This is a genomic window from Shinella agrisoli, from assembly GCF_046557955.1.
Taxonomy (GTDB): Bacteria; Pseudomonadota; Alphaproteobacteria; order Rhizobiales; family Rhizobiaceae; genus Shinella.
Genome location: NZ_JBJIEP010000020.1, coordinates 1 through 55,010 on the forward strand (window position 1 = coordinate 1; position 55,010 = coordinate 55,010).

Annotated in this window: 55 protein-coding genes; 13 read left to right on the forward strand and 42 right to left on the reverse strand. The window is 66.2% G+C overall.

Annotated elements, in window-relative coordinates; translation table 11 throughout:
- Positions 1-254: 254 nt before the first annotated feature.
- From ACIIOY_RS19770 to ACIIOY_RS19805, 8 genes are all read right to left on the reverse strand, one after another.
- Complete coding sequence (locus ACIIOY_RS19770) at positions 255-662, reverse strand: F0F1 ATP synthase subunit epsilon (RefSeq protein WP_411036391.1); 408 nt, start codon at positions 660-662, stop codon at positions 255-257.
- 69 nt (positions 663-731) lie between these two features.
- Positions 732-2,279, reverse strand: coding sequence for a F0F1 ATP synthase subunit beta (gene atpD / locus ACIIOY_RS19775; RefSeq protein WP_411036392.1), 1,548 nt, complete (start codon positions 2,277-2,279; stop codon positions 732-734).
- 26 nt (positions 2,280-2,305) lie between these two features.
- Positions 2,306-3,187: a F0F1 ATP synthase subunit gamma gene (locus tag ACIIOY_RS19780; protein ID WP_411036393.1), complete on the reverse strand. Its 882-nt coding sequence runs from the start codon at positions 3,185-3,187 to the stop codon at positions 2,306-2,308.
- 116 nt (positions 3,188-3,303) lie between these two features.
- Positions 3,304-4,833, reverse strand: coding sequence for a F0F1 ATP synthase subunit alpha (gene atpA, locus ACIIOY_RS19785; RefSeq protein ID WP_411036394.1), 1,530 nt, complete (start codon positions 4,831-4,833; stop codon positions 3,304-3,306).
- Positions 4,833-5,399 (reverse strand): F0F1 ATP synthase subunit delta, encoded by a 567-nt coding sequence (locus tag ACIIOY_RS19790; RefSeq protein WP_411036395.1) that lies wholly within the window; start codon positions 5,397-5,399, stop codon positions 4,833-4,835. The genes atpA and ACIIOY_RS19790 overlap by 1 nt, the downstream gene beginning before the upstream one ends.
- Before the next feature lie 261 nt (positions 5,400-5,660).
- Positions 5,661-6,044 (reverse strand): AGROH133_08824 family phage infection protein, encoded by a 384-nt coding sequence (locus ACIIOY_RS19795; RefSeq protein WP_411036396.1) that lies wholly within the window; start codon positions 6,042-6,044, stop codon positions 5,661-5,663.
- 104 nt (positions 6,045-6,148) lie between these two features.
- Entirely contained in the window at positions 6,149-8,353 is a 2,205-nt protein-coding gene (locus ACIIOY_RS19800) for a primosomal protein N' (protein WP_411036397.1), read from the reverse strand.
- Positions 8,354-8,411: 58 nt separating this feature from the next.
- Entirely contained in the window at positions 8,412-9,548 is a 1,137-nt protein-coding gene (locus tag ACIIOY_RS19805) for an AAA family ATPase (protein WP_411036398.1), read from the reverse strand.
- Positions 9,549-9,687: 139 nt separating this feature from the next.
- Between ACIIOY_RS19805 and ACIIOY_RS19810 the strand changes: the two genes are divergently transcribed.
- Complete coding sequence (locus ACIIOY_RS19810; protein WP_411036399.1) at positions 9,688-10,623, forward strand: tyrosine recombinase XerC; 936 nt, start codon at positions 9,688-9,690, stop codon at positions 10,621-10,623.
- A 63-nt stretch (positions 10,624-10,686) separates the two neighbouring features.
- Positions 10,687-11,769, forward strand: a complete 1,083-nt coding sequence (locus tag ACIIOY_RS19815) for a TraB/GumN family protein (RefSeq protein WP_411036400.1) — start codon at positions 10,687-10,689, stop codon at positions 11,767-11,769.
- On the opposite strand, the gene ACIIOY_RS19820 is transcribed toward ACIIOY_RS19815, so the two are convergent.
- The 19 genes from ACIIOY_RS19820 to sdhC all read right to left on the reverse strand — a co-directional run bounded on the left by ACIIOY_RS19820 (position 11,753) and on the right by sdhC (position 29,917).
- Complete coding sequence (locus ACIIOY_RS19820) at positions 11,753-12,271, reverse strand: DUF2867 domain-containing protein (RefSeq protein WP_411036401.1); 519 nt, start codon at positions 12,269-12,271, stop codon at positions 11,753-11,755. The two genes, ACIIOY_RS19815 and ACIIOY_RS19820, sit on opposite strands and share 17 nt — an antisense overlap.
- A gap of 58 nt (positions 12,272-12,329) precedes the next feature.
- Complete coding sequence (gene lpdA, locus ACIIOY_RS19825; RefSeq protein ID WP_411036402.1) at positions 12,330-13,736, reverse strand: dihydrolipoyl dehydrogenase; 1,407 nt, start codon at positions 13,734-13,736, stop codon at positions 12,330-12,332.
- Positions 13,737-13,760: 24 nt separating this feature from the next.
- The gene (locus tag ACIIOY_RS19830) at positions 13,761-14,513 is read right to left on the reverse strand and encodes an SDR family oxidoreductase (RefSeq protein WP_411036403.1); all 753 of its coding nucleotides are present in this window, start codon (positions 14,511-14,513) and stop codon (positions 13,761-13,763) included.
- Positions 14,510-15,001 carry a hypothetical protein gene (locus ACIIOY_RS19835; protein WP_411036404.1) on the reverse strand — a complete coding sequence of 164 codons (492 nt, stop codon included), beginning with the start codon at positions 14,999-15,001 and terminating at the stop codon, positions 14,510-14,512. The genes ACIIOY_RS19830 and ACIIOY_RS19835 overlap by 4 nt, the downstream gene beginning before the upstream one ends.
- A gap of 3 nt (positions 15,002-15,004) precedes the next feature.
- Positions 15,005-15,640, reverse strand: a complete 636-nt coding sequence (locus tag ACIIOY_RS19840) for a LysE family translocator (RefSeq protein WP_411036405.1) — start codon at positions 15,638-15,640, stop codon at positions 15,005-15,007.
- Entirely contained in the window at positions 15,637-16,059 is a 423-nt protein-coding gene (locus ACIIOY_RS19845) for a VOC family protein (protein WP_411036406.1), read from the reverse strand. Before ACIIOY_RS19845 ends, ACIIOY_RS19840 begins: the two co-directional genes overlap by 4 nt.
- 9 nt (positions 16,060-16,068) lie before the next feature.
- Positions 16,069-16,482, reverse strand: a complete 414-nt coding sequence (locus ACIIOY_RS19850) for an MAPEG family protein (protein ID WP_411036407.1) — start codon at positions 16,480-16,482, stop codon at positions 16,069-16,071.
- Between the two features lie 12 nt (positions 16,483-16,494).
- Positions 16,495-17,742 (reverse strand): 2-oxoglutarate dehydrogenase complex dihydrolipoyllysine-residue succinyltransferase, encoded by a 1,248-nt coding sequence (gene odhB, locus ACIIOY_RS19855; protein WP_411036408.1) that lies wholly within the window; start codon positions 17,740-17,742, stop codon positions 16,495-16,497.
- Between the two features lie 50 nt (positions 17,743-17,792).
- Positions 17,793-20,789 (reverse strand): 2-oxoglutarate dehydrogenase E1 component, encoded by a 2,997-nt coding sequence (locus ACIIOY_RS19860; protein ID WP_411036409.1) that lies wholly within the window; start codon positions 20,787-20,789, stop codon positions 17,793-17,795.
- Positions 20,790-20,933: 144 nt separating this feature from the next.
- A complete protein-coding gene (sucD, locus tag ACIIOY_RS19865; RefSeq protein ID WP_411036410.1) occupies positions 20,934-21,836 on the reverse strand; it encodes a succinate--CoA ligase subunit alpha in 903 nt (300 codons plus the stop codon).
- Positions 21,837-21,841: 5 nt separating this feature from the next.
- Positions 21,842-23,038 (reverse strand): ADP-forming succinate--CoA ligase subunit beta, encoded by a 1,197-nt coding sequence (gene sucC / locus ACIIOY_RS19870; protein ID WP_411036411.1) that lies wholly within the window; start codon positions 23,036-23,038, stop codon positions 21,842-21,844.
- Between the two features lie 27 nt (positions 23,039-23,065).
- Positions 23,066-24,028: a malate dehydrogenase gene (gene mdh / locus ACIIOY_RS19875; protein ID WP_411036412.1), complete on the reverse strand. Its 963-nt coding sequence runs from the start codon at positions 24,026-24,028 to the stop codon at positions 23,066-23,068.
- Positions 24,029-24,193: 165 nt separating this feature from the next.
- Entirely contained in the window at positions 24,194-25,387 is a 1,194-nt protein-coding gene (zapE, locus tag ACIIOY_RS19880) for a cell division protein ZapE (protein WP_411036413.1), read from the reverse strand.
- A 38-nt stretch (positions 25,388-25,425) separates the two neighbouring features.
- Positions 25,426-25,971 (reverse strand): protease inhibitor Inh/omp19 family protein, encoded by a 546-nt coding sequence (locus ACIIOY_RS19885; protein WP_411036414.1) that lies wholly within the window; start codon positions 25,969-25,971, stop codon positions 25,426-25,428.
- A gap of 143 nt (positions 25,972-26,114) precedes the next feature.
- A complete protein-coding gene (locus tag ACIIOY_RS19890; RefSeq protein ID WP_411036415.1) occupies positions 26,115-26,894 on the reverse strand; it encodes a succinate dehydrogenase iron-sulfur subunit in 780 nt (259 codons plus the stop codon).
- The gene (locus ACIIOY_RS19895; RefSeq protein ID WP_411036416.1) at positions 26,894-27,208 is read right to left on the reverse strand and encodes a virulence factor; all 315 of its coding nucleotides are present in this window, start codon (positions 27,206-27,208) and stop codon (positions 26,894-26,896) included. The genes ACIIOY_RS19890 and ACIIOY_RS19895 overlap by 1 nt, the downstream gene beginning before the upstream one ends.
- A gap of 77 nt (positions 27,209-27,285) precedes the next feature.
- Positions 27,286-29,127 carry a succinate dehydrogenase flavoprotein subunit gene (gene sdhA / locus ACIIOY_RS19900; protein ID WP_411036417.1) on the reverse strand — a complete coding sequence of 614 codons (1,842 nt, stop codon included), beginning with the start codon at positions 29,125-29,127 and terminating at the stop codon, positions 27,286-27,288.
- Positions 29,128-29,133: 6 nt separating this feature from the next.
- Positions 29,134-29,514 (reverse strand): succinate dehydrogenase, hydrophobic membrane anchor protein, encoded by a 381-nt coding sequence (gene sdhD / locus ACIIOY_RS19905; RefSeq protein WP_411036418.1) that lies wholly within the window; start codon positions 29,512-29,514, stop codon positions 29,134-29,136.
- Between the two features lie 10 nt (positions 29,515-29,524).
- Complete coding sequence (gene sdhC, locus ACIIOY_RS19910) at positions 29,525-29,917, reverse strand: succinate dehydrogenase, cytochrome b556 subunit (RefSeq protein WP_411036419.1); 393 nt, start codon at positions 29,915-29,917, stop codon at positions 29,525-29,527.
- 301 nt (positions 29,918-30,218) lie between these two features.
- Here sdhC and ACIIOY_RS19915 point away from each other — a divergent pair, with 301 nt between their 5' ends.
- Entirely contained in the window at positions 30,219-30,650 is a 432-nt protein-coding gene (locus ACIIOY_RS19915) for a hypothetical protein (protein ID WP_411036420.1), read from the forward strand.
- On the opposite strand, the gene ACIIOY_RS19920 is transcribed toward ACIIOY_RS19915, so the two are convergent.
- The 5 genes from ACIIOY_RS19920 to tsaD all read right to left on the reverse strand — a co-directional run bounded on the left by ACIIOY_RS19920 (position 30,631) and on the right by tsaD (position 34,215).
- Positions 30,631-31,287 carry a class I SAM-dependent methyltransferase gene (locus tag ACIIOY_RS19920; RefSeq protein WP_411036421.1) on the reverse strand — a complete coding sequence of 219 codons (657 nt, stop codon included), beginning with the start codon at positions 31,285-31,287 and terminating at the stop codon, positions 30,631-30,633. The genes ACIIOY_RS19915 and ACIIOY_RS19920 overlap by 20 nt on opposite strands.
- An 86-nt stretch (positions 31,288-31,373) precedes the next feature.
- Positions 31,374-31,805 (reverse strand): EVE domain-containing protein, encoded by a 432-nt coding sequence (locus ACIIOY_RS19925; RefSeq protein WP_411036422.1) that lies wholly within the window; start codon positions 31,803-31,805, stop codon positions 31,374-31,376.
- 3 nt (positions 31,806-31,808) lie between these two features.
- Positions 31,809-32,102 carry a YciI-like protein gene (locus tag ACIIOY_RS19930; protein WP_411036423.1) on the reverse strand — a complete coding sequence of 98 codons (294 nt, stop codon included), beginning with the start codon at positions 32,100-32,102 and terminating at the stop codon, positions 31,809-31,811.
- A gap of 35 nt (positions 32,103-32,137) precedes the next feature.
- On the reverse strand, positions 32,138-33,124 hold the full coding sequence (locus ACIIOY_RS19935; protein WP_411036424.1) for an NAD(P)H-dependent glycerol-3-phosphate dehydrogenase: 987 nt from the start codon (positions 33,122-33,124) through the stop codon (positions 32,138-32,140).
- Entirely contained in the window at positions 33,121-34,215 is a 1,095-nt protein-coding gene (gene tsaD / locus ACIIOY_RS19940) for a tRNA (adenosine(37)-N6)-threonylcarbamoyltransferase complex transferase subunit TsaD (protein WP_411036425.1), read from the reverse strand. Before tsaD ends, ACIIOY_RS19935 begins: the two co-directional genes overlap by 4 nt.
- A 73-nt stretch (positions 34,216-34,288) precedes the next feature.
- Between tsaD and hemC the strand changes: the two genes are divergently transcribed.
- From hemC to ACIIOY_RS19980, 8 genes are all read left to right on the forward strand, one after another.
- Complete coding sequence (gene hemC, locus ACIIOY_RS19945) at positions 34,289-35,218, forward strand: hydroxymethylbilane synthase (protein WP_411036426.1); 930 nt, start codon at positions 34,289-34,291, stop codon at positions 35,216-35,218.
- Positions 35,219-35,221: 3 nt separating this feature from the next.
- Entirely contained in the window at positions 35,222-35,938 is a 717-nt protein-coding gene (locus ACIIOY_RS19950; RefSeq protein ID WP_411036427.1) for a uroporphyrinogen-III synthase, read from the forward strand.
- Positions 35,939-36,036: 98 nt separating this feature from the next.
- A complete protein-coding gene (locus tag ACIIOY_RS19955) occupies positions 36,037-37,308 on the forward strand; it encodes a COG4223 family protein (RefSeq protein ID WP_411036428.1) in 1,272 nt (423 codons plus the stop codon).
- A 13-nt stretch (positions 37,309-37,321) separates the two neighbouring features.
- The gene (locus ACIIOY_RS19960; RefSeq protein WP_411036429.1) at positions 37,322-38,926 is read left to right on the forward strand and encodes a heme biosynthesis protein HemY; all 1,605 of its coding nucleotides are present in this window, start codon (positions 37,322-37,324) and stop codon (positions 38,924-38,926) included.
- A gap of 28 nt (positions 38,927-38,954) precedes the next feature.
- Positions 38,955-39,437, forward strand: a complete 483-nt coding sequence (locus ACIIOY_RS19965; protein ID WP_411036430.1) for a tellurite resistance TerB family protein — start codon at positions 38,955-38,957, stop codon at positions 39,435-39,437.
- Between the two features lie 3 nt (positions 39,438-39,440).
- Positions 39,441-40,157, forward strand: coding sequence for a glutamine amidotransferase (locus ACIIOY_RS19970; RefSeq protein WP_411036431.1), 717 nt, complete (start codon positions 39,441-39,443; stop codon positions 40,155-40,157).
- 145 nt (positions 40,158-40,302) lie between these two features.
- Positions 40,303-40,599, forward strand: a complete 297-nt coding sequence (locus ACIIOY_RS19975) for a YggT family protein (protein ID WP_411036432.1) — start codon at positions 40,303-40,305, stop codon at positions 40,597-40,599.
- Positions 40,599-40,910: a DUF167 domain-containing protein gene (locus ACIIOY_RS19980; RefSeq protein WP_411036496.1), complete on the forward strand. Its 312-nt coding sequence runs from the start codon at positions 40,599-40,601 to the stop codon at positions 40,908-40,910. Before ACIIOY_RS19975 ends, ACIIOY_RS19980 begins: the two co-directional genes overlap by 1 nt.
- A 3-nt stretch (positions 40,911-40,913) precedes the next feature.
- On the opposite strand, the gene ppa is transcribed toward ACIIOY_RS19980, so the two are convergent.
- On the reverse strand, positions 40,914-41,450 hold the full coding sequence (gene ppa, locus ACIIOY_RS19985) for an inorganic diphosphatase (RefSeq protein ID WP_411036433.1): 537 nt from the start codon (positions 41,448-41,450) through the stop codon (positions 40,914-40,916).
- Between the two features lie 133 nt (positions 41,451-41,583).
- Between ppa and ACIIOY_RS19990 the strand changes: the two genes are divergently transcribed.
- Positions 41,584-42,198, forward strand: a complete 615-nt coding sequence (locus ACIIOY_RS19990) for a hypothetical protein (protein ID WP_411036434.1) — start codon at positions 41,584-41,586, stop codon at positions 42,196-42,198.
- Positions 42,199-42,201: 3 nt separating this feature from the next.
- Here the strand turns inward: ACIIOY_RS19990 and ACIIOY_RS19995 are convergent, their stop codons facing one another.
- The 4 genes from ACIIOY_RS19995 to ACIIOY_RS20010 all read right to left on the reverse strand — a co-directional run bounded on the left by ACIIOY_RS19995 (position 42,202) and on the right by ACIIOY_RS20010 (position 48,756).
- On the reverse strand, positions 42,202-42,708 hold the full coding sequence (locus ACIIOY_RS19995; RefSeq protein WP_411036435.1) for a GNAT family N-acetyltransferase: 507 nt from the start codon (positions 42,706-42,708) through the stop codon (positions 42,202-42,204).
- A 205-nt stretch (positions 42,709-42,913) separates the two neighbouring features.
- Positions 42,914-44,740: a translational GTPase TypA gene (gene typA / locus ACIIOY_RS20000; RefSeq protein ID WP_411036436.1), complete on the reverse strand. Its 1,827-nt coding sequence runs from the start codon at positions 44,738-44,740 to the stop codon at positions 42,914-42,916.
- A 113-nt stretch (positions 44,741-44,853) separates the two neighbouring features.
- Positions 44,854-46,416 (reverse strand): alkaline phosphatase D family protein, encoded by a 1,563-nt coding sequence (locus tag ACIIOY_RS20005; protein ID WP_411036437.1) that lies wholly within the window; start codon positions 46,414-46,416, stop codon positions 44,854-44,856.
- 279 nt (positions 46,417-46,695) lie between these two features.
- The gene (locus ACIIOY_RS20010) at positions 46,696-48,756 is read right to left on the reverse strand and encodes a M3 family metallopeptidase (RefSeq protein ID WP_411036438.1); all 2,061 of its coding nucleotides are present in this window, start codon (positions 48,754-48,756) and stop codon (positions 46,696-46,698) included.
- A 391-nt stretch (positions 48,757-49,147) separates the two neighbouring features.
- On the opposite strand from ACIIOY_RS20010, the gene ACIIOY_RS20015 reads away from it, so the two are divergent.
- Positions 49,148-50,269, forward strand: a complete 1,122-nt coding sequence (locus ACIIOY_RS20015) for a DUF475 domain-containing protein (RefSeq protein WP_411036439.1) — start codon at positions 49,148-49,150, stop codon at positions 50,267-50,269.
- A 113-nt stretch (positions 50,270-50,382) separates the two neighbouring features.
- Here ACIIOY_RS20015 and ACIIOY_RS20020 read toward each other — a convergent pair whose 3' ends face one another.
- From ACIIOY_RS20020 to ACIIOY_RS20040, 5 genes are all read right to left on the reverse strand, one after another.
- Positions 50,383-50,547 carry a hypothetical protein gene (locus ACIIOY_RS20020; protein ID WP_411036440.1) on the reverse strand — a complete coding sequence of 55 codons (165 nt, stop codon included), beginning with the start codon at positions 50,545-50,547 and terminating at the stop codon, positions 50,383-50,385.
- A 151-nt stretch (positions 50,548-50,698) separates the two neighbouring features.
- Positions 50,699-52,216 (reverse strand): tripartite tricarboxylate transporter permease, encoded by a 1,518-nt coding sequence (locus tag ACIIOY_RS20025; protein WP_411036441.1) that lies wholly within the window; start codon positions 52,214-52,216, stop codon positions 50,699-50,701.
- A 10-nt stretch (positions 52,217-52,226) separates the two neighbouring features.
- Positions 52,227-52,715 carry a tripartite tricarboxylate transporter TctB family protein gene (locus tag ACIIOY_RS20030; protein ID WP_411036442.1) on the reverse strand — a complete coding sequence of 163 codons (489 nt, stop codon included), beginning with the start codon at positions 52,713-52,715 and terminating at the stop codon, positions 52,227-52,229.
- Positions 52,712-53,656, reverse strand: a complete 945-nt coding sequence (locus ACIIOY_RS20035; RefSeq protein ID WP_411036443.1) for a Bug family tripartite tricarboxylate transporter substrate binding protein — start codon at positions 53,654-53,656, stop codon at positions 52,712-52,714. Before ACIIOY_RS20035 ends, ACIIOY_RS20030 begins: the two co-directional genes overlap by 4 nt.
- A 229-nt stretch (positions 53,657-53,885) precedes the next feature.
- A complete protein-coding gene (locus ACIIOY_RS20040) occupies positions 53,886-54,953 on the reverse strand; it encodes an ABC transporter substrate-binding protein (protein WP_411036444.1) in 1,068 nt (355 codons plus the stop codon).
- Positions 54,954-55,010: the final 57 nt, after the last annotated feature.

Below are 55,010 nucleotides of genomic sequence, written 5' to 3' on the forward strand. Positions count from 1 at the left end.
CATGATGACGGGTACGATCTTGCTGCTCATCCATTCCATCCCGCTCAAGGACCAAAAGGCCCGCTCAAATCAAAAAAACCCTCAACACTCAACACACCAGGCATGAACAAACAGAAAATCCCGCGACTTTTCCGTGTCGCGCGGGTCAGTATTCTCACGCATAAGGTAAAGAGCTTATTGCCGGCCGCAAGACGCAAGGCGGCAACAAAAAACCCGCCGGAGGCGGGTTCGATGTCTCTGCATGCCGGCCGGGATCAGGCCGGTACGACGATGCCTTGCAGCGTCGTCAGTTCGGCAAGATAGGTCTCGATGCCGAACTTCTGCTCGTCCGAAGAGGCGCTCGCCAGCTCCGACCGGGCAGCCTCCATGCGGCGCGCGATGTCTTCGCGATTGAATTCATCGACATGGACGGCAGACTCGGCGAGCAGCGTGCAGCCGGTCGGGATGATGTCGGCAAAGCCGCCGAAGACCACGTAGCGGTCCTTCTTGCCGTCCGCGAACTTCACGGTGACGATGCCCGGCTTGATCGTCGTCATGGTCGGCGCATGGTTGGCCATGACGGTCATCTCGCCCTCGGTCGCCGGAATGACGACTTCGCTGACGCTGCCGGAAACCAGCAGGCGCTCGGGAGAAACGAGTTCAAAGTTGAAACTGTCGGCCATGACCATTCACTTCTTCTGGTTTCACGGGTCAGGAGCGGGCGCCCGCGCAAGGCCGGCGCCCGTCGCTCGTCAAGCAGCTTCCGCAGCCAGCTTCTTGGCCTTCTCGACGGCTTCCTCGATGGAGCCGACCATGTAGAAGGCCGCTTCCGGCAGGTGGTCGTATTCGCCGTCGACGAGGCCCTTGAAGCCCTTGATCGTGTCCTCGAGCGAGACGAGCTTGCCCGGCGAGCCGGTGAAGACCTCGGCGACGTGGAACGGCTGCGACAGGAAGCGTTCGATCTTGCGGGCGCGGGCGACGGCCAGCTTGTCGTCTTCCGACAGTTCGTCCATGCCGAGAATGGCGATGATGTCCTGGAGCGCCTTGTAGCGCTGCAGCGTGCCCTGCACCTTGCGGGCGACTTCGTAGTGCTCCTCGCCGACGATCATCGGGTCGAGCATGCGCGAGGTCGAGTCGAGCGGGTCGACGGCCGGGTAGATGCCCTTCTCCGCAATCGAGCGCGACAGAACGGTCGTCGCGTCGAGATGGGCGAACGAGGTCGCCGGCGCCGGGTCGGTCAAGTCGTCGGCCGGAACGTAGATGGCCTGGACCGAGGTGATCGAACCCTTGGTCGTCGTGGTGATGCGCTCCTGCAGGGCGCCCATGTCGGTGGCGAGCGTCGGCTGGTAGCCCACGGCCGACGGGATACGGCCGAGCAGCGCCGACACTTCCGAACCGGCCTGCGTGAAGCGGAAGATGTTGTCGACGAAGAACAGAACGTCCTGGCCCTTGTCGCGGAAGTCCTCGGCAATGGTGAGGCCCGTCAGGGCGACGCGGGCGCGGGCGCCCGGCGGCTCGTTCATCTGGCCGTAGACGAGGGCGCACTTGGAGCCGGCGGCCGAGCCGTTGTTCTCGTGCGGATCGACGTTCACCTTGGACTCGATCATCTCGTGGTAAAGGTCGTTGCCCTCGCGCGTGCGCTCGCCCACACCGGCGAATACGGAGTAACCGCCGTGCGCCTTGGCAACGTTGTTGATCAGTTCCATGATGAGAACGGTCTTGCCGACGCCCGCACCGCCGAAGAGGCCGATCTTGCCGCCCTTCGCATAGGGCGCGAGAAGGTCGACGACCTTGATGCCGGTGACGAGGATCTGGGCTTCCGTCGACTGCTCGACATATTCGGGAGCCGGCTGGTGGATGGCGCGCTTGGCCGTCGTTGCCAGCGGGCCGGCTTCGTCGACCGGCTCGCCGATGACGTTGATGATGCGGCCGAGCGTCTCGTCGCCGACCGGAACGGAGATCGGGGCGCCCGTATCGACGACGGACTGGCCGCGCACGAGACCTTCCGTCGAGTCCATCGCGATGGTGCGGACGGTGTTCTCGCCGAGGTGCTGGGCGACTTCGAGAACCAGGCGGTTGCCGTTGTTGTCGGTTTCCAGCGCGTTCAGGATCTGCGGCAGCGCGCCTTCGAACGCCACGTCGACAACGGCGCCGATGACCTGGGTAACGCGGCCGGTGGCACCGGCGGCGACAGCTGCCGGAGCTGCGGCCTTGGTTGCAGCAGCGGTCCTTGCTGCCGGCTTGCGCGCAGCCGGCTTCTTTTCCGCTGCGGTTTCCTTCGGGGTAGCTGCCTTAGCCATGTCTCTTACCCTCTTTGTCCTGGTCCTTAGAGCGCTTCAGCGCCCGAGATGATTTCGATGAGTTCCTTGGTGATCTGAGCCTGACGCTGACGGTTGTAGTTGAGCGTCAGCTTGTTGATCATCTCACCGGCATTGCGGGTCGCGTTGTCCATCGCGCTCATCTTGGCGCCCATCTCGCCGGCGACGTTCTCGAGCAGAGCCCGGAAGATCTGGACGGAGATGTTGCGCGGGATGAGGTCGCCGAGGATGGCGGCGGCATCCGGCTCGTAGTCGTAGATCGCGGTGGCGCCGGTCGTTTCGGCAACCGCCGCCGGGGCGGAGGCCGGGACGAGCTGGAGCGCGGTCGGGATCTGCGAGATGACCGACTTGAACTCGGAATAGAACAGCGTGCAGACGTCGAACTCGCCCTTCTCGAACAGCGAGATGACCTTGCGGCCGATCTGGTCGGCGTTCTCGAAGCCGATGCGCTTGACGTCGCGCAGGTCGACGCGGTCGATGATCAGCGAAGCGAATTCGCGGCGCAGGATATCGAAGCCCTTCTTGCCGACGCAGATGATCTTGACCGTCTTGCCGCTCGCCAGAAGCTTGCGGGTGTGGTCGCGCGCAAGGCGCGCGATCTGCGAGTTGAAGCCGCCGCAGAGGCCGCGTTCGGCCGTGCAGACGACGAGCAGATGGACATCGTCCTTGCCGGTGCCGGCCATCAGGCGCGGCGCGCTGTCGTCCTGGCCGACGGCCTGGGCGATGTTGGCGAGAACGGCGCTCATGCGCTGCGAATAGGGCCGGGCGGCCTCGGCCGCCTCCTGGGCACGCCTAAGCTTCGCCGCGGCGACCATCTTCATCGCCTTGGTGATCTTCTGCGTCGCCTTGACGGAGGCGATCCGGTTTTTCAGATCCTTAAGTGAAGGCATCCGTTTTCCGTCCTGTAACATGATCCCCCGGAATGTTTTCGGGCCGGATCATGCGTCAATCCAAAATTCGTGGGCCGCCCGCGCGCCGAGGGCGCGCAGGGCTCGAACCGTCAGCCTCAGCCGAAGGACTTGGCGAAGGCATCGAGGGCAGCCTTGAGCTTGCCCTTGGTGTCGTCGCTGATCGCCTTTTCGGTGCGGATCTTGTCGAGGATGTCCTTGCCCTCGGAGCGCATGTAGCCGAGCAGGCCCTGCTCGAACTTGCCGACCTGGTTGACGGGCAGCTTGTCGAGGTAGCCGTTGACGCCGGCGAAGATCACGACGACCTGCTCTTCCGTCTTCAGCGGCGAGAACTGCGGCTGCTTGAGGAGCTCCGTCAGGCGGGCGCCGCGGTTGAGCAGGCGCTGCGTCGCGGCATCGAGGTCCGAGCCGAACTGGGCGAAGGCCGCCATTTCGCGGTACTGGGCAAGCTCGCCCTTGATCGAGCCGGCGACCTGCTTCATCGCCTTTATCTGGGCGGACGAGCCCACGCGGGAAACCGACAGGCCGACGTTCACAGCCGGGCGGATACCCTGGTAGAACAGGTCCGTCTCAAGGAAGATCTGGCCGTCGGTGATCGAGATCACGTTGGTCGGGATGAACGCCGAAACGTCGTTGCCCTGGGTTTCGATGACCGGCAGAGCGGTCAGCGAGCCGGCGCCGTTCTCGTCGTTGAGCTTTGCGGCGCGCTCGAGGAGGCGGGAGTGCAGGTAGAAGACGTCGCCCGGATAGGCCTCGCGGCCCGGCGGACGGCGCAGCAGGAGCGACATCTGACGGTAGGCGACGGCCTGCTTGGAAAGGTCGTCGTAGCCGATGAGGGCGTGCTTGCCGTTGTCACGGAAGTATTCGCCCATCGCGCAGCCGGCGAACGGGGCGAGGTACTGCATCGGCGCCGGGTCGGAAGCCGTTGCGGCGACGATGATCGAATACTGGAGGGCGCCGCGCTCTTCGAGCACCTTCACGAACTGGGCGACCGTCGAACGCTTCTGGCCGATGGCGACGTAGACGCAGAAGAGCTTGTCGCCTTCCGGGCCGTTGTCGTGGATCGCCTTCTGGTTCAGGATCGTGTCCAGGATGATGGCGGTCTTGCCGGTCTGGCGGTCGCCGATGACGAGCTCGCGCTGGCCGCGGCCGACCGGGATGAGGGCGTCGATGGCCTTGAGGCCGGTCGACATCGGCTCGTGCACCGACTTGCGCGGGATGATGCCCGGAGCCTTCACGTCGACACGGCGACGCTCCTTCGCATTGATCGGGCCCTTGCCGTCGATCGGGTTGCCGAGCGCGTCGACGACGCGGCCGAGCAGTTCCGGGCCGACCGGCACGTCCACGATGGCGCCCGTGCGCTTGACGGTGTCGCCTTCCTTGATGTCGCGGTCCGAACCGAAGATAACGACACCGACGTTGTCGCTTTCAAGGTTCAGCGCCATGCCGCGGATGCCGCCGGGGAACTCCACCATTTCGCCCGCCTGAACATTGTCGAGGCCGTAAACGCGGGCGATGCCGTCACCGACGGAGAGCACCTGGCCGACTTCCGAGACTTCCGCCTCTTTGCCGAAGTTTTTGATCTGATCTTTGAGAATTGCGGAAATTTCCGCGGCGCGGATATCCATCAGCCGACCTCTTTCAGTGCAAGCTTAAGGGTAGAGAGTTTGGTGCGAAGGGAGGTGTCGATCTGGCGGGACCCGACCTTGACGATCAGACCACCGAGAATGGACGGGTCGACGGTGACGGCAACCGCCACGTCTTTGCCGGTGACGCCTTTCAGCGCCGCCTTCAATTCAGTTTCCTGCGCTGCGGTCAGCGCATGGGCCGAGGTGACTTCGGCCGTGATTTCGCCGCGCTGGCGGGCGGCGATGGCGCGGTACGCCCTGATCATGCCCGGAACGGCGAAGAGGCGGCGATTTGACGCAACCACCTTGAGGAAGTTTGCCACGAGGCCCGTGATGCCGACCTTGGCGACGATCGCGGAAATGGCCTTGGTCTGATCTTCGGCGGAGAAGACGGGGCTGGCGATCAGCCGCTTCAGGTCTGCGCTCTCGTCGATCAGGGTCTGGAAACGGTCGAGATCGGCCCCGACGCTGTCGGCAGAGCCAGCTTCCAGCGCGAGTTCGAAAAGCGAGGACGCGTATCTTTCTGCAACACCGGAAACGAGCTGGGATGTGTCTGCCACGGGCACAAGCTTCTCTTCTTTTCATCCAGAGCGCAGGGCGGTAGCGAAGCTACAGTCCTAACTCCCTGAAATCGTTGCGGTAATCTTCAGTTCCCACAGGCTTTTTCGCCCGCTTTTTCTGAATTTCGCGGTTCGTCTAGCATAGGAAACCCGGACTCGCAACACGCGCGGCGCAGGAATGCGCCATAAGTCGGCCACAGTGAGAGTAAAAGTTGACTGGGCGGACTATGTTATGTCGCCTCGCAGCACCGAGGGCCGCTTTTACGGTCAGAAAAAGCCGAAGACATAGCCGAGCGGGAGGGCGGCGAGCACCGCCTGCACGAGGAGCACCAGCAGGTTCCTCGCCGTGAAGGACGCATCCGACACCATGGAGAGAAGGCGGCCGAATGCGGCGAGTGCGAAACCGCCGCCGATGCCCATGTAGATCCAGCTTTGCGCCATCATCAGCGCGACGACCGCAAGCCCCGTATAGAAGCCGCCGGCCGACCGGGCGAAGGCAAGCCCCTCGCGGCTGTCCTCGCGGATCTGAAGCCCCGCGAGCTTCAGCGCCGTGCGCGGCGCGAAGAGGCCGAAGAGCCCGAAGAGCGCCGTCGCGATGGCTGCGCAGAACGCCAGGAGCTCGCCCGTCTCGGTGGGGATGTAGAATTCCATCTCGGCGTCTCTCCCGTTGATGCCCGTCCGCTTTCTAGCGCACAGCCGCAAGAGGCAGAAGCGTGCCGGCCGACTTCGCACAACTCTTTGTCAACCATGCCAGCTCACAGGAAGCTCTGCGGATCGATGTCGAGCTGCACCTGCAGCGAGGCCCGTTCCTTCGGCCCGTTGGCGAGCATGGTGCGCAGGAAGGCCTGCATGTCGCTGCCGCGCCGGCCGTGCACCAGCAGGCGGAAGCGGTGGCGGCCGCGGATCAGCGCCAGCGGCGCTTCCGCAGGTCCGAGGATCGAGATGCCATCGACATGGGGCGCGGCCTGCCGGAGGCCGCGCGCATGGGCCTCCGCCTCGCCGCGGCTGTCGGCCGAGACGATGACCGAGGCGAGCCGTCCGAACGGCGGCAGCAGCGCCTTCTCCCGCTCGCCGATTTCGCGGTCGTAGAACGCTTCCGCATCGCCCGAGACGATCGCCTGCATGACGGGGTGCGCCGGCTGGTAGGTCTGGATGAGGCCGTGGCTCTTGAGGCCCGAGCGCCCCGCGCGGCCCGTCACCTGCGAGAGGAGCTGGAAGGTCCGCTCCGCCGCGCGCGGATCGCCGTTCGACAGGCCGAGGTCCGCATCCACCACGCCGACCAGCGACATCAGCGGGAAATTGTGCCCCTTGGCGACGAGCTGCGTGCCGATGACGATGTCCGCCTCGCCCCGCGCGATGGCTTCGAGCTCCAGCCGCAGCCTTTTCACGCCCATCAGGTCGGAGGAGAGCACGATGGTGCGCGCCTCCGGGAAATGCCGCTCCACCTCCTCCGCGATACGCTCCACCCCCGGCCCGCAGGCGGCGAGATGGTCGAAGGTGCCGCATCCCGGGCAGGCCTCCGGCGTGCGCTCGGCATAGCCGCAGTGATGGCACTGGATCTGCCCGCGGAACCGGTGCTCCACCAGCCAGCTGGAGCATTGCGGGCACTGGAAGCGATGGCCGCAGACCCGGCAGAGCGTCAGCGGCGCGTAGCCGCGGCGGTTGAGGAAGAGCAGCGCCTGTTCCTGCCTCTCGATGGTGCGCTGGATACCCCGCAAGAGCACCGGCGACAGGAAGCCGCCGCGTGCCGGCGGGTGTCGCCGCATGTCGATGAGGTGCAGGTCCGGCAGCGCCGCGTCGCCGTAGCGTGTCGGCAGGTGCAGCTTGCGGTAGCGCCCGACATCGCTGTTGACCCGGCTTTCGACCGAGGGCGTCGCCGAGACCAGCACGGCCGGGAAATCGCCGATGCGCGCGCGCACCACGGCCATGTCGCGCGCGTTGTAGAAGACGCGGTCCTCCTGCTTGTAGGCCGGGTCGTGCTCCTCGTCGACGACAATGAGCCCGAGGTCCTCGAAGGGCAGGAACAGCGCCGAGCGCGCCCCGGCCACGACCCTGACGTCACCCGTCGTCACCTGCCGCCAGACCTTCTCCCGTATCCGCGGAGCGAGGTCCGAGTGCCATTCCGCCGGCTTGGCGCCGAAACGGTCCTGGAAGCGCTCCAGGAAGCTTGCCGTCAGCGCGATCTCCGGCAGCAGGATAAGCACCTGCCGGCCCTGCCGCAGCGTCTCGGCTATCGCCTCGAAATAGACTTCCGTCTTGCCGGAGCCGGTGATGCCGTCGATCAGCGAGACGGAGAAGCCGCCCTTGCGGACGCTTTCGACAAGCTCCACCGCGTTCGCCGTCTGCGGCCCTTCGAGGCGCGGCGCCGCATAGTCGGGATCGGGCGCGGCCACCACCGGCGGCGGCGGGAGGAACACGGTCTCGAATGTGCCCTGCTTCACGAGCCCGTCGATGACGCTCGCCGAGGTGCCGGAGGCGTGCGCGAGGCCCGACCGGGTCCAGGCGATGCCGTCCTCGACCAGTTCCAGCACGCGCTCGCGCGCACTCGTCAGCCGTTCCGGCCGGTGGCCGGTAAAGCGCAGGCCTTCGATCATCGGTTCGGGATCGAAGGCGGCCGGCGCGCGCAGCGCCATGCGGGCGACGAGGCCCGGCGGCGTCAGCGTGTAGGCCGAGACCCAGTCGATGAAATCGCGCATCTCCTTGGAAAGCGGCGGGCAGTCGAAGGCCTTCTCGATGGGCCTCAGCTTCCTCGGGTCGACCTTGCCGTCATCGGTTCCGTCCCAGACGACGCCCGCCACCAGCCGCGGCCCGAGCGGCACCTGCACGATCGAGCCCGGCTCCACCGCCATGCCCTCCGGCACGGAATAGGAATAGGGCGCAGGCGTCGGCACCGGCACCAGGACGGGCACCGTGCGCGGGAAGAGTTTTTCTCCGAAAAGGTCGGTCGAATCGCTGCTCATCGCCCGCGAAGATGCCTCCGCGGCCAATCGAAGAAAACCGCAAAGATCGCCGGTCCGCTCATTCGTCGTCCTCCGGCATTTCGCCGGTCAGCCGCATGCCGTCGATCCAGGTCGCCCCGTCGTTGCGCACGACGCGTTTCGCCCGGACGCCGCAGCGGCTCTCCACCTCCCGCGCCAGCCGTTCGGAATGCGTCACGATCCAGATCTGGCTCGTCTCGGCCGCCCGCGCGATCATTTCCGCCAGCGGCGGCAGCATATCGGGATGCAGGCTGGATTCCGGCTCGTTGAGCGCGATCAGCGGCGGCGTGCGATAGGACAGCAGCGCGGCGGCGAGCGCCAGGAAGCGGATCTGCCCGTCGGAAAGCTCGCGCGGCTGGAAGACGCGCTGCGGAAACTGCGGGAAGACCAGTCCGTAGAAGGCGAACTCCTCCGGCTCCGGAACGGAAAGCCGCGCGCCGCCGAAAGCGTCCGCCACCGCCCTGTCGAGATCGACCGTATCCTGCCGCGTCCAGGCGAGCGTCGCGAAGACCGCCGCCATGTTCGCCCCGTCCTCGTCGAGCAGCGGCGCGGTGACGGCAAGGCAGGGGCGGCGCAGCGCCGAATCGCGGTCGGAGCGGAAGCCGTGGAAGAAGCGCCATTGCGAGACGGCGCGGCGGAAGGTGCCGATCTCCGGATAATGGCCCGCATCGCCGAGAAGCGCGACGGCCGTCTCCGAGGTCAGCGCCTGCTCGGGATGCTCGGCCATGCGGCCGGTCTCGTTGCGCACCAAGATGCCCGGCCCGGCGCGCTTCATCACCGTCACCGGCCGGCGGCCCGTCTCGACCGACAGCTCCTCCGCCTTGACCTGCGGCTCGAAGGCGAAGCCGGCGGCGGCCTTGGGCGGGCGCAGGCCCGCCTCGACGCGGTAGCGGAAGGTGATCGCGCGCTCCTCGTCGATAAGCTCCGTCTCGAGCCGGATGCGCACCGGCTCGTTCGCCCGGCGTTTGCCCGTCCACAGCGCGGAGGCCATGCCGCCCTCCGCCGCAATCTCGTGGGCGAAGGTGCCGCGCACCGCCGCCTGAACCAGTTGCAGCGAACGGTAGAGGTTCGACTTGCCCGCCCCGTTCTCGCCGACGAACAGGTTCACCCGCCCGAGATCCATGCGGATCGAACGCAGCGAACGGTAGTTTTCGGCGGACATGGAACGCAGCAGCATGGGCTTATCCGGATTAGAAGAGTGGCCATCTCCATCCGTGTCTAGCGGAAGGCGGCCATCCCTGCCCAGCCCCTTGGCCGAACGTTAGCGAATCCCTAACGCAAATCGCCGATCCTGCCGCAAACGCCAAGGGCAGGACATGAACGATCTTCTCATCATCGCCGATCCGACGCTCATGGCCGAGCGGCAGGGCTGGCTCGACGCGCTTGCCGAGGAACGGCGGCTTTCGGACAACACGCTCGAAGCCTACGAGCGCGACACGCGCCAGTTCCTGGCCTTCCTCACCCGGCATCTCGCCGCCCCGGCCCGCCTCAAGGACATCGGCAACCTGCGCCCGGCGGACCTGCGCGGCTTCCTCGCCGCCCGGCGCCGCGACGGCGCGGGTGCCCGCACGCTCGGCCGCGGCCTTGCGGGCCTGCGCTCCTTCCTGCGCCATCTCGAGCGCAAGGGCCTTGCCAATGCGGCGGGCGCGGCCGCCGTGCGCTCGCCGAAGCAGCCGAAATCCCTGCCGAAGCCGCTCTCCGACCGGCAGGCGATCGCCGTGGTCGACGCCCACGAACAACTGGCCGAGGAACCCTGGATCCGCGCGCGCAATGCCGCGGTGCTGACCCTGCTCTACGGCTGCGGCCTGCGCATCTCGGAAGCCCTGTCGCTGACGCCCGCCGATTTTTCCGGCAGCCCGACGTCCCTGCGCATCACCGGCAAGGGCGGCAAGACCCGCATCGTGCCGCTGATCGCGCCCGCCCGCGACGGCGTCGAGGGCTATATCAAGCTCTGCCCCCTCCCGCTGGCGGGCGACAAGCCGCTCTTCCGCGGCGCACGCGGCGGGCCGCTGCAGCCTGCCATCATCCAGCGCGAGATGCAGAAGCTGCGCGGCGCGCTCGGCCTGCCGGACAGCGCGACGCCCCATGCGCTGCGCCACTCCTTCGCCACCCATCTTCTGGCCGGCGGCGGGGACCTGCGCACCATCCAGGAACTGCTCGGCCATGCCAGCCTTTCCACCACGCAGGTCTATACCGGCGTCGATTCCGCCCGGCTCCTCGAAATCTATGACCGCGCCCATCCTCGCGCCTGAATTCATTAAGAGATTGTGAGGAAGACCCGGCTAGGGTCCGGCCAAAATGCAGGGAGTTCGGCCATGACAGTCCTTCTTCACAAAAGCCGCCTGGTGCTCGCCGACCGGCTGGCTGATCTCGGCCTCTGGCTTCTGGCCGCGATCCACGCGCTGGTCGCCCTCACGTTCCTCGCCGTGCTCGCGGCACTTTCTCCCGCGCAGGCGCAGGAGCCCCCCGTCTGCAGCGGCGACAACCTGCTCGTCAAATACGAGAAGGACGATCCGGCCGGCTTCGCCAGGCTGCGCGCCGAGGCCGAAGTCGTGCCGAACGGCAAGGGCATCTTCTGGAAGATCGAAAGGGACGGCAGGCCCGCCTCCTGGCTGCTCGGCACCATGCATGTGACCGATCCGCGCGTGCTCGCGATGCCGCAGGCCGCCCGCTCGGCCTATGCCGCCGCCGCGACGGTCGTCGTCGAGTCGGACGAGATCGCCGACGAGAAGAAGGCGGGTGCGGCGATCATGGCCCGGCCCGACCTCACCATGTTCACCGACGGCAGGTCCATCACCGACTTCCTCGACGAGGAAGACAGGAAAAAGCTGACGGAGGGCCTGAAGAGCCGCGGGCTTTCGCTCGCCGCCGTCGGCCGCATGAAGCCCTGGATGATCGCGAGCTTCGTCGCGCTGCCGGCCTGCGAGATCGCCCGCAAGGCGGCCGGCGCCGCCTTCCTCGACCAGCGCCTCGCGAAGGATGCGCTGGCGCAGGGCAAGACGCTCAAGGGCCTCGAAACGCTGGTCGAGCAGATCTCCGCCCTCGATTCCCTGCCGCTCGAACCGCAGGTGCAGGGCCTCGTGCAGACGATCGAGCTCGGCGATACGCTGAAGGACGTCATCGAGACGATGAGCCAGATCTACCTTTCCGGCGATACCGGCATGATCATGCCGATGATGCGCGCCGTCGCTCCTCAGACGGACGAGGACGCCAAGGCCTATGCCGAATTCGAGCAGCGCATCATCGTCGACCGCAACCACGTGATGGCCGAACGCGCCGCGCCGCTCCTGGCGGAGGGCAACGTCTTCATGGCCGTCGGCGCGCTACATCTGGCAGGCCCGGAAGGCGTCGTCGAATTGCTGCGCGAGGAAGGGTTCACGCTCACCGCGGTGAGGTGAGGACGCGGTGGCCGATGCCGGACAGCATCCGGCGCACGATCAGCTTGTGGAACGGCATGACGGCCGCGAGATATAGCCGGCCGAAGAGATTGTTGCGGTGGACGAGCGTCATCACGCTCAAGGTCTGGCCGCTCGGCCGGTCCTGCCACACGTCGATGACGATGCGGAAATCGAGATGCCGGTCATCGAAACCGAGCACCACCCGGTCGTCGCTGGCACTCACCACCGGAAAGCCGCCGATCTCCGTTTCCGACGTCGCCGCCTCCCCGGCCGCACGCCGCAGGCCGAAGGGTGCGACAAGCGCGTTGCGCAGCACCATGAGCCTGCGCACCCAGCCCGGCGGATGTTCCAGCGCGAGCCGCGCCGCCTCGCGCGCCGTGAGGCCATCGACGGGCAAGCCGAGCGTGAAGCGGTCCGCCCAGTCGGCGGAAGGAAGCAGCGGATGGGGAAGCGAGACGGGTCTCGACACGGGCAGCATGAAGGCCTCCTTGGAGACCGCCATGCTGCGCCTGTTCACGCGGACAGGACAGGCGGCCGGTTGTCGCAGCCGCCTGAGGCGATCACATGTGGATCGGCTTGGCGAAGGTCGCGAGCGCGGCTTCCTTGACGGCTTCCGACATGGTGGGATGCGCGTGGCAGGTGCGGCCGAGGTCTTCCGACGAGCCGCCGAACTCCATCAGCACGGCGGCCTCGTGGATCATCTCGCCGGCGCCGAACCCCACGATGTGCACGCCGAGCACGCGGTCCGTCTCCTTGTCCGCCAGCACTTTCACGAAGCCGTCCGTCGCCAGCATGGCGCGGGCGCGGCCGTTCGCGGTGAAGGGGAACTTGCCGACCTTGTAGGCGACGCCCGCCGCCTTCAGCTCCTCTTCCGTCTTGCCGACGGAGGCGACTTCCGGCTGGGTGTAGACGACGCCTGGAATGACGTCGTAGTTCACATGGCCCGCCTGGCCGGCGATGATCTCGGCAACGGCGACACCCTCGTCCTCCGCCTTGTGGGCGAGCATCGGGCCGCGCACCACGTCGCCGATGGCGTAGATGCCGGCGACGTTGGTCCGGAAGTGGTTGTCGATCTCGACGCGGCCGCGGCTGTCGAGGGCAACGCCCGCTTCCTTGAGACCGAGGCCGTCCGTATAGGGCCTGCGGCCCGTGGCGATGAGCACGACGTCGGCCTCGACCGTGGCCGCCTCGCCGCCCTTGACCGGCTCGAAGGTCACCTTGGCGCCGGCGCCGGATTTTTCCACGCCCGTCACCTTGGCGCCGAGCTTGAACTCCATGCCCTGCTTGGCCAGCATGCGCTGGAACTGCTTGGAGACCTCGCCGTCCATGCCGCCGAGGATGGCGTCGAGATATTCGATGACGGTGACCTTGGCGCCGAGGCGCGCCCAGACGGAGCCGAGCTCGAGGCCGATCACGCCGCCGCCGACGACGACGAGGTGGCCGGGCACCTTGTCGAGCGCGATGCCGCCCGTCGAGGAGACGATGACCTTCTCGTCGATCTCCACCGGGACGCCCGGGATGCCGGCGACGTCCGAACCGGTGGCGATCACGATGTTCTTCGCTTCCAGGACCTGTTCCTCGCCCTTGTCGCCGGTGACGGAGACCCTGCCCGCGCCCAGAACCTTGCCGGTGCCCTGGATGCCGTCGATCTTGTTCTTCTTGAAGAGGAAGGCGACGCCGTCGACATTCGACTTCACCGTCGCGTCCTTGTGCGCCATCATCTTGGAAAGATTGAGCGTCGGCTTCACGCCCTCGATGCCGAGCGCATCCAGGCCGTGTGCGGCGTGGCTGTAGGTCTCCGAAGCGTGCAGCAGCGCCTTTGAGGGAATGCATCCGACATTGAGGCAGGTCCCGCCATAGGTGGCGCGCTTCTCGACGACCGCGACCTTGAGGCCGAGCTGGGCCGCCTTGATCGCGCAGACATAGCCGCCGGGACCGGAGCCGATAACGATGAGATCATATGCCATGACAAGTCCTTCCTGCGCGAGGGCCTAGCGGCCGCCGCTGACGTTGAGGGCGGCACCCGTCACATAGGATGCCGCATCGGAGAGAAGATAGAGGATGGAATGGGCGACTTCGTCGGCCGTGCCCGGCCGCTGCATCGGGATGAGCGATGCCATGTCGCGCGCCCGGTCCGGCAGGCCGCCGGAGGCGTGGATGTCCGTGTCGATGATGCCGGGCCGCACGAGGTTGACCCGGATGCCTTCGGCAGCGACCTCGCGGGCAAGGCCGACGGTGAAGCTCTCGATCGCGCCCTTGCTCGCGGCGTAGTCGACATACTGCCCTGCCGCGCCGAGCAGCGCCGCCATCGAGGAAATGTTGACGATGGAGCCGCCCCTGCCGCCGTGGCGGGTCGACATGCGGCGCACGGCCTCCTGCGCCGAGCGGATCGAGCCCATGACGTTGACGGCGAACATGCGCTCCAGCCGCTCGGCGGACATTTCGTCGACACGCTGCGGCAGGGCCACGATGCCGGCATTGTTCACCAGCCCGTCGAGCCGGCCGAAGGTGCCGTCGATGGCGGAGAAGATCGAGGCGAGGCCGAGCTCGCTGCCGACGTCGCCCTGCACGGGGATCGCCGAGCCGCCGGCGGCGCGGATGTCCTCCACCACGGCCTCGGCGGCCTTGAGGTTGGAAACGTAGTTCACCCCGACCTGCCAGCCGGCCGCGCCTGCCATGCGGCAGACGCTGGCGCCGATGCCCCGGCTTCCGCCGGTCACGAGAAGTACAGGAGCCTCCGTCATGCGCCGCATCCTTTCCGCTTGAGCACGTCCCACGGCACGACGGTCGCCTTGCCTTCGTCCCACAGGGTCGAATAACGCAGCGACGGTCCGAAGCCGGAAAGAAGCAGGCTTTCGGCCGCCTTCGCGCCCTCCTCCGGCAGGAGGGCCGCATCGCCGGCGCCGTCGAGCGCGTAGATCACGCCTTCCCAGACGGTGCAGGCGGCGATCTCCTCGCCGGTCACGTCGCCCTCGGGGCAATTGTGCATGACCATGCCGTTCGAGCGGGCGGGATCGTCGCCGGGGATGACGATACCGTCGAGCACGGCGCCGCTCGCCAGGACCTTCATCTTGAAATGATGGCTCGTGGCGGCCGCCTCGGAGCCGACCGGCTCGAAGGCGAGCTCATAGCCCCCGTCGCGATCCGCATAGACCGCGCGGTCCTGCCGGCACTCCGCCGCGCAGGCGGCGGTCGCGGCGAACAATCCGGCAAGGAAGAAGGCGGCGCGCATGGCTCAGTGGGCCTTTTCCGTGGCGAGCTTGATGCCGAGCGCGATGAAGACGAGGCCGCTCGCCCGGTCGATCCACTGGCTCGCGCGCGAAAAGGCCGCCCGCATGCGCGGCGTCGTCATGAACAGCGAGACGCCGACGAACCAGGCGACGAGGCAGGACGCCATGACGAGGCCGTAGCCGAACTTGACGGCGATCGGCGTGTGGGCGCTGACGACCGTGGAGAAGATCGACAGGAAGAAGAAGACCGCCTTCGGATTGAGCGCATTGGCGAGGAAGCCGAGGCCGAAGGCGCGCAGAGGCGACTGCTCGCCCTCGCCGCCCCTTTCCGCCTCCACCGAAAGATCCGTCTTGCCGGCCCGCAGCGCCTTGAAGCCGATATAGACGAGATAGGCCACGCCGCACCATTTCACGATGTTGAAGAGGTAGATCGACTGGGAAATGATGAGGCCGAGACCGAGGATCGTGTAGGTGACGTGGACCATCAGCGCCGTGCCGACGCCGAAGGACGTGATGATCGCCGCGCGCCGGCCGTGCACGATCGACTGGCGCATGACCATGGCAAGGTCGGCGCCCGGAGAGACGATGGCGAAGGAGAAGATCGCCATCAGCGAGGCGAGTTCGAGGAGATAGCTGCTCATTTCTGCTCCAGCGGCGCGTTGAAGGCCCAGATATGGCCGAAGGGATCGGTGATGCGGGCGTAGCGTGCGCCCCAGAACACGTCCGAGGGCGGCATCAGGCCATGGGCGCCGGCCTCGACCGCCCTTGCATAGGCCGCGTCGACGGCCGCCGGGTCGGGCAGGTTGATGCTGACGGCGAAGGAGGTTCCGCCGAGCGTCGCCGGCGCGCTGACGGACATCTCGAATTCCGGGAATTCGTCATGCAGCATCACCTCGCCGCCATAGATGGCGAGATTGGCATGCATGACGCGCTTGCCGTCCTCGGCGAGCTGGTGGAACGTGTTCTTGGCGCCGAGGGCCCGCTCGTAGAAGGCAATCGCCTCAAGCCCGCCTTTCACGCAGATATGCGGCTGGAGCGGGGGAACATCGGTGAAAGCCATGCCTGCCTCCTAGACGACCAGCGCGCCCGCCATGACCGCCAGCCCCAAGAGCGCGACGAGCCAGACGAGCGAGCGGATATAGGGAATGCCTGCCAGATAGAGCGGAAGATAGACGAGCCGGGCGATGAACCACAACCATGCGCCGATGAGCCCCCATCCCGACGCGTCGCCGGAGACGGCAAGCGCCAGCGCGAGGGCGACGAAAGCGGGGTAGGTCTCCCGGTAGTTTCCAGACGCGCGCGCGGCGCGCCCGGCAAGTTTCCCGGCCGGCTCCCGCGCATCGTCGCGCGGGCCGGCGTTCCAGGCGGAGCCAAGCTCCCGCGTGGCAAGCATGCCCTGGAGCCCGATGTGAAAGACGAGCAACGCCGCGCTCATTGCCACGAGCAAGAGCATGGGCGAAGACGCTGCCGCTGCCGCCTCCATAAGAACCTCCCCTTAGAGATCGAGAACGAGGCGTTCCGGATCTTCCAGGCTCTCCTTGACGCGCACGAGGAAGGTCACGGCTTCCTTGCCGTCCACGATGCGGTGGTCGTAGGAGAGCGCCAGATACATCATCGGGCGGATGACGATCTGTCCGCCGACGACGACCGGGCGTTCCTGGATCTTGTGCATGCCGAGGATGCCCGACTGCGGGGCGTTGAGGATCGGCGAGGACATCAGCGAGCCGTAGACGCCGCCGTTCGAGATGGTGAACGTGCCGCCCTGCATGTCGGCCATGGAAAGCTCGCCGTCGCGGGCGGCCTTGCCGAGGCGGCCGATCTCCTTCTCGATCTCGGCGATCGACATCTGGTCGGCATCGCGCACCACCGGCACGACGAGGCCCTTGTCCGTGCCGACGGCGACGCCGATGTGGCAGTAGTTCTTGTAGATGATGTCGGTGCCGTCGATCTCGGCGTTGACCGCGGGCAGCTCCTTCAGCGCGTGGGTGACGGCCTTGGTGAAGAAGCCCATGAAGCCGAGCTTCACGCCGTGTTTCTTCTCGAAGAGGTCCTTGTAGCGGGCGCGCAGGTCCATCACGGCCTTCATGTCCACCTCGTTGTAGGTGGTGAGCATGGCGGCGGTGTTCTGCGCGTCCTTGAGGCGCCTTGCGATCGTCTGGCGCAGGCGCGTCATCTTCACGCGTTCCTCGCGCGGCGCGTCGGCCTCCGACGAAGGCGCGCGGGCGGCGACCTTGACCGGCTCGGCGGCGGCAGCGGTCGTCGAAGCCGTGATGCCCTTGGCGACGGCGGCGATGACGTCGCCCTTCAGCACCTGGCCGCGCTTGCCGGAACCGTCCACGTCACCGGCCGACAGGTTGTTCTCCGCGAGCAGCTTGGCAGCCGACGGGGCCGGCGGCATGGAGGACGCGCCGGCAGCGGGCTTGGTCTCGGCAACGGGAGCCGCAGCGGGCTTTTCCACCTTTTCCGCCTTCTCGGCCGCGGCCGGAGCGGCAGCCCCCGCGGAAGCGCCTTCGGCGATCTGGCCGAGCAGGCCGCCCGGCTCCACCGTCTCGCCGGCATTGGCGGTGATTTCCGAAAGGACGCCGGAGGCGGGCGCCGGCACCTCGATCGTCACCTTGTCGGTTTCGAGCTCACAGAGCGGCTCGTCGACCTTAACGGTGTCGCCGACCTTCTTGAACCAGGTGCCGACGGTCGCTTCGCTGACGGATTCGCCCAAAGTCGGGACGCGGATTTCGGTAGCCATGAGTGTGTTCCGTTCGTGATTCTTATCGTGGTTACATAGGGCCGGGCGGATCAACCGCCCAGCGCGTCCTCGAGGAATGCGGCGAGCTGCGCGAGATGCTTCGACATCAGGCCCGTCGCCGGCGAGGCGGCGGCCGGACGGCCGGTATAGCGCACGCGCTGGTACTTGGCGTCGATATGGGCCAGAACCCATTCGAGATAGGGGTCGATGAAGGCCCAGGCACCCATGTTCTTGGGCTCCTCCTGGCACCACACCATCTCGGCGTTGCGGAAGCGCGACAGCTCGTTGATCAGCGCCTTGGCCGGGAACGGGTAGAGCTGTTCGAGGCGCAGGAGGTAGATGTCGTCGATGCCGCGCTTCTCGCGCTCTTCGAGGAGGTCGTAGTAGACCTTGCCCGAGCACATCACGACGCGGCGGATCTTGGCGTCCTTCTGCAGCTTGATCGGACCGTCCTTCGTCACTTCCGCATCGTCCCACAGCAGGCGGTGGAACGAGCTCTCACCGGCCAGTTCCGACAGCGAGGAAACCGCCCGCTTGTGGCGCAGCAGCGATTTCGGCGTCATCATGATCAGCGGCTTGCGGAAGTCGCGCTTCACCTGGCGGCGCAGGATATGGAAGTAGTTCGCCGGCGTGGTGACGTTGGCGACCTGCATGTTGTCTTCCGCGCAGAGCTGCAGGAAGCGCTCGAGGCGAGCGGAGGAATGCTCCGGGCCCTGGCCCTCGTAGCCGTGCGGCAGCAGGCAGACGAGGCCCGACATGCGCAGCCACTTGCGCTCGCCCGAGGAGACGAACTGGTCGAAGATGACCTGCGCGCCGTTGGCGAAGTCGCCGAACTGGGCTTCCCAGAGCGTCAGCGCGTTCGGGCGGGCGAGCGAGTAGCCGTATTCGAAGCCGAGCACCGCCTCTTCCGAGAGCATGGAGTTGATGACCTCGTAGCGGGCCTGGGTCGGCGAGAGGTTGGCGAGCGGGATGTAGCGCTCCTCGGTCTCCTGATCGTAGAGCACCGAATGGCGCTGCGAGAAGGTGCCGCGTTCGCAGTCCTGGCCGGAAAGGCGGATCTTCGTGCCCTCGACGCAGAGCGTGCCGAAGGCGAGCGCCTCGGCCATCGCCCAGTCGATCCCCTCGCCCGTCTCGATCATCTGGGCGCGGTTGTCCATGAAGCGCTGGATGGTCTTGTGGGCGTGGAAGCCTTCCGGAATGGTCGAGATCTTGCGGCCGATTTCCTTCAGCTGCTTCATCGGCACCGAGGTCTTGCCGCGGCGCTGCTCATCCTGGTTGTCGGCCGTGCGCAGGCCCGACCAGGCGCCGTCCAGCCAGTCGGCCTTGTTCGGCTTGTAGGATTGGCCGGCCTCGAACTCCTGCTCGAGGTTGGCGCGCCAATCGGCCTTCATCTTCTCGAATTCGCCCTCGGTGATCAGGCCTTCGGCGATGAGCCGCGAGGCGTAGAGATTGACCACCGTCTTGTGGGCACGGATCGCCTTGTACATCTTCGGCTGCGTGAATGCCGGCTCGTCGCCCTCGTTGTGGCCGAAGCGGCGGTAGCAGAACATGTCGATGACGACCGGCTTATGGAACTTCATCCGGAACTCGGTCGCGATCTTGGCGGCATAGGTCACCGCTTCCGGATCGTCGCCGTTCACGTGGAAGATCGGCGCCTCGATCATCTTCGCCACGTCCGACGGATAGGGCGAGGAGCGCGAGAAGGCCGGGTTCGTCGTAAAACCGATCTGGTTGTTGATGATGAAGTGCAGCGTGCCGGCGACGCGGTGGCCGCGCAGGCCCGAGAGGCCGAGGCACTCGGCGACCACGCCCTGCCCCGCGAAGGCGGCATCGCCATGCAGCAGCAGCGGCAGGACCTTGGCGCGTTCGCGCAGCGGAATGATGTCGCCCTCGAAGACGGTCGCCATCTGGTCCTGCTTGGCGCGTGCCTTGCCCATGACGACCGGGTTGACGATTTCGAGGTGGGAGGGGTTGGCGGTCAGCGACAGGTGCACCTTGTTACCGTCGAACTCGCGGTCCGAGGAGGCGCCGAGGTGGTACTTCACGTCGCCGGAGCCTTCCACGTCGTCCGGCGCGTAGGAGCCGCCCTTGAACTCGTGGAAGACGGCGCGGTGGGGCTTGGCCATCACGTTCGTCAGCACGTTGAGGCGGCCGCGGTGCGCCATGCCGAGCACGATTTCCTTCAGGCCCAGCTGGCCGCCGCGCTTGATGATCTGCTCGAGCGCCGGGATGAGCGATTCGCCGCCGTCGAGGCCGAAGCGTTTGGTGCCCTTGTACTTGACGTCGATGAACTGCTCGAAGCCTTCCGCCTCGATCAGCTTCTGCAGGATGGCCTTCTTGCCTTCCGGGGTGAAGTCGACGCCCTTGTCCGGGCCCTCGATGCGCTCCTGGATCCAGCCCTTCTCCTCCGGGTTGGAGATGTGCATGAACTCCACGCCGATCGTCGAGCAGTAGGTCCTCTCGAGGATTTCCACCATCTCGCGCACGGTCGCGTATTCGAGGCCGAGCATGTTGTCGATGAAGATCTTGCGGTCGAGGTCCTGTTCCTCGAAGCCGTAGTTCGACGGAGACAGCTCGTTATAGTCCTCGACCGGAGCGGCAAGGCCGAGCGGATCGAGCTTGGCATGCAGGTGGCCGCGCGCGCGGTAGGCGCGGATCATCATGACGGCACGGACGGAATCGCGCGTCGCCCGGTTCACCTCGTCCTGGCTGACCGGCTCGCCGGTCCTGGCGGCAGCGGCTTCGGCCTTCGCCTGCACCTTCTTCTCGATGACCTTCTCGGCGACGCCCCAGTCGCCGTCGAGCGCCGAGACGAGCTCGCCGTTTGCGGCGATCGGCCAGTTCGCGCGCTTCCACGAGGCGCCCCTGGCGGCCTTCACGACGTCGGAAGGCTGGTCCTCCAAAGCCTTGAAGAAGGCCTGCCATTCCTCGCCGACGGAGGCGGGGTTCGCCTCGTACTTGGCGTAGAGCTGTTCGATATAGGCTGCGTTCGCCCCGTCGAGGAAGGACGTGGCCAGGAATTGTTCGTTGGCGTCTTGCCGTGCCATGGTGTCTTGCGGGCGTGGAGCCCGCCTCCCGAACGATCGTGTTGACCGGGCTTTCCCCGGCTTGCCGCCCGGCGAGGCCTGCCGCATCGCCGGGAAGAGACGGATCGGCCGGCATTTTCAGCCGGCCCATCCCGTTTTCGTCTGTCAGCCCTTGAGGACTTCCACCAGCGTCTTGCCGAGGCGTGCCGGCGAGGGGGAAACGCGGATGCCCGCCGATTCCATCGCGGCGATCTTGTCTTCCGCGCCGCCCTTGCCGCCGGAGATGACCGCACCGGCGTGGCCCATGGTGCGGCCGGGAGGCGCCGTGCGGCCGGCGATGAAGCCGACCATCGGCTTGCTTCGGCCGCGCCTGGCCTCGTCCTTCAGGAACTGCGCCGCGTCCTCCTCGGCCGAGCCGCCGATCTCGCCGATCATGATGATCGACTTGGTCTCGTCGTCGGCGAGGAACATTTCGAGGATGTCGATGAACTCGGTGCCCTTGACCGGGTCGCCGCCGATGCCGACGGCGGTCGTCTGGCCGAGGCCCTCGTTGGAGGTCTGGAAGACCGCCTCGTAGGTCAGCGTTCCGGAGCGCGAGAGAACCCCGACGGAACCCTTCTTGAAGATGTTGCCCGGCATGATGCCGATCTTGCATTCCCCGGGCGTCAGCACGCCCGGGCAGTTCGGGCCGATGAGGCGCGAGGAGGATTTGTCGAGGCGCGCCTTGACCTTCACCATGTCGGCGACCGGAATGCCTTCCGTGATGCAGACGATGAGCGGGATTTCCGCTTCGATGGCCTCGATGATCGCCGCCGCGGCGCCTGCCGGCGGAACGTAGATGACCGAGGCGTTCGCGCCGGTCGCTTCTTTGCCCTCGGCGACGGTCGCGAAGATCGGCAGGGTCTCGCCCTTCGAGCCGGTCCAGTTCGTGCCGCCCTTCGAGGGGTGGATGCCGCCGACCATCTTGGTGCCGTGGTAGGCGAGCGCCTGCTCGGTGTGGAAGGTGCCGGTCTTGCCGGTCAGGCCCTGGACGAGGACCTTGGTGTCTTTGTTGACGAGAATGGACATCGCTATCAGGCTCCCTTCACCGCTGCGACGATCTTCTGGGCGGCATCGTCGAGGTCATCTGCCGAGATGACGTTGAGGCCCGATTCGTTGATGATCTTCTTGCCGAGTTCGACATTGGTGCCTTCGAGGCGCACGACGAGCGGCACCTTGAGGCCGACTTCCTTGACGGCCGCGAGCACGCCTTCGGCGATGACGTCGCACTTCATGATGCCGCCGAAGATGTTGACGAGGATGCCCTTCACCGCCGGGTCGGCCGTGATGATCTTGAAGGCGGCCGTCACCTTCTCCTTGCTCGCGCCGCCGCCGACGTCGAGGAAGTTGGCGGGCTCGGCCCCGTAGAGCTTGATGATGTCCATGGTCGCCATGGCAAGGCCGGCGCCGTTGACCATACAGCCGATGTTGCCCTCGAGCGCGACATAGGCGAGGTCGTACTTGGAGGCTTCGATTTCCTTCTCGTCCTCCTCGGTCGTGTCGCGCAGCGCGACGATGTCCTCGTGGCGGAACAGCGCATTGCCGTCGAAGGAGACCTTGGCGTCGAGGACGCGCACGCGGCCGTTCTTCATGACGATCAGCGGGTTCACTTCCAGAAGGCTCATGTCCTTCTCGACGAAGGCCTTGTAGAGGATCGGGAAGAGCTTTTCCGCATCCGCCTTAGCCTCGCCTTCGAGCTTGAGGGCTTGCGTCAGAGTCTTGAGGTTTTCGGCCGTGACGCCGGCTTCCGGGTCGATCGCGACGGTCACGATCTTCTCCGGCGTGTCGTGCGCGACGGTCTCGATGTCCATGCCGCCTTCCGTCGAGACGACGAAGGCGACCTGGCCGACGGCGCGGTCGACGAGGATCGAGAGATAGAGCTCGCGCTCGATGTCGGCGCCGTCCTCGATGTAGAGGCGGTTCACCTGCTTTCCGGCGGGGCCGGTCTGCTTGGTGACGAGCGTGTTGCCGAGCATCTCCTTCGCGTTGGCGACGACTTCCTCGACGCTCTTGGCAAGGCGCACGCCGCCCTTGGCCTCGGCGGGCAGCTCCTTGAACTTGCCCTTGCCGCGGCCGCCGGCATGGATCTGGCTCTTGACCACATAGAGCGGGCCGGGGAGCTTCTTCGCGGCCGCTTCCGCCTCGTCGGCGGAGAAGATGGCGACGCCCTCGGCGACCGGCGCGCCGAAGCTCTTGAGCAGAGCCTTGGCCTGATATTCATGAATGTTCATGGGAAAGATCCTGTGTGGATACCGGGATTACTTCAGCGCGGGGGCGATGTTGATGCAGGCTTCGCAGAGCCCGGCAACGGCGCCGACCGACTTGTCGAAGGCTTCCTGCTCGGCCTTGTTGAGGTCGATCTCGACGATGCGCTCGACGCCGCCGGCGCCAATGACGACCGGGACGCCGACATACATGTCCTTCACGCCGTACTGGCCGGAGAGATAGGCCGCGCAGGGCAGGACGCGCTTCTTGTCCTTGAGGTAGGACTCGGCCATCTCGATCGCGGAAGCGGCCGGTGCGTAGTAGGCCGAGCCGGTCTTCAGGAGGCCGACGATCTCGGCGCCGCCGTCACGGGTGCGCTGGATGATCTCCTCCAGGCGCTCCTTGGTGACCCAGCCCATCTTGACGAGGTCGGTCAGCGGGATGCCGGCGACCGTGGAATAGCGGGCGAGCGGCACCATCGTGTCGCCATGGCCGCCGAGGACGAAGGCGGTGACGTCCTGCACGGAGACCTTGAATTCTTCGGAGAGGAAGAGGCGGAAGCGGGCCGAGTCCAGGACGCCGGCCATGCCGACGACCATGTTCTTCGGCAGGCCGGAGAACTTCTGCAGCGCCCAGACCATCGCGTCGAGCGGATTGGTGATGCAGATGACGAAGGCGTTCGGAGCGTACTTCTTGATGCCGGCGCCGACCTGTTCCATGACCTTGAGGTTGATGCCGAGCAGATCGTCGCGGCTCATGCCGGGCTTGCGGGCGACACCGGCGGTGACAATGCACACATCGGCGCCTTCGATCGCGGCATAATCGCTGGCACCGGTCAGCGAGGCGTTGAAGCCCTCGACCGGCGAGGACTGGGCGATGTCGAGGCCCTTGCCCTGGGGAATGCCGTCGGCAATGTCGAAGAGGACGATGTCGCCCAGTTCCTTCAGGCCGGCCAGATGCGCCAGCGTGCCACCGATCATTCCAGAACCAATAAGTGCGATCTTCTTGCGGGCCATGAAAGCTTCCTCTTGCTCCGATCAACGGTCCCCCATGTCGCAATTGCGGGACCTTTCGGCGCAAGGGCTTACGCTTCCCAGGTTAAAAATTCAACACATACTTTCGGACCGAAGTATTTCAATCGGTTAGATACAAAAATTCTTACGTAAACGTAAGAACTTCCGTCACGCTTCCGTCACTTTGGCGCCATATCTGGCCTTGTGATCGGCCAGATACTCCGTGCTGCGGATCTCGATGAGCCGCGAGACGGTGCGGTCGAACTCGAAGCCCTCGGTGCCCTTGCGGGTGACCAGCAGCTTCTGCGGCGCCGCCGCGGCGGAGGCGAAAAGGCGCACCCGGTGATCGTAGATCGTGTCGACGAGATTGATGAAGCGCTTCGTCTCGTTGCGCTTGTCCGCGCCGAGGAAGGGGATGTGGTCGACGAATAGCGTATCGTAATGCGCCAGGATTTCCAGGTAATCGGCAGCCCCCAGCGGCCGCTCGCAGAGATCGGCGAAGGAAAAGCGCGCGGCGCGTCCCGCCGCCTGAGGCACGGCGATCGTGCGCCCGCGGAAGGAAATCGTCTGCGCGCCGGCGGCCTTTCCCGCCGTCTCCCGCCGCCAGGCCGCGTCCATCGCCATGTCGGCCTCCTCCCCGAGCGGATGGCGGAAGACCGGCAGGCCGCTGTCCTTCTCCATGCGGTAATCCGTCAGCGAGTCGAGCGGCACGATCTCGACGTAGCGTTTCAGCAGGTCGACGAAAGGCAGGAAGAGGCTGCGGTTGAGGCCGTCCTTGTAGAGATTGTCAGGCTCGACGTTGGACGTCGCCACGAGAATGCAGCCGCGCTGGAACAGCTCGCCGAAAAGGCGCGACAGGATCATCGCATCGGCGATGTCCGTGACCGAAAACTCGTCGAAGCAGAGAAGCCGGGCTTCCTCGATGAGGCTTGCGGCCACCGGCGGGACGGGATCCGCCTGCCGCGTCTCGCCGGCCTTCAGCTTCTGCCGGTGCTTGTGGATGCGCTCGTGCACATCGGCCATGAACTCGTGGAAATGCGCCCGGCGCTTGCGCTTGACGGGCGCCAGCTCGAAGAACATGTCCATGAGCATGGTCTTGCCGCGCCCGACGCCGCCGTAAATGTAAAGGCCCTTCGGCGCACTGGCCGTCTCGGGCTTGCGGGAGGCGAAGAGCCAGCCGAGCGCGCTCGACTTGCGCGCCGGGCGCTGGGCATGCACCTCGCCGAGCAGGCGGTCGAAGCGCTCCGCCATCTTCCTCTGGGCCGGGTCGGGTTTCAGCTCGCCGGTCGAGACGAGGGCCTCCAGCCTATCCGAAACGCCATGTTCCGGATGTGTCGAGACCCTGTCCCAGTCCTTGCCCATGGGCGGCGATCATCCGTGTCGGTTTCGGAAGGAAGGGATCAGCGCGAGAGGCTGACGGGCTGGCCGGAATTGGTCGAGCCGTCGAAGCGGGTATCGGCCGTCTTGTAGAGACGGGCGATCGGATTGCCGCCGCGATCCTTCAGGATGACCTGCTTTCCGGCGACTTCCCAGGAGCCCATCGTCGTCAGCTCGCCGGCGCAGCCGCGCGTGCCGCCGCGCGAACCGCTGCCGAGATTGGTAAGCGTCAGGAACATGTCGCAGGAGGAAGGGCCGTTCGCGACGCGCCAGTTGCCGACCATGGATTCCTTCTTGACGTCGAGCGCGTTCGCCGCGGCTGCCGCGTCGCCCGTGCCGCCTCCGGTGCCCGTCGCCATCGCCGTGTCGGTGGTCGGCTTTTCCGGGAACTGGTTGCTGGTGTCCGTCGTCGGGTCGGGAAGCTGGCTGGAGGAGACGGTACCGATCGGCTGGGCTTCGAGTGGGGTGATGTTCTGCTGCGTATTGACGCCGCCCATCGGCGAGGTCCGCTGGCAGCCGGCCAGAGCAAGCGCCATCATCAGCCCGCCTGCCACATGTACAATCCGCATGTCGATACTCCCGATGTCTGCCCGATACTGCTGCCGTGCAGCAATTCACGCCGAATTAACGTGAATCGCCCGCACGAATCAAGATGAAACGGCCCGATTTGCCGGGCCGCCTTCTCACGTTTCGTGAACGGCGATTATGTAGGTCAGAGGCGGCGCTCGACCAGCATCTTCTTGATTTCGCCGATCGCCTTGGCCGGATTGAGGCCCTTCGGGCAGGCCTGGGCGCAGTTCATGATCGTGTGGCAGCGATAGAGGCGGAAGGGATCTTCGAGATTGTCGAGGCGCTCGCCCTTGGCCTCGTCACGGCTGTCGATCAGCCAGCGATAGGCCTGGAGGAGGACGGCCGGCCCGAGATAGCGGTCGCCATTCCACCAGTAGCTCGGACAGGAGGTCGAGCAGCAGGCGCACAGGATGCATTCGTAGAGGCCGTCGAGCTTCAGGCGGTCCTCGTGGCTCTGCTTCCATTCCTTGGCCGGCGTCGGCGAGACGGTCTTCAGCCACGGCTCGATGGAGCGGTGCTGGGCGTAGAAGTTGGTGAGGTCCGGCACGAGGTCCTTGACCACCGGCATGTGCGGCAGGGGATAGACCTTCACCGCGCCCTTGATCTCGTCCATGCCCTTGGTGCAGGCGAGCGTGTTGGTGCCGTCGATGTTCATGGCGCAGGAGCCGCAGATGCCCTCGCGGCAGGAGCGGCGCAGCGTCAGCGTCGGGTCGATCTTATTCTTGATGTAGAGCAGCGCGTCGAGCACCATCGGGCCGCAATCGTCGACGTCGATATAGAACGTGTCGATCGAGGGGTTCTTTCCGTCATCCGGGTTCCACCGGTAGATGCGGAACTCGCGGGTGTTGGCGGCGCCTTCCGGCTTCGGCCAGACCTTGCCTTCGGTGATCTGCGAATTCTTCGGGAGAGCGAGTTCAACCATTATCGGCCCATGCCTTTTGCCATAAGTGCCAACTCGATCGCCGGCGTCAGATCATTGTTGTCTTCAATTCGTAGCATGCGGATATCCGTAACCGACGGTGCGAACCAATCGTATTCAAGTGTGAGGCGTTGAACAGCGATCTGGCATTTCACGCTATCGATCGTCTCGTCGCCGAAATAGACGCTGCCTTGCTGGCGATCAAAGCCTTGCCCGCGAAGGAATTTGGCGATGTCGTTATAAGCATTCTGCCATGATTGATTGTGGTAGCTCTTCTTCAGAGTGTCGGTATCCAGATCGAAGGTGATCGCGTACATGGATCTCGGTAACCTTCTATTGTGTCCAATCATGTTCATGGCGATTTCCTTTCCCCGCCATTATCTCATGACTCTGCCTAATAGACACGCGCCTTGGGTTCGATCTTCTTGGGATCGATCCCGTCCGCGATGAGGTCGGTGTGTACCGGGCGGTAGTCGAGCTTGACGTCGCCCGCCTCGTTCACCCAGGCGAGCGTGTGCTTGCGCCAGTTGACGTCGTCGCGCCCGCCGAGCGGGCCGGACGCGTAGTCCTCGCGGGCATGCGAACCGCGGCTCTCCTTGCGGGCCTCCGCGCCGTAGACGGTGGTGATGGCGTTGGCCATCAGGTTCTCCAGCTCCAACGTCTCGACGAGGTCGGAGTTCCAGATCATCGAGCGGTCGGTGACCTTGATGTCCGGCAGCTCCTTCCAGATCGCCGTCATGCGGCGGCAGCCGCTTTCCAGCGATTCCTGCGTGCGGAACACGGCGGCATCCTCCTGCATGGTGCGCTGCATCTTGTCGCGCAGCACCGCGGTCGGCGTGCCGCCGTTGGCGTGGCGCAGGCGGTCGAAGCGGTCCATGATCTTGTCGCAGGCGGCAATGTCGAGCGAAGGAACCGGCTCGTTGCGGTCGATCACGTGGCCGGCGCGGATGGCGGCGGCGCGGCCGAAGACCACGAGGTCGATCAGCGAGTTGGAGCCGAGGCGGTTTGCGCCGTGCACCGAGGCGCAGCCGGCTTCGCCCACCGCCATGAGGCCGGGCGCGATGCGCTCCGGGTTCTCGCCGTCCGCGTTCAGCACCTCGCCCCAGTAGTTGGTCGGAATGCCGCCCATGTTGTAGTGCACCGTCGGCAGGACCGGGATCGGCTCGCGCGTCACGTCGACGCCGGCGAAGATCTTGGCGCTCTCGGAAATGCCCGGCAGGCGCTCGTGCAGCACCGCCGGATCGAGGTGGTCGAGGTGCAGGTAGATATGGTCCTTGTTCTTGCCGACGCCGCGGCCCTCGCGGATCTCCAGCGTCATGCAGCGCGAGACGACGTCGCGCGAGGCGAGGTCCTTGGCGGATGGCGCATAGCGCTCCATGAAGCGCTCGCCTTCGGAATTGACGAGATAGCCGCCCTCGCCGCGCGCGCCCTCGGTGATGAGGCAGCCCGCGCCGTAGATACCGGTCGGGTGGAACTGCACGAACTCCATGTCCTGCAAGGGCAGGCCGGCACGCGCGATCATGCCGCCGCCGTCGCCCGTGCAGGTATGCGCCGAGGTGGCGGAGAAATAGGCGCGGCCGTAGCCGCCGGTCGCCAGCACCACCATCTTGGCGGCAAAGCGGTGGATCGTGCCGTCGTCGAGGTTCCAGGCAACCACGCCGGTGCAGCGGCCATCGGCGGTCATGATCAGGTCGAGCGCGAAATATTCGATGAAGAACTCCGCGTTGTTCCTCAGCGACTGGCCGTAGAGCGTGTGCAGGATCGCATGGCCGGTGCGGTCGGCGGCGGCACAGGTGCGCTGCACCGGCGGGCCCTCGCCGTAGTTCTGCATGTGGCCGCCGAACGGGCGCTGGTAGATCTTGCCTTCCTCGTTGCGCGAGAACGGGACGCCGTAGTGTTCCAGCTCGTAGACCGCCTTCGGCGCTTCCATGGCGAGGTACTGCATGGCATCGACGTCGCCGAGCCAGTCGGAACCCTTGACGGTGTCGTAAAGATGCCACTGCCAGCAGTCCGGCGTCATGTTGCGCAGCGAGGCGGCGATGCCGCCCTGGGCGGCGACCGTGTGCGAGCGGGTCGGGAAGACCTTGGTGATGCAGGCCGTCTTGAGGCCCTGTTCTGCCATGCCGAGCGTCGCGCGCAGGCCCGCGCCGCCGGCGCCGACGACGATCACGTCGAAGGAGTGGTCCACGTAGGTATAGGCCTTGCCGTTGGCCGCCGGGGAGGAGATCGCTGCCATGATGGATTATCCTGCGAAAGCGATTTTGAGGACGGCGAAAAGACAGAGGCCGCCGACCAGGATCGCGAAGAAGGTATTGAGCATGAGGAGCGCGATCTTCACGCCTTCCGCGTGCACGTAGTCCTCGATGATGACCTGCATGCCGAGCTTCATGTGGATGAGGCCGGAGACGACGACAAGGCCCATGAGGACGGCGACGACCGGATTCGACAGCGCCGCCGTCACCTCCGCATAGGACGCGCCGTTGTAGCAGATGAGGAAGCCGACGAAGAAAAGCAGGAGCGGAACGTTGGAAACCGCCGTCAGGCGCTGGCGCCAGAAATGCTCCGTGCCGTCCTTTGCCGAACCGAGGCCGCGAACCTTGCCGAGGGGCGTGCGCATGTCCATGGGGCTCTCCTCAGCGCGCCAGATAGCCGGCGATCCAGATCAGCACCGTCAGGGCGACGGAGACGACCGGGGTCCAGATGGCCAGTTTGGTGGAAAAATGCTTCTCGTAGCCGTGGCCCATGTCCCACATGAAGTGGCGCAGGCCTCCGAGCATGTGATGCATGAGCGCCCAGGTATAGCCGAAGAGGATGAGGCGGCCGACCAGCGTGCCGAAGAACCAGGTGACCCAGTCGAAATAGGCCTCGCCCGACGCAGCCGCGATCAGCCACCAGGCGACGAGAACGGTGCCGAAATAGAGTGCACCGCCGGTTATGCGATGCACAATGGACATCACCATCGTCGGAATCGGCTTGTAGACCTGGAGATGCGGCGAGAGCGGCCGGCTTCGAGTGACATTCGCCATCTGAACCTCACGGAACCCCGGAGAGCCAAAATCTGGACAAATTTTCTCCGGAATTGCAGTATGTTGTGCACAATGCAGTCATTGCGACGTTTAATCACCGGAAAGCGGAACCACAAGCCTCATTGCAGTGCAAAATGAATTTAATCGATTAGACGTCATGCTCAAATTTGCGCCGTTTCGAAACGCCCCGCCGCCGTTAACCAAGAGCACGAAATTCATAACCAAATCCGTGACTTTTGCCCGCGCCTGACCCATCTTGCCGTTAACGATCTATTAAGCGTGATCCGGAAGGCAGGACAGAATGACTCTGTTATCAGCGCTCCGTGCGACCAAAGTCTTAGGGCTTGCGGTCGTGCTTGCCGCAGGCGGCATGACGGCCGCCGACGCCCGTGACGGGTGGCACTCCCGCCATCATGGCCACCATTCCCGGTTCAAGAAGCTGCCGGCCTTCGAGCAGAAAGGCCATGGCGGCCGCCTGCGCACCGAGCTTCGCTACGGAAGCGATCGCGAGCTTCGGCATGGAAGCCGCAGTTTCTACGGCGGCGCGATTGCAGCCTATCGCGGCTATGGTGACGGCGGCACCTATTTTTATGTCGAAGACGACAGCGCGATCGATTGGTACGACCCTCCGGCAGGCCGCCGCAAAGGCGGGCCGAAGGTCATCACGGTAACGCCGGGCGGGAACGGCTGCTCATGGGAAGCCGGCGTCTGCGTCATCCGGCCGGGCCGGTAAACCGCCAGACGGTCGTCCTCTTGACCTCGCTGTCCTCCAGCGCCCGCGTCACCGGCACCGTATAGGTCGCGAGCGCCTCCATGTGCTCGCGCGGGCAATAGGCGCGGCCGGGATCGCCGACGAGCACCGCCGCGCCGCGCGCAGCCAGCGACGAAAACCACGGGATGAGCGCCTCGGAAAAATCGCGATCGTAGAAGACGTCGCCGGCGAGCACCACGTCCCAGCCCTCGTCGCGGCCGACGAGGTTTTCAGCCGTATGGCCGATCTCGACCCCGTTGAGCGCGGCATTCAGCCGGATCGCCGTCCCGCTCCAGGGATCGATGTCCGCCGCCAATACCGAGGCGGCGCCGGACAGGCGCGCCGCGATGCCGACGAGGCCCGAACCGCTGGCAAAGTCGAGCACGCTTTTTCCGGCAACCAGCGCCGGGTGATCCAGCACGTGGCGGGCGAGCCCCTGGCCGCCCGCCCAGGCAAAGGCCCAGAAGGGCGGCGGCAGGCCGATTTCCTCCAGCTCCTCCTCGGTCTTCAACCACAGCTCGTGCGCCTCGGTGGCGAGCCTCAGCTTCACCTCCGGGACATGCGGCGGCGCCAGCACGTCTGTATTGGCGCGGATGAAGACTTCGGGATCCGTTTTCACCGGAGTGGCGTTCCGAAAATTGCGCACGATCTTTCAGGAAGACCGGCGCGAGAACAATAACGGGGCATCGGCCGGATGCTCCGGGATCAGCGCGGCGGCTTGTCGAGCCCGCCCATGCGGCAGACCTCTATCCATTCCTCCTCCGTCACCGGCTGCACCGACAGGCGCATGGAGGTGACGAGCGACATGTTGGATAGCTTCGGATTGGCCTTGATCTCCTTCAGCGAGACCGGCCGGGGCATGTCGCGCACCGCGCGGATATCGACGCAATCCCATCGCGGGTCATCGCCGGCCGTCGAATCGGGATGCGACAGCGCGCAGACCTCGGTGATGCCGACGATCTCCAGCCCCTCGTTGGAATGGTAGAAGAAGCCCTTGTCGCCGATCTTCATGGCGCGCATGTTGTTGCGCGCCTGGTAGTTGCGCACGCCGTCCCATTCCTCGCCGGCCTCGCCCTTCGACTTGAGCTTTTCCCAGGAGAACTTGAAGGGTTCGGACTTGTAGAGCCAATATGCCATGGATCAGGCCTCCGGGTTGTTGAAGACCCAGTTCCAGGCCTTCACCTCGACGTCGGCGAAAAGCCCCGCCTTGGCATAGGGATCGTCCTGCGCCATCTGCCGCGCCTCTTCGATCGTTGCGGCCTTGACCACGACGAGGCTGCCGGTCGGCTTGCCGTCATCCCCGAGGAAGGGGCCGGCGAAGGCGAGCTTGCCGTCCGCGTTGAGCGCGTTCAGGTAGGCGAGATGGTCGGGACGCGTATCGAGGCGCACCTGGAGCGCGCCGGGCTTGTCCTTGCAGATGAATGCGAAATGCATGGAGCGGTCTCTCTCAGTTGGTTATGGCCGTTCTGTCATTCCTGGGTGATCGGGCGCGTCATGAGCTGCCCGATGGCGGTCTTCACGTCGAGCGTGCCGTCGATGATACGCGCGACCGCGTCGGTGATCGGCATGTCGATGCCCTTCTCCTCCGCGACGCCGGAGGCGACCGAGGCCGCGAAGGCGCCTTCCACCAGGTCGCCGGACCAGCCGGCCGCAGTGCCGTGCCGGCCGAGCGCGATGCCGAAACGCAGGTTGCGCGACTGGTGGCTCGTACCGGTCAGGACGAGATCGCCAAGACCGGAAAGCCCCGTCACCGTGATGCCCTCCCCGCCATGGGCCGCGACGAAGCGCGAGAGCTCCGCCAGGCCCCGCGAAATCAGCGCCGCCCGCGCCGAATCGCCGAGCTGCGCACCCTCGATGATGCCGCAGGCGATCGCCAGCACATTCTTGAGCGCACCGCCGAGCTGAACGCCGATGCGATCCGTCGAGGGGTAGAGCCGGAAGGTCGGCCCCGAAAGGGCCTGCGCCAGCATCGCGCCGATCTCCGCCGTCCGCGCGGCGACCACCATCGCCGTCGGCAGACCCTTCGCGATGTCGGCGGCAAAGCCGGGGCCGGAGAGCACCGCGATCTCGCGGCCGGGCAACTCCTCTTCCAGCACGTCCGTCAAGAGCCGGCCGGTGCCCTTCTCCATGCCCTTGGCGCAGATGACGACCGCCGTTCCAGGATGGAGAAGGGGCGCGAGCGTGCGCGCCGCCTCGCGCTGCGCCTGCGAGGGCATCGCGAAAAGCACGATGCCGGCGCCGCGCATCGCCTCGGCATCGGCGCTGTAGGAAAGCGTTTGCGGCAGGTCGATGCCCGGCAGAACCTTGTCGTTGCGCCGCGACGAACGCATGGCCTCGACCGCCTCGGCATTGCGGCCGATCAATGTGACGTCGCCGCCGCGCGCGGCGGCCACGCTTGCCAGCGCCGTTCCGAACGCGCCCGCGCCGACGACGGCGATCTTCGGTGCAGTCGTCATGCCTTGGCCCCCCGCTTGCCGGATCCGAGCACCGTCGCCGCCTCGCGGTCCAGCGGCCAGCGCGAGCGCGGCGCGACAGCCAGGTCATCCGGCGCGAAACCGGCCGCCATGCGTTCCAGCCCCGCCCAGGCGATCATCGAGGCATTGTCCGTGCAGAGCGAAAGCGGCGGCGCGACGAAGCGGAATCCGTGCCTGTCGCAGAGCGCCTGCAGCGTCGAACGCAGCTCCGCATTCGCCGCCACGCCGCCGGCGACGACCAGCGCCGGCCTTTCGACGTCGGGGCGGAGCGCGCGGAACCGCTCCAGCCCGCGGCCGATGCGGTCCTTCAGCGTCCGCGACACGGCGCGCTGGAAGGAGGCGCAGATATCGGCGATGTCCTGGTCCGTCACCGGCTCGAGCGACTGCGCCGCCTGGCGCACCGCCGTCTTGAGGCCGGAGAACGAAAAGTCGAGCCGCGCCTCGCCGACGAGCGGGCGCGGGAAGGTGAAGCGCTCCGGATCGCCCCCTTTCGCCATGCGTTCGACCGCCGGCCCGCCGGGATAGGCAAGGCCGAGCAGCTTGGCCGTCTTGTCGAAGGCCTCGCCGAGCGCGTCGTCGATGGTCGTGCCCCAGCGTTCGTAGTCGTCGACGCCGCGCACCAGCACGAGCTGGGTATGGCCGCCCGAGACCAGCAGCATGAGATAGGGGAAAGACAGCCCATCCGTCAGCCGCGCGGTCAGCGCATGGCCTTCCAGATGGTTGACGGCATAGAGCGGCTTACCCGTCGCCCGCGCGATCGCCTTGCCGGTCATCAGCCCGACGATGAGCCCGCCGATCAGCCCCGGGCCGCTCGTCGCGGCGATGGCATCGACATCGTCAAGGGACCGTCCGGCGCGCAAAAGTGCCTCGGAAATCAGGCTATCCAGCGCCTCCACGTGAGCGCGCGCCGCGATCTCCGGCACCACGCCGCCATAGGCGCTGTGCTCTTCGAGCTGGCTCAGCACCACCTCGCCGAGGATTTCGCCCCTGCCGTCGGCATGCCGTGCGACAACGGAAGCTGCCGTCTCGTCGCAGCTCGTTTCGATGCCGAGGATGGTGAGAATGGACGACATGAAGCACTAGGATCGATTGCGGGCGGCTCTAAAGCCGGTTACGAGACATCCCGGTAACAATGGATCAAGGCGGATGCAAACAAAACCTTTCAGGATCGGCACGCGCGGCAGCCCGCTGGCGCTCGCCCAGGCCCACGAGACCCGTTCGCGCCTGATGGCGGCGCACGGCCTGCCGGAAGAGATGTTCGAGATCGTGGTCCTCTCGACGAAGGGCGACCGCATCACCGACCGTTCGCTCGCGCTGATCGGCGGCAAGGGCCTCTTCACGGAGGAGATCGAGGCGCAGCTTTCCTCCGGCGAGCTCGATTTCGCCGTGCATTCCTCCAAGGACATGCCGACAAAACTGCCGGAGGGCCTGCATCTCTCCGCCTTCCTGCCGCGCGAGGACATCCGCGACGCCTTCATCGGCCGCACCGCCAGGCGCCTCCTCGACCTGCCGCAGGGCGCCACCGTCGGATCCGCCTCGCTGCGCCGCCAAGCCCTCATCCGGCGCCTCAGGCCGGACCTCAACGTGATCGTCTTCCGCGGCCAGGTCGATACCCGGCTCGGCAAGCTCGCCGAAGGCCAGGCGGACGCCACGCTGCTCGCCTATGCCGGCCTCAAGCGCCTCGGCAAGCTCGACGTGCCGACGGAAATCCTCGACCCGGTCTCCTTCCCGCCGGCCCCGGCGCAGGGCGCGATCTGCATCGAGAGCCGCGTCGGCGACGAGCGCGTGAACGGCCTGCTCTCCGCCATCGACGACGCGGCGACACACGCCGCCGTCTCCTGCGAGCGCGGTTTCCTCGCCGCGCTCGACGGTTCGTGCCGCACGCCGATCGCCGGCTACGCGACCGTCGAAGGCGACGACCTGCGCTTTCGCGGCATGATCCTGACGCCGGACGGCAGCCGCTTCCACGAGATCGAGGCGAGCGGCCCGGCATCGAGCGCCGGCGCGATCGGCGAAGGTGCCGGGCGGGCGATCCGCGCCAAGGCGGGAGCGGATTTCTTCGCAAGCTGGGGCTGATCCATGCGCGTCCTCGTCCTTCGCCCCGAGCCCGCGGCGGCCCGCACCGCCCGCAGGCTGACGGCGCTCGGGCACGAGCCGGTCCTGCTGCCGCTGTCGAGGGCCGAACACGATGTCGATGCGGCGAAGGCGGCGCTTGCCGGGCCCCATGCGGCAATCGCCATCACCAGCGCGGAGGCGGCGCGCCTTCTGGGCAAGCTCGGCGCCGATCTTGATCGCCACTTGTCGACGGCCGTCTTCGCCGTCGGGCAGGCCTCCGCGAAGGCCGCACGCAAGGCCGGCTTCCGCTTCGTCCTCAGCGCCGGCGGCGATGGTGAGGATCTCGCCGGGATGATCGCCGCGCACGGCGGCGAACCGGCCGGCCTCATCCTCTATCTTGCCGGCAACCCGCGCGCCCCCGGCTTCGAAATCCGGCTTCGGGAGGCCGGCATTCCCTTCCGCACCGTTGAATGCTACCGCATGATGCCGCTCCGCCCGCCTCGCGCCGAAGCCGAGTCCGCCCTGTTGCAGCCCGTGCCGGATGCGGTGCTGCTCTATTCGCGGGAAAGCGCCCGCGCCTTCTTCGATCTTGCGCCACTTAGCGAAATGCCGGACCGCTTCCGCGCGACGCGCCTCCTCTGCCTGAGCCGCAATGTCGCATCCGCCGTGCCGGAACGCTTCGCACCACTGGCCGCCATCGCCCCGGCACCCGACGAGGAAAGCCTCCTTGCGCTGCTCTAAGCGCAGGCATCGATGGACGAATTTGCCGCAAGGGTCTTTTCCTCTCTGCCTTCCCTGTCTACGTTGAATGCAGTGCACATGAACGCGAGGAGGTCGCCATGGAACCGGAAACCCCGTCCCGTCGAAAGAAGGCCGGCGACAAGCCCGTGACGATCGACCTCGAAGCCGTTCCCGCCTCCGCCAGCAACGAGGCGCTGGCCGCCGAGCAAAAGGCCGAGGACGACGCATCGGCGCCGGACACCGAAGTCACGCAAGCGTCCGCGGCGGAAACGGCACCTACCGAAGCCGCCGCGACGCAAACGGAGACCGAAACCGCCGAGGAAAGGCGGGAGACGGTGGAGCCGGCCCGCGCCACCTACGAGGAGCCCGTGCGCGCCGCAACGCCGCCGCCGCAACGCGGCAATGCCGGCACGCTCGCCGCGGGCATCCTCGGCGGCCTGATCGCCCTTCTCGGCGCCGGCAGCCTGCAATATGGCGGCTACCTGCCGGCACTCGGGCCCGGACGCGCCGACGACACCGGCGCCGTCACCGCCCTTTCCAACGAAATCGAGGCGCTGAAGACCCGCCTCTCCGAAACCGCGGCCGCAAGCCCTGTCGACCTCCAGCCGATCGAGATGCGCATTGCCGCGCTGGAGGAATCGGCGCGTGAAGGCACGGCCGCGCCCGGCGCCGATCCGGAAGCCCTCGGCAAGCTCGAAGGCGACGTGACGCGGCTGACCACCGAGCTTGCAGCGCTCCGCGAAGCTCTCGCCCGCACCACCGAGGCGGTCAGCACGACGGAAAGCCAGCTGGCCGAGCGCCTCGCCGCCGCCGAGCAGAAGCTGGAAGAGCCGCGCAGCGACATCGAGATGGCGCGGGCCGTCGCCGCGAGCGCGCTGAAGACCGCGATCGACCGCGGCGGCCCCTATCTCGCCGAGCTCGAGGCCTTCGCCAGCATCGCGCCGGACGACCCGTCCCTTGCGGGCCTGCGCGAACATGCCGCCGTCGGCGTATCCTCGCGCGCCGACCTCGTGCGCGACTTCCATGCGGTGGCGGACGCCATTCTCGACGCCGTGCACCAGCCGGAGGGCGATCAGGGCGTCATCAGCCGCCTGATGTCGAGCGCCGCCTCGGCGATCCGCGTGCGCCCCGTCGGCAGCGTCGAGGGAGACACGCCGGAGGCAATCGTCGCCCGCATCGAGAACAAGCTGCAGAACGGCGATTTCAAGGGCGCGCAGATTGAGTGGCGGACCCTGCCGGAGAAGGGCCAGGGCGCGGCGACGGAGTACAAGCGCAAGCTCGACGAACGCGTCGGCGTCGAGGACCTGATCGGCGCCGTCGTTTCCGGCGCCCTGAACGGCACGACCACCAGCACACCCAACCAGGGCTGAGGAGAAAGGCTTCATGATCCGCATTCTGGTCTTCGCTCTCTTCGTCCTCGCGCTTGCCGCCGGCTTCGCCTGGCTTGCCGACCGCCCCGGCGAACTCTCCATCGTCTGGCAGGGCCAGCGCGCCGACATGAGCCTGATGGTGGCAGCCACGCTCGTCGTCTCGCTGATCGCCGCCGTCATGTTCTGTTGGTGGCTGGTGCGCGTCATCTGGACCTCGCCGCATTCGATCCAGCGCTATTTCCGCGCCCGCAAGCGCGACCGCGGCTATCAGGCGCTCTCGACCGGCCTCATCGCCGCCGGCGCGGGCGATGCCGCCGGCGCGCGCAAGATGCTCGCCCGCACCAAGGGCCTCATCAGCGCCGACCAGGAACCGCTCATCCACCTGCTCGAAGCGCAGGCCGCGATGATCGAAGGCCGCTACGACGACGCGCGCAAGAAATTCGAGCTGATGGCCGACGATCCGGAGACCCGGGAACTCGGCCTGCGCGGCCTCTATCTGGAAGCCCGCCGCCTCGGCGCCAACGAGGCCGCGCGGCAATATGCCGAACGCGCGGCGGAAAAGGCGCCGCAGCTTCCCTGGGCGACGGAAGCCGCTCTCGAATATCGCTCGCAGGCCGGCGACTGGGACGAGGCGCTGAAGCTTCTCGGCGACGGCCGCTCCGGCTCGGCCGAGGAGAAGAAGGTCCATGCCCGCCGCAAGGCCGTGCTGCTCACCGCCCGCGCTGCCGCAAAGCTCGACGCGGACCCGAAAGGGGCGCGCGAGGATGCCCACCAGGCGCTGAAGCTCGACGAGAATTTCGTGCCGGCCGGCCTCATCGAGGCCAAGGCGTACCTGCGCGAGGACAACCTGCGCAAGGCCGCCTCGATCCTCGAAAGGCTCTGGAAGGCGACCGCACATGGCGAGGTCGCGAAGCTTTATGTCCGCGCCCGCAGCGGCGATTCGGCCTCCGACCGGCTGAAACGGGCCGAAAAGCTGGAGGCCATGCGCCCGAACAATGCCGAGGCGCTCTATGCGGTCGCCGAAGCCGCGCTGGAGGCGCGGGACTTCACGCTGGCCCGCGCCAAGGCCGAGGCCGCCGCACGCCTTTCCCCCCGCGAGAGCGCCTTCCTACTGCTCGCCGACATCGAGGATGCCGAGACCGGCGACCAGGGCCGCATCCGCCACTGGATGAACCAGGCGCTGAAGGCCCCGCGCGACCCCGCCTGGACGGCGGACGGCATCACCTCGCCGGAATGGCGCGCCATCTCGCCCGTCACCGGCCGTCTCGACGCCTTCGAATGGAAGACGCCCGTCAGCCCGCTTGAAGGCCCGGTCGAGGAGGGTTCCATCGATACGGTCGACGAGGCCATCCGCACCCTGCCACCGCTCGCCATCGAGTCGAAGCCCGCCGAAAGGGCCGAAAAAGTGGTGGAGATCGCGAAGGCGGAGGCCGAAAAGCCCGTCGTCGTCGCCACGGTTGCCGAGCCCGCGCCGGTGAAGGACGCGACGTCGGAAAGGACGAAGGCGGGCGAAGACGACAAGGAAGAGGAAGAACGGCCCTTCTACGGCCTGCCGGACGATCCGGGGGTCAAGGAAGGGGCCAAGCGGGACGCGACGAGCGGCTTCAGGTTGTTCTGAGGCTTTGAGGGTACGGGGCTGAAAATCGATGTTCGAACGCTTGCAGCAGTTTCTCGCGAGCCTTGCCGGCGGCGACAAGCCGGTCTTCGCCGCCGACGACCCGCGCGTCGCCGTCATGGCGCTCTGCATCCAGGTGATGGAAGCCGACGGCAAGATCCTGGATGTCGAGAAGAAGGCGCTGCGCGCCCGCTTCAAGGAATTCTACGGTGTGGACGAAGCGGAGCTGGATGCGCTCGTCGCCGCCGGCACGGACGCGGAAAGCGAGGCGATCGACTTCTTCCGCTTCACCTCGGAACTCAAGCGCCAGCTTTCCGAGGAACAGCGCGTCGGCCTCATCGGCCTGCTCTGGGAGATCGTCTATGCCGACGGCGAACGCAGCGAAATGGAGGATCATGCCATCTGGCGCATCGCGGACCTCCTCGGCGTCTCGGGCCGGGAACGCATCATGAAGCGCCAGGAAGTGGCCGACAGGGTTGGAGCGGCGGGCCAGGGGGAGGCGGACGAAGGCTGAGCCATGCTCGATTTCCCCCGCAAGCCGCACCGCAAGCGCCCCGTCCTCGTCGTGCTGCATCAGGAGACCTCCAGCCCCGGCCGCGTCGGCCAGATCCTCCAGGCGATGGGCCACGCGCTCGACATCCGCCGGCCGGTGCTCGGCGATCCGCTGCCCGCAACGCTGGAACATCATGCGGGCGCCGTCGTCTTCGGCGGGCCGATGAGCGCCAATGACGACGAGCCCTATGTACGGCAGGAGATCGACTGGCTTTCGGTGCCGCTCAGGGAGAACCGCCCCGTCCTCGGCATCTGCCTTGGCGCGCAGATGCTGGTGAAGAACCTCGGCGGCACGGTGATCGGCCACGCCGAGGGCTGGACGGAAATCGGCTGGTATCCCTTGAAGGCGACCGAGGCCGGAACGGCGCTGATGCCCTGGCCGGAGATGGTCTACCAGTTCCATCGCGAAGGTTTCGATCTTCCTGCCGGCGCGACGCTGCTCGCCACCGGCCACCACTACGAGAACCAGGCCTTCCGCTACGGCGACAATGCCTGGGGCATCCAGTTCCACGGCGAGCTGACGCTCGCCATGATGCATCGCTGGGTCGTGCGCGGGGCGCACCGCTTCGAGCTGCCCGGCGCTCAGGCCGGCCGCGCCCATCTCGACGGCCGCCTGCTGCACGATGCCGCCCTACGCCTCTGGATGACGTCCTTCCTCGACCGCATCTTCCACGAGGATTGAGAGCAGTTCCGGGAAAATGCCGGCGGCCTTGCATCCCGTGCAAACCCGCCCGCATTAAACATGTTGCCGCGCCGCCCGGAACCCGGCCTTGCTGGCGGGGCCGGCAATGGCTACATGTCAGCACGAAACCCAATTGGAGACGTCAATGATAGCGGTCATCAACACCCTATTGTTCATCATCAGCATCGCATGGTTCCTGGTGATCGCCTCGGCGATCTTCTCCTGGCTCTATGCCTTCAACGTCATCAACGCGAACAATCAGGTGATCGCGACCATCGGCCGCTCGCTCTACCAGCTGACCGAACCGATCTACCGTCCGATCCGCCGCGTCCTGCCGAACTTCGGCGGCGTCGACCTCTCCCCGCTCGTCGTGCTCGTCATCCTGTTCTTCCTGGAACAGGTGATCCGCTCCGTCGTGGCGCCGGCGCTTCTGGCCCCGTGATGGACGCGCTCCGGCGTCATGGCGGCCATGTCCGCCTGACGGTGCGGCTGACGCCGAACGGCGGGCGCGATGCGATCGACGGATGGGAGACCGGCGCCGACGACGAGAGCTACCTGAAGGCGCGGGTCAGCGATCCGCCGGACAAAGGCAGGGCGAACAAGGCGCTGGTCGCCCTCATCGCCAAGGCGGCGGGCGTTGCGAAATCCGCCGTGAGCCTCGTTTCCGGCGACACCCAGAGAAAGAAAATCCTCCGGATCGAGGGCGACCCGGAGGACATCGTTCTCAGGCTGGAGAAGGCCGTACGGCGCTGACGCTTATTTCTTGTCGGCCTTGTAGCGCTCGATCGCCTCGACGATCAGCTTCTTGGCGACGTTGACATCCTGCCAGCCGGCGATCTTCACCCACTTGCCGGGCTCCAGATCCTTGTAGTGCTCGAAGAAGTGCTCGATCTGCTTCAGGGTGATTTCGGGCAGGTCCGTATAGTTCTCGACCTTGTCGTAGCGGCGCGTCAGCTTCTGCACAGGCACGGCGAGGATCTTCTCGTCCTTGCCGCCATCGTCTTCCATGACCATGACGCCGATCGGGCGCACATTGATGACGCAGCCCGGAACGAGCGGGCGGGTGTTGGCGATCAGCACGTCGATCGGGTCGCCGTCTTCCGAGAGCGTGTGCGGAACGAAGCCGTAGTTGCCGGGATAGGTCATCGGCGTATAGAGGAAGCGGTCGACGACCAGCGCGCCGGCTTCCTTGTCCATCTCGTACTTGATCGGGTGGCCGCCGACCGGCACCTCGACAATGACGTTCACATCGTCCGGCGGGTTCTTGCCAACGGAAATCGCATCAATACGCATGAGTATCCCTCAGGTGGAAACGGAGTGATTTGCGGGCTTCCTAATGCGAATCCCGCTGCAGCGCAACATGACTTTCGCCGAAGCCGAATAGAGCGCTATCCTGTGCCGTCTCCCAGAAGACCGGAGAATGCCCATGTGCCCGACGCCCATGTTTCTTGCCATCGCGCTCGCCGCTTCCATGATCTCCATGGCGCATGCCAACGAAAGCGCCTACACGGAACGCAACCTCGATGCCTGCGAGACGCTTGCGAAAACGGACGAAGGCCCGAGCGTCACCCTCAAATGCGCCGGTTACGCGGATCTTGCCGTCTATTTCAAGGAAAGCGATCTGCGGCAAAGCCAGACCTACGGCCCGATCAGCAAGGTCTGGCTCGACGAGGCCTTCGAGAGCTTCGGACCGTTCAACCACACCGGCGCGACGATCGAATGGCGGCTGGGCGAGGCCGGCAAGCCCTTCGCGACCATCGTCCGCTGGTTCCCGTCCGATCCGGAAACGACGAGCGACACCGACACGCGATACGGCGAGGTCCTCGTCGTCTCGACGGTGGCGACGGCGGAAAATCCGGAAAGCTGCGTCGTCGGCTATGTCGATGCGCTGGAGAACAAGGACGCCAACACGCTGGCCCGCAAGGTCGCGGACGAAGAAGCGCCCGGTTTCATCTGCGGAAAGTCCGAACCGCAATGGCACGGCGCACGGGGGAAACTGGCGGGAGAGCCGATGCGCTATCTGCCGGAGAAAGCCGAATAGGCGTCAGGGCCAGACGAAGCCGATCTTCTTCAGCTCCTTCTCCCCGAAGCTCTCCATGCCTTCGGCGATGTCGCGCCCGCCGGCGGAGCGGAAGAAGCGGTCGGCATGTTCGCTGTCTTCCAGGCACCAGACGATCAGCCCGTTGCAGCCGAGCGACTTCAAGAGCCGCCGCGCCTCGCCGAAGAGCAGCCGGCCGAGGCCGATGCCCTGGTATTCGGGGCGCAGGTAGAGTTCGTAGACCTCGCCTTCCTGCGGCAGCGCGCGGGCGCGGTTGAGGCCGAGCGTGGCATAACCCGCCACCGTGCCGGCGACATCCAGCACCAGAAGCGTGGCGGGACCGCGCGTCGCCTTGCGCCACCAGGTCTCGTCCCGCCGGTCGACCATCTGGTTGAGCGGCTTGTGCGGAATGAGGCCTCCATAGGCCTGCAGCCACGATACCCGATGCGTCTCGGATATCGCACGGGCGTCCTGCGGCTCGGCACGCCGCACATCGATCGACAGTGTTTTCATAACACGACTCATATTCCGGCACCGATTCCACCGGAATCCCATGAGGGGCGAAGGCTTCGTTTGCCCACAGGCGAGTTCCGGGTGGCACCCGCGAAAAGTTAACGCTTTTTTAACAAACGTCACAAGCCGTAAAACGATGGCACACACATGAAAAACCCCGGCACGAGGCCGGGGTGCGAATTTGTCCCGTTTCGGGAACGCCTGCTTATGCGGCGCCGGCGGCCCGCTGCTTTTCGAATCGCTTGCGCTCGTTCGGGTCGAGATAGAGCTTGCGCAGGCGGATCGACTTCGGCGTCACCTCGACGAGCTCGTCGTCCTGGATCCAGGAGAGCGCGCGCTCCAGCGTGAACTTGATCGGCGGGGTGAGCTTGACGGCCTCGTCCTTGCCGGCGGCGCGGATGTTGGTCAGCTTCTTGCCCTTCAGCACATTGACGTCGAGGTCGTTGTCGCGCGAGTGGATGCCGATGATCATGCCCTCGTAGACCTTCTCGCCCGGCTCGATGATCATCGGGCCGCGGTCTTCCAGGTTGAAGAGCGCATAGGCGACGGCCTCGCCCGACTCGTTGGAGAGGAGGACGCCGTTGACCCGCCCGCCGATCTCGCCCTTGTAGGGCTGGTAGTCGTGGAACAGGCGGTTCATGATCGCCGTGCCGCGCGTGTCCGTCAGAAGCTCCGACTGGTAGCCGATGAGGCCGCGGGTCGGGGCGAAGAAGACGAGGCGGACGCGGTTGCCGCCCGAGGGGCGCAGCTCGACCATCTCGGCCTTGCGCTCGGACATCTTCTGCACGACGACGCCGGAATGCTCCTCGTCGACGTCGATGACGACCTCCTCGATCGGCTCCAGGAGCTGGCTGCTCTCGTCCTTGTGCATGACGACGCGCGGGCGCGAGACGGCAAGCTCGAAACCCTCGCGGCGCATGGTCTCGATGAGGACGGCGAGCTGGAGTTCGCCGCGGCCGGACACGTAGAACGAGTCCTTGTCTTCGGCTTCCTCGATCTTCAGCGCCACGTTGCCCTCGGCCTCCTTGAACAGGCGGTCGCGGATGACGCGGCTCGTGACCTTGTCGCCCTCGGTGCCGGCGAGCGGCGAATCGTTGACGATGAAGGACATGGTGACGGTCGGCGGGTCGATCGGCTGGGCCTTCAGCGCCTCGGTGACGGAGGGATCGCAGAACGTGTCGGCGACCGTGCCCTTGGTCAGGCCCGCGATGGCGACGATATCGCCGGCATGGGCTTCCTCGATCGCCGTGCGCTCGATGCCGCGGAAGGCGAGGATCTTGGAGATGCGGCCCGTCTCGATCAGCTTGCCGTCCTGGCCGAGGACCTTGACGGCCTGGTTCGGCTTGACGGAGCCGGAGTGGATGCGGCCGGTGATGATGCGGCCGAGGAAGGGGTTGGCCTCGAGGATCGTGCCGATCATGCGGAACGGGCCTTCGGCGACCGTCGGTTCCGGAACGTGCTTCAGGACGAGGTCGAGCAGCGGCGCCATGCCTTCGTCCTGCGGGCCTTCCGGGTTGACGTTCATCCAGCCGTTGCGGCCCGAGCCGTAGAGGATCGGGAAGTCGAGCTGCTCGTCGGTGGCGTCGAGCGCGGCGAAGAGGTCGAACACCTCGTTCAGCACTTCCTCGTGGCGGCCGTCCGGGCGGTCGATCTTGTTGATGGCGACGATGGGCTTGAGGCCGACCTTGAGGGCCTTGCCGACGACGAACTTGGTCTGCGGCATCGGGCCTTCGGAGGAGTCTACGAGGACGATCGCGCCGTCCACCATCGAGAGGATGCGCTCCACCTCGCCGCCGAAGTCGGCGTGGCCGGGCGTGTCGACGATGTTGATGCGGTGGCCCCTCCACTCGACCGAGGTGGCCTTGGCGAGAATGGTGATGCCGCGTTCCTTTTCCAGGTCGTTGGAGTCCATCACGCGTTCGGCGACGCGCTGGTTTTCGCGGAACGAGCCGGACTGCTTCAGAAGCTCGTCGACGAGCGTGGTCTTGCCATGGTCGACGTGCGCGATGATCGCGATATTGCGGATAGACATGAGTAGGGTCTCTGAGGTTCGGGGCGCGCGCAAACGAGGGCGCCGTCTTCAATGGCCGGGCTCTTACATGTTTTTCCGCAAATGCGAAAGGGGCGGGGCGCAACTCTGTTGGCTCACGACGGGCGCACCGGCGGCAGCGTGATGCGCCAGAGTTCCCGGTCCTCGCGGTCCATCAGCCGCACCGTCATCTCCTCGCTCGCGCCGTGGATGTCGACGAGGCCGAAGAATTGCAGGCCCGCCGAGGGCGGCAGGTTGCTGTCGACGCCCCCTTTCGAGGACTTGATGAAGCGCACTTCCGACCCGAAGGTCATGTCGAGCGGCTTCGGCCCGTAGGTGCCCGAATGCAGCGGGCCGGAGACGAATTCCCAGAACGGTTCGAAGTCCTGGAACTTCGCGCGCGACGGGTCGTAGTGGTGGGCGGCCGTGTAGTGCACGTCCGCCGTCAGCCAGACGACGTTGTGGACCGCATTGTCGCGCATGAAGGAAAGGAGGTCGGCGATCTCGCGCTCGCGCGCCGCCGGCGGGCCGTTGAGACCGTCCGCCACGCCCTCGTAGCCGAGGCTTTGGGCATGATCGTCCCAGATGACGAGCCCGAGCGGCATGTCGCAGGCGATGACCTTCCAGGTGGCGCGCGAGGTGGCAAGCTCGCGCCGCAGCCAGTCCGCCTGCCGCCAGCCGAACAGACCGTTCTGCGTGCTGCCCCGGTTCGGGCTACGGTAGGAGCGCAGGTCGACGAAGAACACGTCGAGCAGCGGCCCGTAGGCGATCTTGCGGAAGATGCGGCCGGGCTCGGTGGCGAAATAGCGGATGGGCGTCATCTCGTGGAAGGCGCGCCGGGCGCGCGCCTCGTAGACGCCGATATCCTTCTCCAGATAGCGCCGGTCGCCGGAAAGATCGCTCGACTCCGACCAGTTGTTCAGCACCTCGTGGTCGTCCCACTGGAAGAAGGTCGGGCACGCCCTGTTGAACGCCAGCAGATGCTCGTCGAGAAGATTGTACTTCCACTGGCCGCGGAATTCGGCGAGCGTGCGGGCCACGTCGCGCTTCTCGTCGGTGACGATGCGGTTCTTCCACACGCCGCCGTCGCGCAGCGGGATCTCGTCCGGGATCGGCCCGTCGGCATAGACCGTGTCGCCCGAATGGATGAAGAAATCCGGCTCGTGGCGCAGCATGGTCGAATAGGTCTTCATGCCGACATCGTCGATGCCCCAGCCCTGACCCGCCGTATCGCCCGACCAGACGAACCGAACGGATCGCTTGCGCATCGGCGCGGTGCGGAAGCGCCCGACGACCGGCTCCGAGACGAGATGGCTGGAATAGGGGTCGCTCGCCGTGAAGCGGTAGAAGATATCCTGGTCCGGCAACAGGCCGGAGAGCATCGCCTTGACCGTGTTGTCGGAGGCGACGGTCGCCTTCTGCAGCGGCAGGCGCGCCGCGTTCAGGAAGCTGTCCGTGGTCGAGTATTCGAGCATCACCTCCGCCGGCCGGTCGGTGCGCGCCCAGACCATGCCGGAGGCGCAATCGACATCGCCGGACTGCACCCCGTGCGAGAAGGCCGGGCTGCCATGGCGCCTTGCATAGTAGGGAAGCGCCAGCGCGGAGGAGGCCGCAAGCGCACCGGCCCCTGCGGTCACAAGGAACGAGCGCCGCGTCAGCGCCTCGGGAACAATCGCCATGCCACCTCCGGCCAAGCCCGCGAATCGACGGGCAGACCATGAGTCCCGGGCGTGTCACTCCGGTAACGGGACGATGACGTTTCACCGAAAGTTCGGTGACGGTATTATGACGGAGTGCGTGTCTGGTGCGTGCCCGCACGCCCATCCCCTAACCCGCCTCCCTCTTCCTCCGTCATGGTCGAGCTTGACCCGACCAAGAGGTCGGCGGGGAGGCACGGTCGCGGCAAGAGCTCATAAGAACAAGAGCGCGATCAAGAGCGAAGGCGAGGGCAGCAAGCCTCAAGCCGCCAACCCCTTCTTTTCCAGCATCGCCTCCGGACTCGGCAGCTTGCCGCGGAACGCCTTGTAAGCGTCTTCGGGGTCCACGGAACCGCCGACCGCGTAGATATAGGTCTTCAGCCGCGCGGCCATCGCCGGATTGAAGGCATCGCCCGTCTCCGTGAAGGCGGCGAAGGCGTCGGCATCCAGCACTTCCGACCACATGTAGGAGTAGTAGCCGGCCGAATAGCCGTCGCCGGAGAAGACATGCTGGAAGTGCGGCGTCGCGTGGCGCATGACGATCGATTTCGGCATGCCGATCTTCTCCAGCACCTCCGCCTGCACCGCCATCGGGTCCTCGACCGGCCCGCGCGTATGGAAAGCCATGTCGACCAGCGCGGAGGCGGTGAATTCCACAGTCGCAAAGCCGGAATTGAAGGTGCGGGCGGCAAGCACCTTGTCGAGCAGCGCCCCTGGCATCGCCTCCCCGGTCCGGTAGTGCACCGCGTAGCGGGTCAGGACCTCCGGCACCGTCAGCCAGTGCTCGAAGAGCTGGGACGGCAGCTCGACGAAGTCGCGCGCCACGCCCGTGCCCGAGACCGACGGATAGGTCACGTCGGAGAGCATGCCGTGCAGCGCATGGCCGAATTCGTGGAAAAGCGTGCGCGCATCATCGAGCGAAAGCAGCGCCGGCTTGCCCTCGGCGGGTTTCGCAAAATTGCAGACGTTGTAGATGATCGGCAGCTCGCCGACCGCGCCGTTCTTCAGCGGCAGGCGGTGCTGACTCTGGTAGGAGCTCATCCAGGCGCCCGAGCGCTTGGAGGACCGTGCGAAATAGTCGCCGAGGAACATGGCGACCAGCCTGTCCTCCCGGTCGCGGATCTCGAAGACCCGGACATCCGGGTGATAGACCGGCACGCCCTTTTTTTCGATCGCCCGGATGCCGAAGAGCCGTTCGGCGACGTCGAAGCAGGCGTCGATGATCTTTTCCAGTTGGAGGTAGGGCTTCAGCTCCGCCTCGGAGAAGTTGAACTTCCTCGCCCGCAGCTTTTCCGCATAGTAGCGCCAGTCCCAGGGCATGACCTCGTGGTTGCGCCCCTCCTCCGCGACGAGCGCGGCAAGCTCCTCTTCCTCCTCGCGCGCCCGCGCCACGGCCTTTTCCCAGACCTCCATCAGCAGGCCGTTCACCGCCTCCGGCGTCTTGGCCATGGTGTTGTCGAGCTTCAGCGCGGCGAAGTTCGCGTAGCCGAGCAGGCTCGCCTTCTCCGCGCGCAGCGCCAGCGTCTCCTTCACGATGCCGCGGTTGTCCGTCTCGCCCCCGTTCGCCCCGCGCGCCACCCAGGCTCGAAAGGCCTGTTCCCGCAGGTCCCGGCGCGCCGAGAAGGTCAGGAACGGCTCGATGATCGAGCGCGACAGCGTGACGGCGTAGCGTCCCTCATGGCCGCGTTCGCGTGCCGCCGCCGCCATGGCGTCCTTCAGGAAGTCCGGCAGGCCGTCGAGCGCCTCGCCCTCATCGAGGTAGAGAACCCAGTTCTTCTCGTCGGCGAGCACGTTCTGGCCGAACTTCGCGCCGAGCCCGGCCAGCGTCTCGTTGATCGCCGCGAGCCGGTCCTGCTGCGGCTTTTCGAGCTTGGCGCCCGACTTGACGAAACCCTTCCAGTGCCGCTCCAGCACCCGCGTCTGCTCCAGCGAGAGGTCCAGCGCCTCCCGGCCTTCCCATAGCGCGTCTATGCGCTTGAAGAGCGCGGCGTTCGTACCGATCTTCGAATAGTGCCGCGACATTTTCGGCGCGATCTCACGCTCGAGCGCCTGGATCGTATCGTTGGTGTTTGCGCCCGCCCGGCTCCAGAAGAGCGCCGAGACGCGGGACAGCGCGTCACCGGCGATTTCCAGCGCGACGATCGTATTGTCGAAGCTCGGCGCTTCCGGGTTGTTCGCGATCGCGTCGATTTCGGCTTCGTGTGCCGCCAGGGCCGCATCGAAGCCTGCCGCAAAGGCCTCGTCCCTGACGAGATCGAAACGCGGCAGGCCGTTGAGGCCGCTCCACTCGACGAGGGCTGGATCGATGCGCGTTTCGGTCATGGGGCTTCATCCTTTCTGGCAAATCATCGTGCGGCGAATATAGGAACGGACGGGGACCTTGGTACAGGGCACCCCTCACAAATTAAGGGAACCGCGCGCAGCCTGCCGCATTAGAGGGCAGAGCGGCCACCTGCCTCTTGACGCGGAAGGGAACTTCGGTGAAAACACCGCTTATCCGCGGCCTTGGACATCGGTAGCCGCGGTGAACTTAGGTGCCGGGCCCCTCTGGCGAGAGTTTTACGGCGCTCTCGTGATGTCGGTACCGCCAGCAATAGAGCCGGCGGATTCAAAAGCACATGAAAATCCTGACCATGCCTGACCCGCATGCCCGCCACGGTATGCGCACTGTCATTTCCCGCAACACAGCGGCCTCTTTCATGGAGGCGCTGTCATGATCGGCAACGGCGAAGGGAAATCCACCCTCTCCTACCTCAGGTGGGCATTCATCTTCACCGCCGTCGGCCTCGCGCTCGGCGCCTGGCTCGGCTGGCAGACGACCGGAACGCTTTCCGGCATGGCGACCGTCTTCTTTATCTGCGCCGTTCTCGCGGTGCTGGAGATCTCGCTGTCCTTCGACAACGCCATCGTCAACGCCAACAAGCTCAAGGACATGACGCCGGTCTGGCAGCACCGGTTCCTGACCTGGGGCATCATCATCGCCGTCTTCGGCATGCGCATCGTCTTCCCGCTCCTGATCGTCGTCATCGCGGCGCGGATCGGGCCGATCGAGGCGATCATCCTCGCGGCGCGCGAGCCGCAGGAATACGCCCGCATCATGCACGAGGCGCACCTGCCGATCGCCGCCTTCGGCGGCACCTTCCTGATGATGGTCGGCCTCACCTACTTCTTCAACCACGAGAAGGACGTGCACTGGATCGGCTTCATCGAGAAGCACATGGCCCGCTCGGCGACCGTCAAGGGCATCGAGATCGCCTTCGTGCTGGTCCTTATCCTCGTCTTCTCGAACCTGCTCGAGGGCGAGGAAGCCAACACCTTCGTCTTCTCCGCCATCTACGGCCTCCTGACCTTCCTTGCAGTGGAAGTCGTCGGCGGCCTGCTGGACGCCTCGCAGAAGGCGATGTCGGAAGCGGCCAAGGGCGGCCTCGGCGCGTTCATCTATCTCGAAGTGCTCGACGCCAGCTTCTCCTTCGACGGCGTCATCGGCGCCTTCGCGCTGACACAGAACCTCTTCATCATCGCGATCGGCCTCGGCATCGGCGCCATGTACGTGCGCTCGATGACGATCATGCTCGTCGACAAGGGGACGCTCGCCGAATACCGCTACCTGGAGCACGGCGCGTTCTATGCGATCCTGATCCTCTCGGTCGTCATGTACTGCCAGACGCTGGTGCACATTCCGGAGGTCATCACCGGCCTCGGCGGCGCGACGCTGATCGGCATCTCCCTCTGGTCGTCGATCCGCTACAACAAGCGCGAACGCGAATTGGAGCATCATCACGGCGGCTCGCACGGAACCGACCGCGTCGCGGCCCAGCTCGGCGAGAACGCCTGAGGCCCCGGCCGGCCGTTCCGACGGCCGGCTTTCCCGGGCCGAGCCGAAATACAGAAGGCCCGCTGGTCTTGCGACCAGCGGGCCTTTTCATCAGGGGAATTCGCTGCCCCGCGTCAGACGCGCGGGAAATCGGCGGGGTTGATGCCGAGGGTCTTCAGGTCGCGATCCTTCGGGCGGCGGTGCCCTTCGACAGCCGCGGCGGCTGCGTTGGCAGCGCTCAGTACGGCGAAGGCCCGGCCGAAGAAGCCCTGGGCGAAGGAATTGCGGAGGGTGGTCATTGGATTGCTCGCTTTCTGTTTTAGCTTACGAGCAGAAGATGAGGCCTCGCCCCCCGAAGTACAAGCGACGGAATCTCAGGCCAGCCATGCAAGGCGTGCAGGCCGGAAAAGGATTTCCGGCCTGCATTTCTTTCAACCGTCAAGAACGGCCTCAGTCCTCGTTCGCCGCGAACTGCGAGAGGACTTCGCCGCGGCCGCGCGCCCTGAGGATGAGCGGCACGATCACGGCGAGCGCAGCCAGCACGAAGAGCACGGCGGCGATCGGCGACATGAAGAGTGCCGTCACGTCGCCCTGGCTGATCGCCAGGGCCCGGCGCAGCTGCTGCTCGGCCATCGGCCCGAGGATGAGGCCGACGACGACCGGCGCGATCGGATAGCCGAAAACGCGCATCGCAAAGCCGAGCAGGCCGAAGACGAGCAGCATGCCGAGCTCGAAGACCGACGGATTGGCGCCGATCGTGCCGAGCGTGGCGAACAGGAGGATGCCGGCGTAGAGCCAGGGCTTGGGGATCGTCAGCAGCTTCACCCAGAGGCCGATCAGCGGCAGGTTCAGCACCAGCAGCATGAAGTTGGCGATGAGCAGGCTCGCGATGAGGCCCCAGACGAGCTGCGGATTGGTCGCGAACAGGAGAGGCCCCGGCTGCAGGCCGTATTGCTGGAAGCCGGCGAGCATGATCGCCGCCGTCGCCGTCGTCGGCAGGCCGAGCGAGAGCAGCGGCACGAGCGTGCCGGCGGCCGAGGCGTTGTTCGCCGCTTCCGGCCCCGCCACGCCCTCGATCGCGCCCTTGCCGAACTCGTCGCCATGCTTGGAGAACTGCTTTTCGGTCGAGTAGGAAAGGAAGCTCGCAATATCCGCGCCGCCCGCCGGCATGGCACCGATCGGGAAGCCGATGAAGGTGCCGCGCAGCCACGGCTTCCACGAACGCGCCCAATCCTGGGCGCTCATCCAGACCGAGCCTTTCACCGCCTCCACCTTGTCGGGGATGCGGTCGCCCTGACAGGCGACGTAGAGCGTCTCGCCGATGGCGAACATGGCAACGGCGAGCGTCGTCACCTCGATGCCGTCGAGCAGGTCCGGAATGCCGAAGGACAGCCGCGCCTGCCCGGTCTGCTGGTCGATGCCGATGACGGCAAGGCCGAGGCCGACGAAGAGGGCGGTGAGGCCGCGCAGCGTCGAGTCGCCGAAGGCCGCGGACACGGTCACGAAGGCGAGCACCATCAGCGCGAAATATTCGCGCGGGCCGAAGGAGAGCGCGAACTTGACGACGAAGGGCGCGATGAAGGCAAGGCCGAGCGTGGCGATGAGGCCGGCGACGAAGGAGCCGATCGCCGCCGTGGCGAGCGCCGGCCCGCCGCGGCCGGCCCGCGCCATCTTGTTGCCTTCGAGGGCGGTGACGACCGAAGCGCTTTCGCCCGGCGTGTTGAGCAGGATCGAGGTCGTCGACCCGCCATACATGCCGCCGTAGTAGATGCCGGCGAACATGATGAGCGACCCGGCGGGGTCGAGCTTGTAGGTGACCGGCAGCAGGAGCGCCACGGTGAGCGCCGGGCCGATGCCGGGCAGCACGCCGACGGCCGTGCCGAGCGTCACGCCGATCAGCGCGTAGAGGAGGTTCATGGGCTGGGCGGCGACGGCAAGGCCCTGCAGCAGGAATTCGAATGTACCCATCGTCAGGTCCTCAGAAGAACAGGCGCTCGAGCGGCCCGGCGGGCAGCGAAAGCTGCAGCAAGCGGCCGAAGATGATGTAGACGGCGAAGCTGAGCGCGATGCCGACCGGCAGCGAGATCCAGAGCTTGCGCTTGCCGAAGCCGAAGGCGGTCAGCGCGAAGAGTGCGCCCGTCGCGATGGAGAAGCCCGCCGTTTTCAGGAGCAGCATCTGCGCGGCAAGGCCCGCCACGATGAAGATCACCGGCTTCGCCTCGATGGGTTCTCGTTCCGGAAAATCGCCGCGCCAGGCCTCGAAGCCGGTCCAGATGGCAAGCAACGCCAGGCCGACGGCCACCAGATGCGGCACGGTGGCCGGACCGATGCGGGAATAGTTGCTCATTTCCGCAAGGCGGCCGGCATCCCACCAGATCACGGCCGCGAGCACGAAGAGGACCGGTGCGATGATGAACGCCGCCCTGTCGGGGCGGCGCTTTTGCCTGGAGGACGGGACCTCGCTCATTTGACGAGCCCGATATCCTTGAGGATGCTTTCCGTCGCGGCGACATCCTTGTCGAGCTGCTCCTTGAAGGCATCGCCTGCGAGATAGGTGTTCTGCCAGCCCTTGGTCTTGAGGATCTCCTTCCAGGAGTCGGAGTTGACCGCCTTTTCGATGTCGGCGTTGATCGCGGCCACCTGCTCGGCCGAAAGGCCGGGAGCGGCAGCGACCATGCGCCAGTTTTCGACGACCACGTCGAGGCCGCCCTCCTTGATGGTCGGGGCGTCGATGCCGTCTATGCGCTCGGCGCTGGAGATCGCGATCAGGCGCAGCGTGCCGGCCTTCACCTGGGCCTCGAACTCGCCGTAACCGGAAATCCCGGCGGTCACCTGGTTGCCGAGGATCGCGGCGAGCGCCTCGCCGCCGCCGGCATAGGCGACGTAGTTGATCTTGGTCGGGTCGACGCCGGCAGCCTTGGCGATCAGGCCCGCCGTGATGTGGTCCGTGCCGCCGGCCGAGCCGCCGGCCCAGGAGACCGCGCCCGGATCAGCCTTCAGCGCCGTCACGAGGTCCTGCATGTTCTGGATCGGCGAGGCGGCCGGCACGACGATCGCCTCGTATTCGCCCGTCAGGCGCGCGATCGGCGTCACGTCCTTGAGCGTCACCGGCGACTGGTTGGTCAGGATCGCGCCGACCATGACGTAACCGCCGATGATGAGCGCATTCGGATTGCCGGAATTCTGGCTGGCGAACTGGGCAAGGCCGATCGTGCCGCCGGCACCCGGAACGTTCACCACCTGAACGCTGCCGGAAATGCCCTCATCCTGAAGAACCGTCTGGAGCGAGCGGGCCGTCTGGTCCCAGCCGCCGCCGGGGCCGGCCGGCGCGATGATCGAATAGTCTGCGGCAAGGGCCGGAAGCGCCATGGCGCCGGCAATGAGGGATGCCAGGAAGAAATGTTTCAAGAGTCTGTCCTCCGTCAGGCGCGGCTTGTCCGCGCATCGTTGCTCGTGGCGGGAGGATGGAGCGGCCTTCGGCGGCACGAACGGCTGTTCGCCGGCGCAGATGGGGCAGACGTCTCCTCCCGGTCTTCCGTCCGCCTCCACGGACGATAAGAGCCCTAAGCCAGCACAAGAAGCTGACATCTACCTGACATGGTAACGCACGGACCGGCGTTGTCGAGCGGCAAGACGCCTATTGCGTGCGCAGGACCTCGTTCCAGCGGGCGATCAGCCGGGCGCGCTTGACCTGGTCGAGATAGACCATCAGCCCGGGGCTCACCGGCACGGGCTTCAGCTGCGCGCCGAGCAGCGCGCTCATCGTGCGCGCCGTGTTCGAGCCGGAGACCTCGGGGCTGACGGCCGCGATCTGCAGTTCGCGCGACAGGATCTCCTGGCCTTCCTTCGACATGAAGAAGGCGAGGTAGCGCCGGCCGAGCTCCGGCGAGGCCGCGGCCTGCGGCACGAGGCCGATGCGCGACATGACGACGGTATAGTCCTTCGGCAACACGATGCCGACGTCGGGATGGCGCGAGGCCCAGTCCGCCGCATAGGAGCCGAGGATGTTGTAACCCAGAACGAAGCGCCCGTCGGCGACGCGCTCCAGGATGGCCGAGCTCGTCGAATAGAGCTTGACGCCCGCCGCGCCCATCGCCTGGATCACCGTCCAGATGTCGCCGAACTGCTCCTGGTCGCGCGCCATGAACAGGAAGCCGACGCCGGAACGCTCGATGTCGTAGGTGCCGATGCGGCCGAACACCCTTTCGCCCTGCCGCTTGAGATAGGCCACGAACTCGGCGCGCGAGGCCGGCGGCCTCTCGCCCTTGAAGCTCGGCTTGTGGTAGACGAAGACGGCCGGCTCGAAGGTCAGCGCATAGGCCGTGTTGCGCCAGTTGGCCCATTGCGGCCAGCGCTCGCTCATCGGCAGGTCGCTGCGCTGGGCATAGCCGTCGTTGCTGAGCTTCACCTGCAGGTCCATCGCCGAGGAGAAGGCGAAGTCGGCGGTCTCCTGCCCGGCATCCGTCTCGCGTACGATGCGGTCGTGCACCTCGCCCGTCAGCATCTCGTCGTAACGCACCGCAACGTCCGGATTGGCCTCCTGGAAACCCTCGATCATCGGCCGGGCGAGCGGTTCGTCGAGCGAGGAATAGACGACCAGCACCGGCGCGTCCGCATTGCCGTCGCGGGCCGGAAAGAAGGTCGGCTCGGCAAGGGCGGAAGGCGGCGCTGCAAGCAGCGCGAGAAGAGTGAGGACAAGGCGCATGCCGCGACCTTGCCAAAGCGCGGAGCCGTTCACAAGTGCGCCGCCCGCCGCTAAGCT

Bases quoted from the DNA above. Each gene is read 5' to 3' on its own strand.
- ACIIOY_RS19770 (WP_411036391.1), bottom strand. From the start codon at position 662: ATGGCCGACAGTTTCAACTTTGAACTCGTTTCTCCCGAGCGCCTGCTG.
- atpD (WP_411036392.1), bottom strand. From the start codon at position 2,279: ATGGCTAAGGCAGCTACCCCGAAGGAAACCGCAGCGGAAAAGAAGCCG.
- ACIIOY_RS19780 (WP_411036393.1), bottom strand. From the start codon at position 3,187: ATGCCTTCACTTAAGGATCTGAAAAACCGGATCGCCTCCGTCAAGGCG.
- atpA (WP_411036394.1), bottom strand. From the start codon at position 4,833: ATGGATATCCGCGCCGCGGAAATTTCCGCAATTCTCAAAGATCAGATC.
- ACIIOY_RS19795 (WP_411036396.1), bottom strand. From the start codon at position 6,044: ATGGAATTCTACATCCCCACCGAGACGGGCGAGCTCCTGGCGTTCTGC.
- ACIIOY_RS19800 (WP_411036397.1), bottom strand. From the start codon at position 8,353: ATGAGCAGCGATTCGACCGACCTTTTCGGAGAAAAACTCTTCCCGCGC.
- ACIIOY_RS19805 (WP_411036398.1), bottom strand. From the start codon at position 9,548: ATGCTGCTGCGTTCCATGTCCGCCGAAAACTACCGTTCGCTGCGTTCG.
- ACIIOY_RS19810 (WP_411036399.1), top strand. From the start codon at position 9,688: ATGAACGATCTTCTCATCATCGCCGATCCGACGCTCATGGCCGAGCGG.
- ACIIOY_RS19815 (WP_411036400.1), top strand. From the start codon at position 10,687: ATGACAGTCCTTCTTCACAAAAGCCGCCTGGTGCTCGCCGACCGGCTG.
- ACIIOY_RS19820 (WP_411036401.1), bottom strand. From the start codon at position 12,271: ATGGCGGTCTCCAAGGAGGCCTTCATGCTGCCCGTGTCGAGACCCGTC.
- lpdA (WP_411036402.1), bottom strand. From the start codon at position 13,736: ATGGCATATGATCTCATCGTTATCGGCTCCGGTCCCGGCGGCTATGTC.
- ACIIOY_RS19830 (WP_411036403.1), bottom strand. From the start codon at position 14,513: ATGACGGAGGCTCCTGTACTTCTCGTGACCGGCGGAAGCCGGGGCATC.
- ACIIOY_RS19835 (WP_411036404.1), bottom strand. From the start codon at position 15,001: ATGCGCGCCGCCTTCTTCCTTGCCGGATTGTTCGCCGCGACCGCCGCC.
- ACIIOY_RS19840 (WP_411036405.1), bottom strand. From the start codon at position 15,640: ATGAGCAGCTATCTCCTCGAACTCGCCTCGCTGATGGCGATCTTCTCC.
- ACIIOY_RS19845 (WP_411036406.1), bottom strand. From the start codon at position 16,059: ATGGCTTTCACCGATGTTCCCCCGCTCCAGCCGCATATCTGCGTGAAA.
- ACIIOY_RS19850 (WP_411036407.1), bottom strand. From the start codon at position 16,482: ATGGAGGCGGCAGCGGCAGCGTCTTCGCCCATGCTCTTGCTCGTGGCA.
- odhB (WP_411036408.1), bottom strand. From the start codon at position 17,742: ATGGCTACCGAAATCCGCGTCCCGACTTTGGGCGAATCCGTCAGCGAA.
- ACIIOY_RS19860 (WP_411036409.1), bottom strand. From the start codon at position 20,789: ATGGCACGGCAAGACGCCAACGAACAATTCCTGGCCACGTCCTTCCTC.
- sucD (WP_411036410.1), bottom strand. From the start codon at position 21,836: ATGTCCATTCTCGTCAACAAAGACACCAAGGTCCTCGTCCAGGGCCTG.
- sucC (WP_411036411.1), bottom strand. From the start codon at position 23,038: ATGAACATTCATGAATATCAGGCCAAGGCTCTGCTCAAGAGCTTCGGC.
- mdh (WP_411036412.1), bottom strand. From the start codon at position 24,028: ATGGCCCGCAAGAAGATCGCACTTATTGGTTCTGGAATGATCGGTGGC.
- zapE (WP_411036413.1), bottom strand. From the start codon at position 25,387: ATGGGCAAGGACTGGGACAGGGTCTCGACACATCCGGAACATGGCGTT.
- ACIIOY_RS19885 (WP_411036414.1), bottom strand. From the start codon at position 25,971: ATGCGGATTGTACATGTGGCAGGCGGGCTGATGATGGCGCTTGCTCTG.
- ACIIOY_RS19890 (WP_411036415.1), bottom strand. From the start codon at position 26,894: ATGGTTGAACTCGCTCTCCCGAAGAATTCGCAGATCACCGAAGGCAAG.
- ACIIOY_RS19895 (WP_411036416.1), bottom strand. From the start codon at position 27,208: ATGTACGCGATCACCTTCGATCTGGATACCGACACTCTGAAGAAGAGC.
- sdhA (WP_411036417.1), bottom strand. From the start codon at position 29,127: ATGGCAGCGATCTCCTCCCCGGCGGCCAACGGCAAGGCCTATACCTAC.
- sdhD (WP_411036418.1), bottom strand. From the start codon at position 29,514: ATGGACATGCGCACGCCCCTCGGCAAGGTTCGCGGCCTCGGTTCGGCA.
- sdhC (WP_411036419.1), bottom strand. From the start codon at position 29,917: ATGGCGAATGTCACTCGAAGCCGGCCGCTCTCGCCGCATCTCCAGGTC.
- ACIIOY_RS19915 (WP_411036420.1), top strand. From the start codon at position 30,219: ATGACTCTGTTATCAGCGCTCCGTGCGACCAAAGTCTTAGGGCTTGCG.
- ACIIOY_RS19925 (WP_411036422.1), bottom strand. From the start codon at position 31,805: ATGGCATATTGGCTCTACAAGTCCGAACCCTTCAAGTTCTCCTGGGAA.
- ACIIOY_RS19930 (WP_411036423.1), bottom strand. From the start codon at position 32,102: ATGCATTTCGCATTCATCTGCAAGGACAAGCCCGGCGCGCTCCAGGTG.
- ACIIOY_RS19935 (WP_411036424.1), bottom strand. From the start codon at position 33,124: ATGACGACTGCACCGAAGATCGCCGTCGTCGGCGCGGGCGCGTTCGGA.
- tsaD (WP_411036425.1), bottom strand. From the start codon at position 34,215: ATGTCGTCCATTCTCACCATCCTCGGCATCGAAACGAGCTGCGACGAG.
- hemC (WP_411036426.1), top strand. From the start codon at position 34,289: ATGCAAACAAAACCTTTCAGGATCGGCACGCGCGGCAGCCCGCTGGCG.
- ACIIOY_RS19950 (WP_411036427.1), top strand. From the start codon at position 35,222: ATGCGCGTCCTCGTCCTTCGCCCCGAGCCCGCGGCGGCCCGCACCGCC.
- ACIIOY_RS19955 (WP_411036428.1), top strand. From the start codon at position 36,037: ATGGAACCGGAAACCCCGTCCCGTCGAAAGAAGGCCGGCGACAAGCCC.
- ACIIOY_RS19960 (WP_411036429.1), top strand. From the start codon at position 37,322: ATGATCCGCATTCTGGTCTTCGCTCTCTTCGTCCTCGCGCTTGCCGCC.
- ACIIOY_RS19965 (WP_411036430.1), top strand. From the start codon at position 38,955: ATGTTCGAACGCTTGCAGCAGTTTCTCGCGAGCCTTGCCGGCGGCGAC.
- ACIIOY_RS19970 (WP_411036431.1), top strand. From the start codon at position 39,441: ATGCTCGATTTCCCCCGCAAGCCGCACCGCAAGCGCCCCGTCCTCGTC.
- ACIIOY_RS19975 (WP_411036432.1), top strand. From the start codon at position 40,303: ATGATAGCGGTCATCAACACCCTATTGTTCATCATCAGCATCGCATGG.
- ACIIOY_RS19980 (WP_411036496.1), top strand. From the start codon at position 40,599: ATGGACGCGCTCCGGCGTCATGGCGGCCATGTCCGCCTGACGGTGCGG.
- ppa (WP_411036433.1), bottom strand. From the start codon at position 41,450: ATGCGTATTGATGCGATTTCCGTTGGCAAGAACCCGCCGGACGATGTG.
- ACIIOY_RS19990 (WP_411036434.1), top strand. From the start codon at position 41,584: ATGTGCCCGACGCCCATGTTTCTTGCCATCGCGCTCGCCGCTTCCATG.
- ACIIOY_RS19995 (WP_411036435.1), bottom strand. From the start codon at position 42,708: ATGAAAACACTGTCGATCGATGTGCGGCGTGCCGAGCCGCAGGACGCC.
- typA (WP_411036436.1), bottom strand. From the start codon at position 44,740: ATGTCTATCCGCAATATCGCGATCATCGCGCACGTCGACCATGGCAAG.
- ACIIOY_RS20005 (WP_411036437.1), bottom strand. From the start codon at position 46,416: ATGGCGATTGTTCCCGAGGCGCTGACGCGGCGCTCGTTCCTTGTGACC.
- ACIIOY_RS20010 (WP_411036438.1), bottom strand. From the start codon at position 48,756: ATGACCGAAACGCGCATCGATCCAGCCCTCGTCGAGTGGAGCGGCCTC.
- ACIIOY_RS20015 (WP_411036439.1), top strand. From the start codon at position 49,148: ATGATCGGCAACGGCGAAGGGAAATCCACCCTCTCCTACCTCAGGTGG.
- ACIIOY_RS20020 (WP_411036440.1), bottom strand. From the start codon at position 50,547: ATGACCACCCTCCGCAATTCCTTCGCCCAGGGCTTCTTCGGCCGGGCC.
- ACIIOY_RS20025 (WP_411036441.1), bottom strand. From the start codon at position 52,216: ATGGGTACATTCGAATTCCTGCTGCAGGGCCTTGCCGTCGCCGCCCAG.
- ACIIOY_RS20030 (WP_411036442.1), bottom strand. From the start codon at position 52,715: ATGAGCGAGGTCCCGTCCTCCAGGCAAAAGCGCCGCCCCGACAGGGCG.
- ACIIOY_RS20040 (WP_411036444.1), bottom strand. From the start codon at position 54,953: ATGCGCCTTGTCCTCACTCTTCTCGCGCTGCTTGCAGCGCCGCCTTCC.